The sequence below is a fragment of the Marinobacter sp. H13 genome (assembly GCF_059072335.1).
This window is the reverse complement of sequence record NZ_JCACRU010000001.1, coordinates 1,875,666-1,933,219: the sequence shown is the minus strand read 5'-3', so window position 1 is coordinate 1,933,219 and position 57,554 is coordinate 1,875,666. Positions and strand designations below refer to the sequence as shown.

Genomic DNA, 57,554 nt, shown 5'->3' with positions numbered 1-57,554 from the left:
GTTGGTCAGGGTAAAGGGAGGCGCGTTGTCGCCTGTTTCGGGAAATTTACCGCTTAATTCAATGGGGTTGCCGTCCAGGTTAACGCTGCTCATGGTATTTGCTCCTCGGTGTCTGGTTTAGAGTCTTACGTACTCTGTGTAGACCACTTTGGATGATTTTGCCTGTTGGCTTTGGCGGTTGGGCTGATGCGGGAGGGCTTTCCAAAACACGCTCCTTACGGCACGTCCCTGTGACGCTTGACTGTCGCCATCCATGGCGACAGACAGTTTTGGAAAGCCCTCCCGCATCAGCCTCCTAGCATCAGAGTCTTTTCCCCTGAGGCCATTAGACTTCAATTACTGGTTATTGATTGTGGTTCGAAACCTTTCGCAGGATAACGCTGAACCAGCAGCAGATAACAGGCCATCGCGAGTGCTGCGCAGGCGGCAATGATCAAGGCCATGACCAGAGAGGTGCCATCGTGCAGGTGGCCGACGAGCATGCCGGCAACAGCGGCGACGGCCATCTGGGTGAAGCCGAACAGGGCCGAGGCGGAGCCGGCCATGGTGGGGAAGTTCGCCAGGGCGCCGGCCATGGTCTGGGGCAGGACCATCCCGGTGCCGATCATGAACAGGGCCTGAGGCAAAATGACGGCCCAGACGTTGAACACTTCACTCAGTGCCAGCACGGCCATCAGGCTGCCGCCAGCCACGGCAATGATCAGGCCGCGCACCAGGATCTGGTCCGGCACCAGGCGACGGCCGAGACGGACGGCGGTCAGGTTGCCAACAATGTAGCCGGCCACCATGCAGGCAAAGTACAGACCGAACTGTTCTGTCGGCACTTCCAGGAAATCAATCAGCACGAACGAAGAGCCCGACAGGAAGGCGAACAGGCCGGAGAAAATCAGGGCATTGGTCAGGGTGTAGCCCAGGAAGCTGATGTCTTTCGCAATTGTGCGGTAGTTCCGCAGCAGGCTGCCGATTTTCAGGGACTGGCGATGTTCCGGGCGCATCGGCTCGGGAATACCGAAGGCCACAACCACCGCCATCACCAGGGCGTAGCCACCCAATGCAAGGAACACCGATGACCAGCCGAGGCTGGCGGTCAGCAGACCGCCAATGGTCGGTGCAACGGCAGGCGCCAGTGCCATGATGCTGGCAAGGATCGCCAAGATCTTGGCAGCTTCGCGGGGCGTGTAAATATCCCGAATCGCCGCCCGACCCAGGACCGGGCCGGCAGAACCACCAAGCGCTTGCAGGAAACGGCACAGAATCAGCGTTTCGATGTTCGACGCCAGGGCACAGCCAATGCTGGCAATGGCGAAAAGCACGAAACCACCAATCATGATCGGCTTGCGACCAAAACGGTCCGCCAACGGACCGCAAACCAGCTGAGCAATGGCAAAGCCCACCAGATACAGGCTCAATGTCAGCTGAACCTGATCGGTGCCGGTGCCAAAGTCTGAACCTATTTGTGGCAGTGCCGGCAGATACATATCAGTCGCCAGCGGCCCAAGGGCCACAGCGGCGGCGAGAAGTACCGTTGTCCAGACACTGGTCAAAGTCAGCATGGATTTCCTAATGCGCTATCTCGATGGCCCAACAGGCCGGGTCCGGTAAGGCTTTCCAAAACTGTAGAGGGCCATGGATGGCCCGAAACAAGCGCACATGGATGTGCTCGTAGCGTGTTTTGGAAAGCCTTACCGGACCCGGCCGATAGGGGAGTGAAAGCAGTCTAGGCCACAGGTCGCCCGAAGATAACGCCAGCAAAGCTCATACAACCTATGAGCAAAACTAATTGATTAACTTTTAAGACCGTTGAGGGTAGCGGCAACGGCATTCACCTGGTTGCGCAGCCACTTGTGGGCGGGATCGTTCTGATTGCGGCGGTGCCACAGCATTAGCAGGGTAAAGGGTTTGAAATCAAAAGGTAGCGGAACCCAGGCGAAGTCCCGGAGTAAGTGTTTGCTCATGCCCTCCGGGGCCGTAGCAAGCATATCTGTTCCGCGGAGGAACTCCGGTAGGCCGGAGAAGTTGGAGACCGTCACCACATTGCGACGAACCAGACCACGGGTGTCCATGGCGGTTTCCACAGTCGGTTTTTCGCCGGTGGCGAACAACAGGGCAATGTGGTCTGCCTTAAGGTATTCCGGCAGATCCGCTGGCGGTTTCCGGTGTTCAGGATCATAGAACACCACCATGCGATCGGCCATCAGGCCCCGCTGCATAATGTCCGTCGCCTCCGGCGCGTGGGGAGAAATCACCAGATCACAGACATCCTTCCGCAAAAGGTCTGCCCGAGGAATGCCAGATGGAATCACCTGAAGGCTGATGCCCGGAGCTTCCTGCCGCAACGTTCGCACCAGGCCCGGCAAAAGCAGGTCCCGCTGGTAGTCATTGGCAGCAATCGTGAAGGTGAACTCTGCCGTGGCGGGACTGAACGGCGGGCCCGAGGACAGCGACTGCAGGTCATCCAAAATCTGGCGGATATGGGGCCCGGCCTGAAGTGCGTAGCGGGTTGGCACAATGCCGCGCCCGGACTTCACGAACAGGGGGTCGCCCAGGGCCTGGCGCAGACGTTCCAGCGTGTGACTCACCGCAGACTGGGTAACGCCCAGCCTGACTGCCGCGCGGGACACGCTGCCTTCATCAAGCACCGCCAGAAAGGTGCTGAGGGCCCGGAAATCCAGGTTGAATGTATCAATCGGGTTCATGAATGGCAGTGTAACCCGATGCCTGCGGTGGCGCTACGGCGCCTCGCCTGATTCGTTTGCCTGAATGAATGTTCCAACAGCCTCTGCCAGATCGTCGAACCAGGGGTTGTAAGTCAGCCGGCTGGTATACACCGGACGCTCCGTGTCGTGCCAGGCACTGAACCAGAGATCTTCCTCCGGCAACTGCCGGCAACCCTCCAGAGAGATGTTATTCGGTTCCAGGCATCGCTGCAGTGGCGCGCCCAGGCCGTAGAGTTCGTTGTCTGGCGCAATCAGCAGGGACTGATGAGAGAATTCCAGGATATTGGCATCAGGCAGATAACTGCTCAGGAAACGGATGCGCTCATCGGCCTGAGCGACCGGCCAGGGTTTACGGGTATCCCGAAAGATCATCATGGCATTCCCGGGATTGCTAAACCGCTCCCGGAATTGCGTGACCAGATACTCGAGATTGATCACCGAGTCGGCCTCCGTGGCGGCCAGGAACAAAGGCATATCGAGGCTTTCCTTCTGGATTATCCGGCTTTGCGCCGCCGATATAACGTCGCCGATCTGACTGCCGGCGTTGAAGGAAAACGACTCGTACTTCACCGGATTAAGTTCGGGCTCCTTCTCTACAAAATCAGCAAACACGTCGGCGATGGGCGCCAGCCAGAGGTAGTCCCGCAAACCGTTAAGCTGCCAGGCCGGTGCAACCGCAATCAGACCCGCCGGTCGAGGACCGGTCTCTGAAAGCGCGTAATCTGTGGCCAGTGCCCCGCCCAGAGAAAAACCGCCAATAAACGCCCGATCCACCTCCTGCGACAGGGCAATAAAGTGATTGCGTACCTGTTCGCGCCAGACCTCGGCGCTGGCCGTCACCATATCCCCGGGACGGGTGCCGTGTCCCTGCAGCAACAGCGTCCGGACTTCAACGCACTGATCCGCCAGGTAACGGGCCAGATCCCGGAACACAAAGGGTGAATCGCTCAGGCCGTGAACCAATAGGATCCCGGCACGATCCCCGGAGCTGCAACCTGCCGCCGGTGCCAGCCGGTACGGCAGGTTCCACTGCACCTGCTGTTCCCGTTCAAACCCTTCCACCGGCACCAGATTGGTATCGACGTAGGTTTTGACCGATGCCACATAGCGGTCGAAATCAGTAACCGGTTCGGCACCTAATGTTGATGGCCCTGGCGTGTAGAGTTGCGTGCTGGTGGCGCAGGCGGCGGTCGTGCCCAGCACCAGTAAAACGAGCAAATTCCTGAGGATAATCATAGCCGGCGAGTGAGATTCGCTCCTTTCGCTTGAACCGTCGTCATAGGTGACTGTATTGAGTGATCGTTCAAATCCCGATACTGTGACTGCAGTATACGACCCCGAACCCCCTTCCGGATGAGGAGCCCCACCGATGACCATGACCCTCGCTTTCGACGTTTACGGAACCCTGGTTGACCCCATGGGCATGTCCCGCCTGCTGGCGGAAGACGCGGGCGACAGGGCAGAAGCCGTGGCCGCGCTGTGGCGGGAGAAGCAATTGGAGTTCTCGTTTCGCAAGGGCCTGATGAAAGTCTACGAAGACTTCGGTATCTGCACCCGACAAGCCCTGCGCTACGCCATGGCCACCCATAAACTGACCCTGTCCGAAGAGCGCGAAAACGCCCTGATGGCAGCCTACCTGTCTTTGCCCGCGTTCGAGGACGCGTTGCCGGCGTTAAAGAGTCTCAGAGGCGAGTACCCGCTGTTCGCATTCTCCAATGGTGGTTATCCAGCACTGGAGAAAGTGCTCGGGCACAACGACTTGCTCGACCAATTTGAAGGCCTGGTATCGGTAGACGATATCAAGAGTTTCAAACCTGATCCTGCCGTTTACACCTATGCCCGGCGCGCAACCGGTTCCTGGGAAAAACCCCTGTGTCTTGTGTCCAGTAACGCCTGGGATGTGATTGGTGCACGAGCTGCAGGATTACTCGCAATCTGGGTACAGAGGGATCCGAACAAGGTATTTGAAGACTGGGGGATTCAACCCTCAGCAGTGATCAACAGCCTTTCAGAACTGCAGGAAACACTGAAAAACCTCTGAAGTAAGAGGAGGCAGGTGTCGGGGAGGGCTTTCCAAAACTGTCTGTCGCCATGGATGGCGACAGTCAAGCGTCACATGGACGTGCCGCAAGGAGCGTGTTTTGGAAAGCCCTCCCCGACACCTGCCGGCAAACTCCAAACTCAAAAACTCAGTCCGACCGAAAAGCGAGCCAATCCGCCAACTCCAGCCAACTCTGACGAGGCGCCTTACTCCCCGCAAGAATGCCCATATGACCACCCGGCACAACCCGGAACGTCTTGTCCGTAGAGCTCACATGATCCATCACCCGCTTGGCCGCACCCGGCGTCACCAGCGTATCGTCGCCCCCGGCGATGGCCAGTAAGTTGGCACTCACATTATCCAGCCTGGCAACATCTTCACCGATCTGGATCTCACCTTTTGACAGCTGATTGTCGATCCAGACCCTCACCACCGTGTCCTGAATGATCCCGCCGGGGTAGGCCACCATACGGTCCAGAAACGCCGACGTGGTGGCGTGGTTGGTGACAAACTCCCGGTCACCCAGACGGATGATCAGTTCCCAGTAACTCATCACGCTGGCAATCGGATTGGTCAGCTTGAACCCGATGGTATTGGCCCAGCCGGGGGTATGAAACCAGTGAGGTTTCACATCGTGAAGCCGGAACCCGGTGCGTTTCCGCACAAACCCGGCCACATCCGCCATGCGCTGATTCACAAGCCCCAGGATCCCGGATGCATGGCTGTCGATCGGCGAGCCCAGCACAATGGCATTGCGCACATGTTGATCGTTGCTGAGCGCGGAATAGAACAGCGTGAACATGCCACCCATACTCCAGCCATGCAGCGACAACTCCTGTTCACCGCTATGCTCCCGAACCCGGTTCAGGTAGGCCGGCAGCAACTCGGCCACATAGGTATGCAGGTTGTAGTGACTGTGTTCCCGCGTGGGCATGCCCCAGTCGATCAGATACACCTCAAATCCCTTGGCACGCAGAAACCGAACCAGACTGCGCTGGGGAAACAGATCGTAGATCAGCATATTCACCGCCAGGGGCGGCACGATCACAATCGGTGTCTTATGGGCCGTGCGCTCAACCGCAATGGTCTCGCCTTCCAGCTCGATGAAATCCTCGGCCAGTGGTGGGTAGTAACGCAGGCTGACCAGACCATCGGTATACAGGGTTTCAAACGGCGTCTGCCCGGCCTGCACCAGACTGGCGGCCCGGAACACCCGGTCGAAAGCGTTGCCGGCATAAAGGGCCGTTTGCCGGGTAACGCCTGCCGCCCGGTCAGCGGCGGATTTGAAGAGATTGGGCATGGGAATGTCCATGGAGAATTTGACGCTCACTATACGGATTACCGAACTTCTACTGTCCCGTCTCGCAGGCCAGACATCGAGATTATCCATGGTGAGGCGCAAATCACCATGGCAGAAGTGTCCAAACCGGTGGGCAAACCGGTCACTTCAGGCCACTGCCCAATGCGGTCTGTGGTTGCTATCATTAGCCCCTATTTGGAAACAATAACCAGAAACAGGACCGCCATGCTCAGCTTTCTCCCTGCCCCCGTCATCGGTGTACTCAATTCTATCCTGTTGGGAATCAACACCCTGTTCTGGTGCATCCTGCTCTACATCCCGGCCATTCTCAAACTCATCATCCCCATCCAGGGCTTCCGGGTCCTGTGTACTCGGGTCATCATCTGGATCGCGGAAGCCTGGGTTGCCTGCAACACCGGCTGGATGAAGCTGACCCATGGCACGAAATGGGATGTGAAAGGTGCCGAAAACCTCCAGCGGGAAAGCTGGTACCTGGTGCTGGCCAATCACCAGAGCTGGGTGGATATCTTCGCCATGCAGCGGGTGTTCAACCATCGGGCGCCGTTCCTCAAGTTCTTCCTAAAGCAGCAGCTGATCTGGGTGCCGGTGATCGGCCTCGCGTGGTGGGGCCTGGATTTCCCGTTTATGAAGCGCTACACCCGGGAATACCTGATCAAACATCCGGAGAAGCGGGGCGAGGATCTTCGGTCAACCCGCAGGGCCTGTGAGAAGTTCCGGTACACCCCGGTGAGTGTGATGAACTTTGTGGAAGGCACCCGGTTTACCCAGGCCAAACACGACAAACAGAAGTCGGCCTACAAGCACCTGCTGACGCCCAAGGCTGGCGGTGCCGCCTTCGTGCTCGACGCCATGGGCGATTCGATCCAGACCCTGGTGGACGTGACCATCGCCTATCCGGACGGAGCACCCACCTTCTGGGAGTTTATCTGTGGCCGGGTCAAGGAAGTCAAAATGGAAATCCACACCGTTGATATCCCGGAGCATCTGAAAGGCCGGGACTACTCAACGGATGCAGAGCACCGCCGGAACGTGAAAAACTGGCTGGGGGATCAGTGGCAGGCGAAGGATGAACGGCTGGAGCGGATGCTGGCCCGGTAATTACCGGGCATCAGCTGTCGGAGTCGTCTTCCACTTCATCCGGGTGTTCCTGCTTGTAGCGCTCCCACTCTTCCCAGTCGTGGGGCGTCCCCGCATGGGGCCGGCGCAGGTGCTTGGCGTGCTCCATGGCGTTGTGGCGCAGGCTGTGGTCCCGCTCTTCCTCTTCCTTGTCAAAACCGTACTTTTTCAGAAATTCGTCAGGGCTGATGGGCATGGCGCACCTCCATCAAAGGAATATGTCCTTGTAAGTACGATGCGCCTGCCCGTGTGGTTTTTCAACCGTCGTCGGAGCCGGTCCCGGTCGGGATCTCCTGTGCTTCCACCAGCTTGAAATTGATCTGCCTGCGCTCTTCGTCCACGCCTGCAAAGCTTACCGTTACCGGCTGCTCCAGCTGGAAGATTCGGCCGTTCTTGTTGTGGATCAGGCGAAGAGTAACGGGGTCAAAGCTGTATTTGCCATCCAGATCCTTGCAGCTGACGAACCCTTCCAATCCGTTGGCATCCAGCCGTACAAAGAAACCGGCGGGCACCGTGCGGCTGATCACACCGCTCATGGGTTCTTCGCCGAGTGTTTTGGCAAAGTCACTCTTGAGCCAGGCTTCCAGACTGTTTGCCGCCTGGCGGGCACGGATCTGGGCTGCTTGCAGAGCCTCCAGCTGATCCTCGCTCAAGGCCTTCATGGGGGTATCCCACAGTGCCGATTTGATCAGCCGGTGGACATAGAAGTCCGAGAACTTGCGCAGTGGCGAAGTAAACGTGGTGTAGGCGTCCAGGCCCATACCCTGGTGAGGCGCGGGCTTGAAGCTCAGCTCGGCCCGGGCCAGCTGGCGGGACAGTATGGCTTTTACCGGTACTTCGGCTTCCAGGGCGTCGGTTTCCTTCATCAGCTTGCGGAAACCTTCGGCCTGATGGGCATCAACCCCCGACAGATGCGGTGCGTGGCTGTCGATCAGTGCCCGGATGTTGTCGGCGCGATCATCCCGTAGCCCGGGGTGCTGGATAAACAACCCTGCAGTCTGGTTGGCGAGGAAGTCTGCGGCGCAGCGGTTGGCGGCGACCATGCACTCTTCCACCAGCCGATGGGCTTCATTCTGGACGGACGGTTCAATCAGCCGGATGCGTTTGTTTTCATCGAGCCGGAGGCGGAATTCCGGCCGGTCGCCGCTCAGCAGCGCATGTTCACTGCGCCATTTCCTGAGTGCTGTCGCTGCCTGGTGCAACTGGTCCAGGCTGTTGGCAACGTCGTCCGGAAGTGCCTTGATCTCATCGTCCTCCCGACCTTCGATCAGGTTTGAGACGAGCTCGTAGCTGAGCTTGCCCTTGGACTGGATAACCGCCCGGTGAAAGCTGTAGTCGCCCAGGCTGCCATCGTTGTTAACCTGAAGATCACATACCAGAGCCAGCCGCTTCACGTCTGGCATCAGAGAGCACAGGCGGGTGCTGATGCTGTCAGGCAGCATGGGCAGGGGTTCGCCCGGGAAGTAAATGGCGGTGGCGCGATTGAACGCCTCCTGCTCCGCGGGGCTGTCGGTTTCGATCACAGCGGTCGGGTCGGCAATGGCAATCGACAGGGTCCAGCCGGTGGCGTTGGGCTCGGCCAGCAGGGCATCGTCCATGTCCTGGGTGCCCGGGCTGTCGATGGTCACATACGGGCGGTCCGTGCGGTCTTCCCGCCCGGCTTCCCGGGATTCGATATCACTCTCACTGAGGCTGTCGGCCTGTGTACGCACCGCGTCCGGCCAGGTGTCCGCCAGATCAAAGGTAGCCAGGGTGAAGGAGCGTTCAATACCGGGTTCTCCCGCCTTGCCGATTACCCGCAGTACCTTGGCCTGGCCCTTGCCATCCTTGATCGGATGCTTGTGAATCTGACAGTAGAGGTAATCGTCCTGCTGGGCGTTCATTCGCTCTTTGGGGGGAATGAAGATCCAGCGGTTGATGCCCGGGGTTTCGGGCACCACGAAATGGCCTTTGCCTTTCACCAGGTAACGGCCCACAAAGGTGTTCAGGCGGGTTTCCAGCAGTTCGTCCACAACACCCTGGGTTTTGCCTTTCTCAACCTCCTGCTCGGTGACATTCACCCGGTCCCCGGGCAGCACCTTCTGCATTTCCTCGGGTGGCAGGAAGACATCCCGGCCTTCGTCGAGCGCAACAAATCCGAAGCGGCCATTGGTGGCTTTGACTGTTCCGGGAAAAACCACCTTGTTGTCCTTGATATCCGATTTCAGCTGGCGCAACTGGCTGAGGGCGTCGGCATTGAGCATGAAGTAACCTGGCTGGTAAAAAAATGAATGATGGGGCGGAGTATAACGGTTATGGCGGTATGAGTCAGACCCGTTACGCGGGGTTAATCTCCGGGTCTTCCGAGGTGGTAATACAGACCCGGTTGCGCCCCTCATCCTTGGCCTGATAAAGCGCCCGATCCGCTTGACGAAGAATGGTATCGGTGCTGTCACCCGGCAGAGCAAAGTAGCCACCAACACTGACGGTGACCTGGGTCCCGGTTTTACGGCTTTCCTGTTCCACGGATTCCCGGATGCGGAGGGCGATACGGTGTAGTGTCTCTGGATCGCAGGGCGACAACAGGACCACGAACTCGTCCCCACCCCAGCGTCCCGGATGGTCGTAGGGGCGCACGCCGGCTTTCAGCCACAGGGCAACCCGGCACAGGATCTGATCGCCGGCCTGATGGCCCAGGTTGTCATTGATGCTCTTGAAATGGTCAATGTCCAGCCAGATCACGCCAAAGCCGGTCTCCTGGCGGCGGGCCCGCTGGATTTCCTCATCCAGCACCTCGTCCAGGCCGCGACGGTTTTTCAGGCCGGTCAGGGGATCGACGCGGGCCAGTCGGTTCAACTCATCCGTTCTTTGAGCGACTTTTTCTTCGAGTTCCCGGGTAGAGTGGCCGAGGCTCTGGGTCATTTTCTCGAAATGATCCGCCAGCCAGCCGATCTCATTATCCGGTTTATCCAGCCGCGGCAGATCGAAGCTGCCCTCCCGGACTTTTTCCACGGCGTGTTCCAGGCTCATGATGGGCTTGAGAATCCGGGACTGGATAATCAGGTGGAACAGCACCAGTGTGACCAGCAGTGTGCCCAGGAATACCGCCACCAGCGGCCACAGATAGCTGGTTGGCAAGAGTGTATTGAGGTCAAGCAGGGTGATCTCAAACCAGCCAATCGCCGGCAGGAAGGCAACCCCGGCCAGATGCTTGCGGCCATCCACCGTCACGAAGCCGCTTTCCACCTGGCCGGCCTGGTCGCCCGGCTTCTTGAGAAGCTGCAACATACCGAGAATCTGCTGCTTGTCCTGGGGATCATCGAACAGCAGGTCGATGGTGTTCTTCTGGCCTTCGGGTTTGATGATGCTGGCGAAGTCGATGTAGTTGCGGTCGCGGTAGAGCTGGATGGCGCCGTTGTAATCCACGAACAGGGTGGTGATGCCCTCCTGACCGATGTCGACAATATCCTGCAGAAAAGCATCCAGACTCAGACCGGTTCCGACCATACCGACAATTTCGCCGGCCTCATCGCGCATCAGCACATCAATCCAGAGTTTGGTAACACCCAGCTCGGTATCCGGATTTACGTTGAGGTGGAAGTCGCGACCTTCTTCTATGAGCTGGAAAAACCAGGCGTCATCCGGCTTGTCTTTATCCAGCACATATCGGAACTGGTTACCGGCGTATTCGTTCTCCTCGTTGTTGTAGTAATAGTGGGCATTGTTGACGAGGGCAACGAAGTAGTTGTTGTCCCGGAAATTGGAACGAAAACTCTCCATCTGGCGGATGGCTTCAGCTTGGAGTGCGGTGTCATCCGGATTAGCGGCCCAGTTGATCAGGGCGGAGGAACTGGCCATCTGTTTGGCCAACCCGATTTCCCGCTCCAGGGACTGCAGCAGGCGGGCGCTGTCGTAGCGAACCTGTATTTCCGCGACCTGTTGGCCCCAGCGTTCGATGATGCTCTCGGACAGCTCCCGGTAGGCCAGCCACGAAGCCACGGAAGCCACGATGATGAGACTGGCGGCCAGGCCAAGGATGCGGGTTTTAAGGCTCAACGAGTATCCCTCTCGGATTTTTCTGGGTTTCTGGGCGCCAATGATAGAACACTGGTTAACCAGAGTGTAGAAAAAACAGACAGGGACTGGCAGGAAGCGGGAGGAAAAGGAGGCCGCAAGGGCCGATAAATACCGGCCCTTGCCTGGTTATTGGCGTTAATTGTGCTCGGAAAAGATCCGGGTCTGTCCCGCCTCGTTAAACAGGATGACCTTGTAATGATCTTTCCGGTCGCCCATTTCCATGCCGGGTGACCCCATGGGCATCCCGGGCACGCTGAGGCCGGTGGCCTGGGGTGCTTCGCTGATCAGGCGCTTGATGTCCTCGGCTGGCACATGGCCCTCGATGACGTAGTCACCCACGAATGCGGTATGGCAACTGCCAAGACCGGCAATCAGGCCTGCGTCGGCCTTGATCCTGCCCATATCGTTGGTGTTGGTCGCCTCCACCTCGAAGCCATTTTCTTTCAGGTGATCTATCCAGTCATCACAGCAGCCGCAGGTCGGGGATTTGTAAACGTGGATGCTCTGGGCTGCGCCGGCTGCCAGCGCCGTGGTGCTGAATCCCAGGGCTGCCATCAGGCCAAAAGCCAGGGTGTGTTTTTTCATGGCAAGTACCTCAGTGGTGATGTTGATGTTTACTTGAGCCTGTGTCGTCAGAACCGGAAAGCCAGAACCACCAGACGATGGCTGCCATCAGGGCAAGACCTCCGACGTTGACCAGCATTGTTTCCATCAGTTCCGCTCCTGTTGCTGTTTCGGATCACTGTTGCTGTCGTTCTGTTCCGGACGGTGACTGGTTCGGAACAACCTCAGACGGTTGGCGTTCGAAACCACCGTCACCGAAGACAGGGACATGGCAGCGCCGGCCAGTATCGGACTCATCAGTATTCCCCAGACAGGGTAGAGCAGGCCGGCGGCCACCGGAATACCCATTGTGTTGTATACGAACGCGCCAAACAGGTTCTGGTGAATATTTTTCACCGTGGCCCGGGAGATCTCGATGGCATCGGGCACGCCGTGGAGCGAGCCTCGCATCAGCGTGATGCCGGCGCTCTCAATGGCCACATCCGTGCCGGTGCCGATGGCAAAACCGACGTCCGCCGCCGCCAGGGCCGGAGCATCGTTGATGCCGTCGCCGACCATGGCGACTGTGTGGCCCTTGCCGCGCATTTCACTGACCACCTCGGCCTTGTCTTCAGGCAGCACTTCCGCGCGATAGTCATCGATGCCGGCTTTTTTCGCGATGGCCTTTGCGGTGGCGTCGACATCGCCTGTGACCATCATCACCTTGATGCCAGCCTTGTGAAGGCGCTGGATGGCAGCCTTGGAGTCCGGTTTGATGGCATCGGCAACGCCAATGACCCCCAGAGCTTCGGTGCCCAATGCCAGAAACAGGGGCGTGCCGGCTTCTTGGGTAATCGAGTGGGCGGCATCGTCCAGATCGCCCAGCGTAACGCCCTGGTCTTCCAGCCAGCGGCGGTTGCCCAGACGCACGGGCTTGCCGTCGAGTTCACCTTGCACGCCTTTACCATTCAGGGCCTCGAAACCGGTCAGCTTCTCCAGCTGAACGCTTTTTTCTTTGGCCTTCGCCAGAATCGCCTCGGCCAAAGGGTGTTCGGAGTGTTGTTCCAGCCCCGCCGCGAGCGCCAGCAGGCGTTGCTCTTCACCGTCGCTGGCATGAACCCGGGTAACTGCCGGATGACCTTCGGTGATGGTGCCGGTTTTATCGAGTATCACCAGGTCCAGCTTACCGGCGGTCTGCAGCGCATCGCCCTGGCGGATCAGGGCGCCGTATTCCGCCGCCTTGCCAACGCCAACCATTACCGACATGGGCGTGGCCAGGCCCAGGGCGCAGGGGCAGGCGATGATCAGCACCGTGGTGGCGGCCACCATCATATGAACCACTGCCGGTTCCGGCCCGACGTTGTACCAGACCAGCGCCGCCACGACGGCAATCAGCATCACGGTGGGCACGAACACCGACGAAATCTTGTCCGCAAGCCGTCCAATGGCAGGCTTCGAGCCCTGGGCTTTTTTCACCAGCTTGATGATTTGAGCCAGCGCGGTGTCACTGCCAACCCGGGTGGCCTCGTAGACAATCGAACCATGGGTGTTGAGGGTGCCGGCAGACACCTCATCGCCTTCCGATTTGCTCACCGGCATGGGCTCACCGGTGAGCATGCTCTCATCAATGCGAGTAGAGCCTTCGGCAATCACGCCATCGACCGGCAGTTTCTCACCGGGTCTTACCCGGATGTGGTCGCCCTTGAGAACCTCCTCTACCGGAATGTCCTGCTCTTCACCATCCCGAATCACCCGCGCGGTTTTCGCCCGCAGGTCCAGCAACCGGCGCACCGCCTCCGATGTCTTGCCTTTGGCCCGAAGCTCCAGGGCCTGACCCAGGTTGATCAGGCCGATGATCATCGCCGAGGCCTCAAAGTAGACATGGCGAGCCATCTCCGGCAACGCGCCGGGAATACTGGTGACGACAATGGAATAAAGCCAGGCGGTGCCGGTACCCAGGGCAATCAGGGTGTCCATGTTGGCGTTATGGTGCCGGAATGCCTTCCAAGCACCAGTGTAGAAGTGTCGTCCGGTAGCGATCATTACCCCAAGAGTGAGAATGCCCAGGTTCAGCCAGGTGAGCTGATTGGCATCCGTCACCATCATGGTGTCGAAACCCATGCCGTAGACCATCAGCCCAAGACCCAGGCTCAGACTCACGGCCATCTTTATCAGCAGTGTCTTGTACTGCTTCCGGTCTTCCTCCTGCTTGCGTGCGTCCGCTTCGTCCTCGTCCTCGATCACGCTGGCGCCATAACCGGCATTTTCTATTGCCTTCACCAGCGCCTCGGGATCGGCATCACCCGTGGCCGTGGCGGTATTGTCCGCCAGGTTCATATGGGAATGGCTGATACCGGAGACCGACATCAGGGCCTTCTCAATGGTGTTTACACAGGAAGAACAGGTAGCACCGGTCACGGACAGATGAATCTGCCCGTCCGCACCGGCTGCTGCCCCAGAACCAGTCGGAGCAGAATCTGCCTCGGTTGCCTGATCTTCCGAGTCGTCGGCGGTATCGGCCTCATCCTCATTCCCTGAAGAACAGCAACTGGCCGGCTCGGCGTCTTCCTGGAAAGGCTCGGCCGGGTAGCCGGTCTCGGTGACAATCCGAGCCGCCTCATCAGCATCCACGCCCTCCGGCAGGTCCACGGTCTGTTTTTCCAGATCGACCTCAACCAGCTCAGCATCGCCTGTCAACGGCTCCAGGGCGCTGCGAATCTTCTTCACACAGCCCTGGCAGGAAGCCCCGGAAATGCTGAGAGTGGTTTGTAAAACAGGTGTGTCAGTCATCCAGAATCACTCCTCGTTCTGTTCAGTTGCCCCGCAACAGGGCGCCGGATCATCCCAGTGTTCGATCAACCGGCAAATGGTATGGCCATCGGGCGTACCATCCGGCATGTCCTGCCAGGCGGCCAGCGCAACGGTCATCCGCTTGCGCAATTGCTGCAGCTCCCGAATCTCCCGCTCAACCTCCGCCAACCGGTGCTGAAACACATCCCGAACCATCGGACACGGCGAATGATGATTGTCCGCCTGATCCAGGATCTGTCTTATCTCAGGCAACGAAAATCCCAGCTGCCGCGCCTTACGGGCAAACCGAAGCCGTCGAAGATCCTCGGCATCGAACTGCTGGTAGTTGTTGTCCGGGTTACGGGTCGGTTTGAGCAGGTTCTCGCGGGTGTAAAACCGGACCGTACCCACCTCAGCACGGCAAACTCCAAACCAATTAAGAATAGAGTAAAACCTGTGAGCAACTCACAGGTCAAAGGTTTTCTTGAGGAGGGAAAATCGAAGGACGGCTATCAATCCCGCGAGCGAAGAAACGTACCGCAGGTCTTGCACTGATCCGGCGCCATCAGCTTCGCCTGCCAGCCAATCTTGTGGCCACAAGCCGGACACGCCAGCTTGAGCTGCAGAACAATAATAGGCGTGATCAGCGCAGCGATCAGAACACCCAGGGGGCCCCAGCTTTCACCGCTGGACAACCCCAGTTGACTGCTGAAAACCAGAATGACGGTCAGCGCCACAAACGCGAAAATGAAATAGTTCCGGTTCCAGCGTTCCCACTGGCGAATTTTATCGTCCTGCTCCGGAGTCAGGTATTGCGCGGCCATAGAATCTCACCTGAAGGATTTACCCGTATCTTGGGGACGGGCCGCGGCAATTACAATCCGGAATCGGCCGTAATGCCCGCCACCAGAACACCGGAAGCCAGGGCCTTCTCAAGGTCGGAAACCGGAATCGGCCGGCTGATCAGATAACCCTGGGCAAAGTTACATCGATGATTCTTCAGGAAACTCAGCTGCTCCTCGGTTTCCACACCCTCGGCCACCACCTCAATACCCAGGTTGTGAGCCAGGTTGATCACCGCCCGGGTAATCACCGCGTCGTCATGGCGTTCCGTGACTTCCGTGATAAACGAGCGGTCGATTTTCAGCAGGTCAACGGGGAAATCCCGAAGGTAACCGAGCGACGAATAACCCACCCCGAAGTCATCAATGGCAAGGTGAACACCCAACTGGTGCAGACGCGAAAGCTGATTCAGGTTGTGCTCGATGTTCTGGATGAAGATTTCCTCGGTGAGCTCGACCTCCAGGCGATTCGCCGGCACATTCTCCGCCGCCAGGGCTTCCCGAATGTGGTCCACCAGATCCTCGTCGTCCAGCTCCCGGCCCGAGAGATTGACCGCAATGCGCAGGCCCTCATGGGGAGTGCCTTTCCATGCGGCCAACTGCCGACAGGCCGCCATGACCACCCAGCGCCCGATATCAGTGATCCGACCGCTCTCTTCCGCCAGCGGGATAAACTCCACCGGCGGCAGAAGACCGCGGCGGGGATGGCGCCAGCGGATCAGCGCCTCGACGCTCTGGATTTCACCGGTGTTCAGGTTCAGCTGGGGTTGATAGAAGAGCACGAATTCGTTGTTGGCCAGGGCCTGGCTCAGATCCTTGTCCAGTTCAAGACGCATGACTTCCCGTTGCTGCATGCCCTCGGTATAGAACTGATAGGTATTCCGGCCCTGTTCCTTGGCCCGGTAGAGGGCAATGTCGGCATTGCGCAACAGCGTATCCGCATCCAGACCGCTCTGCGGGTACACCGCTACACCCATTGTGGCGGTAATGCTGTGGGACTGTCCCTGAACATCGAAGGGCTGGTCGAAGCACTGTTTGATCTGGCCCAGCAGGTGAATGATGTCGTCAATGTCGTCCACCTGTTGCTGGCAGAACATGAACTCATCGCCCCCGGAGTAGGCCACCAGCAGGCGTTCATTGCTGAGGCGGTTCAGCCGCTCGGACACCTTGATCAGCAGTTCATCCCCGAACTGGTGGCCGAGGGAGTCGTTGAGGGTCTGGAAACGGTCCAGGTCCAGCATCACCAGGGCAACCTGGCGCATCTGGCGATCGGCAATGTTCAGGGTGTGGGACAGGTCTTCCATGAAGAACCGACGGTTCGCCAGGCCGGTGAGGGTGTCGGTGGATTCCAGTCGCGCCAGATCTTTCTGAATGGCGGTGCGCTGCGCGATTTCCTGATCCAGTTCCCGGCGGGTCTTCAGCAGCGCGCGGTTGCGCTTGAGAATGAGCTGTACCAGCAGCGTGGTCAGACTGGTCAGCAGACCCATCAGCAAAAGGGTTGCAAAGGTCATCCCCGGCCAATAGCTGTACTGGCTTTCCACCCATTCAGTGGAAGGGCGCAGGGTCAATGTCCAGTCCAGGGTCGGCAAATTAAGGTCCTGGGTCTGGGCAAAGTCGCGACTAACCGGCTGGGACACGTTCAGTTCATAGCTCACCTCGCCGGCCTCGCGAATCTCGACCCGGAAGGATTCCAGAACCCGCTCGGTGAGAAGCTGGCGCGCCAGCACTTCCATTCTGAACACGCCCGCTATAAAGCCATTATTCTCGGGGCCGGCACCCACCGGTGCATAGATCACCATGCCCTTGCCGCCCTGGCGCAAATTAATGATACCGGAAAGATCCCAGCTGCCGGACTGTTTCGCCCGTTCCAGTGCCTGGCGCCGTTCCTCGTTGAAGGCGACGTTGTAGCCGATGACCTCTTCGTTGTCGGTAATCGGCTCCAGCCAGCGGATAATGAAATCGGAGTCAATCCACTCAATGGCCTGGTAAACGCCGAAGTCGTCGAGGTAGTTGCGGGCATCCCGCCGCCACTCCTGTTTGGTTTTGGCAGGGTCTGCCTCCAGGCGTTTGGCCATGCGCCGGATGGCTTCGGCGTGGATCAGAAATTCCCGCTCCAGGTGGTTGGCCATGGCCCGGGCTTCGTTGGTCAGGTTTGCTTCTATCTGACGTTTGTCCTGCTGTACCAGCCCGTAGCGCAGGCCGGCTGCCAGACCCAGGAAAACCAGAAAGATCACCACCGGAAACAGCGGGCTCAGCAGGCCCGAGACAACAGGTTTGGGAGGTGATACAGGTTGTTCCACAGGTTACTCCGTGACTTTAAACGGTGGTACCGGGCAGTCGGCAGCGCCAGCGCAATTATGAAGCATTTCTACCGGCCACCGCCATCAGTTGCTTGATTCGGTTCCGAAGCGAGACTCCAAAGGCGCCGTCGGACAGTGGCCGTGCAATTTCCGGAGAACCCTCGTCAGGTTCGGAACCCGTGCCTCCCAGGTCGATGATACGCGGGGTGACTGGCTGCTTGTCGCCATTGAGCAGCACCTCCACCTTTGGTTTCAGCTTGCGCCGGGGGTGGGTCGCCAGGACGATGGCCACTTCGCCCGTCGACAGCTCGACCAGGCTGCCGGGCGGATACACGCCAATCATCCGTATGAAGGCTTCCACCATGGAAGCGTCGAACTGTTGGCCGCGGTTACGGAACAGGATGCGAATGGCTTCGGAGGCCGGTAGCCCATCCCGGTAACACCGGTCGCTGGTAATGGCATCGAAGGCGTCGACGATGGAAACCAGACGGGCGAAACGGCTGATCTGCCACTCCGCCAGCTGTTCAGGATAGCCGCGACCATCCATGCGTTCATGGTGGTGACGGGAGACATCGCTGATAATCGGATCCAGATTGACATCAGCACAAAGCAATTCGTAACCCAGCGTTGTGTGCTGTCGCATGATGCTGTGCTCTTCTGGCGTCAACGGGCCGGGTTTATTGAGGATCTCGTCGGGAACCCTGAGTTTGCCAAGGTCGTGCAGCAGACCGCACATGCCCACGGTCTCCAGGTCTTCGTCCGGCATGCCCAGGAAGCGGGCAAAGGCGACACAGAATATAGCCACCCTGAGGCAATGCTCTGCGGTGTAGGCATCCCGGGACTTTATCCTGCTCATCCAGAACATGGCGCTTGCGTTGGCTTTCACGCTGTCGACGCACTCCCGGATGATGGGGCGGGCGCTCTGGAGGTTGAGGTCATTGCCGGCTTCAATCTGTCGGGTGACTTCTTCCACAAAGGCCTGGGTCCGGCTCCAGGTTGCGTGTGCCCTTGGGAGTTCCTGCTGGAGAGAGCAGGTTTCCGACAGCGGTTCGCTGGTGCGACGCTTGAGTAGCGAGATCTGATCGAGCACCGGGTTCAGGCGTGATTCTTCATCCTCCACCAGAACCCACTCACAGTACTGCCGCAGAATCTGCGCCTGGTTGTCATCAGTCAGGGTGAAGCCCTGAAACAGAACCGGCACCTGGGTCCAGGGCCGGTCCAGGCTCACGACGCGCATGCCGGGCTGGAGAAGGTCCACCGGTAAGCGCACCCGCTGGAGAGTCGAAACAGGGGAGTCCGAATGAGTTGCGAGCGCCGACGGCGCCGAGACGGAATGTCGGTGCTGTTTGCTGGATTTACGTCGGAACCACATGGCTCTACCAGTCTTCTGTTTTATGTCCGGTGATTATGTCAGACCTGACAGACCGGTTACAGAAGAGTGCTGGAAGTGTGACGCAGTTCCTGATGCAGATCGGGTATCAGGCGTTTCCGGAAACTCTGGCAATCCCCAGCCGGGGAATTTCCTGCTTGGGGCAACGGTCCATCACCGCGGTCAGCCCCGAGGCTTCCGCTCGCGCCGCCCCTTCATGGTTGATGACGCCAATCTGGAGCCAGACCACGGGGATTTTCAGATCGATGGCCTGGTCGATAATCGCATCGGTGCGCTCCGGCGCCAGGAACAGGTCAACCATGTCCACCGGTTCGGGAAGGCTTCGGAGGTCGGCGTATACCGTTTCACCGAGCACGGTCTGACCTGCCAGGCGGGGATTGACCGGTAGGATTCGGTAGCCCTGGGACTGCAGGTACTCCATGACCTCATGGGAAGGCCGGCTGGTCTTTTCACTCGCGCCGACAAGGGCGATGGTCCTGACAGTGGTCAGGATGTCACGCAACTGTTCCGGGCTGGTACTGGGCATGATGCTGGCGAAACCTCGCTGGATTAACGGTGTGCCTGCAGACAGACAGACACGGACTCCGCGTAGCGTAGCGCGTGGGGCTTGTCGATTTCCACCTCGGCCCACTGGACCGCCTCGTGTTCCATGACAATGGTCAGGACCTCGTGGGTCAGGCGTTCCAGCAGGGCGAAGCGATTGCCATCCACGTGGTGAATGATCTGCTTGGTGATGGTGCGATAGTTGAGGGCGGCAGAGATTTCATTCCGGTTTACCGCCTCAGAGGCATCGTAAGTCAGCGCGACGTTAATCAACACGTCCTGCTGATTATTGATTTCTTCTTCCTTGATGCCGATGTAGGCCCTGAGAAGAAGATCCTTGATGCGGACTTTTGCCAGGTGATTCCCGTTGACGTCTGTCATGCGCCCTCCCTCGGGTCAGATAGTTCAGCGATTGTTACTGATCAGCGTCAGAAACTCTGTGCGGGTCGCCTGGGATTTGCGGAACTGCCCCAGCATCATCGAGGTTTTCATGCGGGAATTCTGTTTCTCCACGCCCCGCATCATCATGCACATGTGCTGGGCTTCGATGACAACGGCCACGCCCTTGGCGCCCGTGACGCTCTCAACAGCTTCGGCAATCTGTCGGGTCAGGTTTTCCTGGATCTGCAGACGGCGGGCGTACATGTCGACGATGCGGGCAAACTTGGACAGGCCCAGTACCTTGCCAGCGGGCAGGTAGGCAATGTGGCACTTGCCGATGAACGGCAGCATATGGTGCTCACACATGCTGTAGAGTTCGATATCCTGAACCACGACCATTTCATCCATGGCCGATTCGAATACCGCATTGTTCACCAGGTCGCCAAGGTCCTGCTGGTACCCGCACGTGAGGAACTGCATGGCCTTGGCCGCGCGCATTGGAGTGTCTTGCAGACCCTCGCGATCCGGGTCTTCGCCCAGGCCATCGATGATGGCACGGAAGTGCCCTGAGAGGTCGTCAAGGAGTTTACTCATAGTCTTTTCCGGTTAGCAGTGTCTTACGAGGGCCAAAGCTTAAGGCAATTTGCCCGCCATCTCTACGCTTTACGCAGGCATCGTCGGAAAAGACCACTTTGGCCGCCACGCCCAATGGTATGGGCGGTGGGGCTATGGCAGTGGCGGCCGGTTTGTTCTACAGTTTCAGGCTATCAATGTTCGTCGGGGACAATGCATGGATGAGGTGATGCCGACCGTTGGTGGGGTTTCCGCCGCGGGGCGCGAGGAAGGCACCCTAGAAGGGTGGCAACATGGAGGTAAGTGGTTCAGTTTCGAGGGACATGCCATCTTCAGCCGGATGGCAGGCTCGGGAGAACCGCTGGTGCTGATCCATGGATTTCCCACTGCCAGCTGGGACTGGAATCGACTCTGGCCGATGCTGATTCAGCAGCACAACGTGCTGGCCCTGGACATGCTGGGCTTTGGCTTTTCCGATAAACCCGCCGATTACGATTACAGCATTGAAGACCAGGCGGATCTGTTTCAGGGCTGGATTGAGGGTCTGGGTCTGCCGTCCGTGCACCTTCTGGTTCATGACTACGGGTGCAGTGTTGCCCAGGAGCTTCTGGCGAGGGAGCAAGAGGACCTGCTGCCATTCCGGATTGCGAGTGTCTGTTTCCTCAACGGCGCCCTTTTCCCCGAGGTCCACAATCCCCTGCTTATTCAGAAGCTGCTGGGGAGCCCCTTTGGCGGGCTGATCAGCCGAGGCCTGACCCGACGCAGTTTCGAGCGAAACTTCCGCCGGTTATTCGGAAGCCAGAATCCGCCTGATCGACAGGATATGGAGGATTTCTGGCACCTGCTGACCTACAACAACGGCCGGGGCATCCTGCATCATCTGATCCAGTTCATGGAAGAACGACGCTGTCACCGCAACCGGTGGGTTGGCGCGCTGCAGAAGGCAACGCAGCCGATGCGATTGATTTCGGGTACCGCCGATCCGGTCTCGGGTGCCGGCATGGTCAGACGCTACAGGGAACTGATGCCCGATGGTGATGTGGTCACCCTCAGGAATATCGGGCACTACCCCCATCTGGAGTGCCCCTGGGAAGTTTTCAGTGCCTATCGGGAGTTTCGCAAGCGCTGCGAGGGATAACCCCCGGGGCGGGCTTTCCTTAGCCCGATGCGGAATCGGGCATATCCTCGGCACCCCGGCCTACAACCGGTAGCGGCCGGGCCGCGTTGACGACCTGGTTGCGACCCCGGGATTTTGCTTCGTAAAGCGCCTGGTCCGCCCGGTTCAGCCAGACTGACCAGGTCTCACCCTTGCTGACCTCGGCGACACTGGCACTGGCGGTTACCTTGATATCTTCCTGGAATGGCCGTGCGCTGATGCTGGTCAAAAGCTGATTCGCCAGCACATCGGCATCTTTCTGGCGGGTTTCCGGCAGAACGATCATGAACTCCTCACCACCAATCCGGAACAGCTGATCGCTCTCGCGCAGGCGGGATCTCAGGCGCAGTGCCATTTCCGTGAGCACCTTGTCGCCGGCCAGATGACCCCACTGATCGTTGATCGTCTTGAAGTAGTCAAGGTCCAGCAGAATCAGGCTGGAGACCCGCTCATACCGCTCCCGCATCTGAATCTGACCGTTGAGGATGTCAGCCAGTTGCGAACGGTTCAGACAGCCGGTCAGGGGATCGGTGGTTGCCAGTCGCGTGAGTTCCTGCTGAAGCTTGCCCACCAGCCAGGCGAAAATCATGGCAAACAGGCACGTGAGGCCCAGCGAAAAGGTTATCCGCCAGAAGTCGGCCTCGGGAAATCGTAAAAAGGACACGACGGCCATAACGACAACGAAAACAATGTTACTTCCAATCGCCTCCCTGAGCGGTAACAGGAAAAACAGGGCCGTGGCGGCAGGATAGGCCCAGTAGAGGCCGGCGTGGCCATTGATGTGTGTCGAATACGCGGCACAAACTACAGCGAACAGGGGAAACAGACGGCCTTTCAGAAAATAAGTGCCGCGGAACCTCAGAAAAGCGATGACCAGAAGGGCATTGGCGCCAAAGAGAACCAACAGTGCAGACAGCAGATAATGGGATTGCTGCCACTGCACCATTACAAGGGGCGCTACCGCGATGAACGCCCAGAAATGCAGGTGATAGACCAACTGGCGCTTGAACCCCAGCACCGCGAGTGTCGGGTTGGTGGCAAGGGTGGAGGGTGGTACCGAAAAATTCACAGCATACTCCTGCTGTCTGAGTCCTATCCGCCCGCGTCCGGTGCCGGGACAGTCTTGAAGTCTAGCATGGCCGTTCATTTAATGAAGCAGACAGCGCCGTTTATGACCACCATTAGTTTTGTTCAGTTGGCCGCGCCTTGTCCACTTCGTTAAACTCCGCGGGACTGATTCAGGGACACGCCCAGGGACCATCCTATGACTGCTATTCACATCCGAGAACCGGCTCTGACGATCCGGGCAGGCCGGCGCGCGATGCAGCGCCTCAGGGAAACGCCGCTGTCGCCCGAGGATGTGCATGTCATTCCGGGTGCTGCCGGTGGCCCCAAGGCTCTGGGAATAAGTGGCCTGGATAAAGCCATTTTCGGTGACTGGTTGCCAAGGGTTCCGCAGGAGCGATCATTGATCGGCTCGTCGATCGGCAGCTGGCGTTTTGCCGCGGTGGCTTCCTCCGATGACCCGAAAGCCCAGCTTGCCCGGCTGGCAGAACTTTATACCGCACAACGCTTTGCCAAGGGTGTCAGCGCTGCGGAAGTGAGCCGCAAGAGCGTGCTGTTTCTGGAAGAGCTGCTCGGTGGGCGGGAAGACGCCATTCTGAACCACCCATGGTACCGACTGAACGTTGTGGTCGTTCGCAGCCTTGGCATGCTGGCGGAAGACGCCCGGGGCCGGCTGGGGCTCGGCCTTATGGGCGCGATCAGCGCCAACATGGTCAGTCGTCGTCATCTGGGCAGGTTCATGGAGCGGGGGATCATCCATGACGCCCGCCTGAAAGCGCCTGTGTCCAAACTGGTGGATTTTCCCAGCCACGAGGTTGCGTTTAACCGCGATAACCTGTTGCCTGCTCTCCTGGCCTCCGCATCTATCCCCCTGGTGATGTCCGGTGTCCGCAATATCCCCGGCGCGCCCGAGGGTGTCTATCGAGACGGTGGTTTGCTGGACTACCACCTGGATCTGCCTTACCAGCAGCCTGGCGTGGTGCTCTACCCGCATTTCACCGATAAGGTGGTTCCCGGCTGGTTCGACAAGTCCCTGCCCTGGCGGCGGGGCGACGCCTCCCGGTTGCAGGACGTGCTGCTGGTTGCGCCATCAAGAAGCTATCTGGAGTCCCTGCCTGACCGCAAGCTCCCGGACCGGAAGGATTTCGAGCGCTATGCCGGTGACGATGCCGGCCGGGAACGGGCCTGGCGTTCGGCGATTGCCGAGAGTGATCGCCTTGGCGATGAGTTTATGGAACTCACGGAAACCCGGCGCCTGCCCGATGTCATCAGGCCGCTCTGAACACAGGGCTTCCGAAAGAGTGACTATACTGGTGCAGTAAAGTCACGAATCGGGGAATACGTTATGTCGGATGAAAAACCGGTGGTCGCCAGCAAGACACCGTTCTCTGTGATGGTTGAGGCGGGCAAGAACTACTTCTGGTGTGCCTGTGGCCGCAGTGGTAGCCAGCCATTCTGTGACGGTTCCCACAAGGGGACCGGGATAACCCCGATCAAATACGAGGCGGAGAAGAAAGAGTGGGTGTGGTTCTGCGGGTGCAAGCAAACCGGTAACGCCCCTCTCTGCGATGGCAGTCACAAAGCGCTCGAGTAGAGCGCCATTCGCTGCAGGGTGCTCACCCTGAAGCCCGAGAGGCCGTGAACCGGGTCTTTCAGTGCCCGAACCCTGAGTACTACTGGAATCTCCGTCTCCTGGTCACGATGGACCAGGGAAAGGTCAACGCGTTCAATGGAACTGTCACTGCGGGCGGCCGCGAGAGCTCGCCGGAAATTGTCCCGGGACGCCGGTGCAACAAGTTCCTCCAGGGGCTGGTTGACCAGGTCAGCGGGTGCCTGGTCCAGAAGTTCGGCGATTTGCGGTGAAACAAAACCGATCCTGCCTCTTTCGTCCAGTTCCCATATGACCGCACCGGACAGGGCCACCAGATCCCGGCTCCGTTGCTCACTATCGTTCAGTGCCCGCCGAAGTATCGATTTTTCGACCTGAAAGTTGGCGATCTGATGGTCAGCACCAATTTCTCTCTGTTCCAGACCACGAATGTGAAGTGTTTGCCGGTGTAGCCGTCGGTTCAGCACCAGGGTGAGGGCGGCCGCGAACACCGACAGGGCTGCACCGGCGATCCAGACGGTTCGTCGGGAGGCTTGGGCGACCGCTTCAAGTCCCTCTGGCGACGGTACGGTCGTGAGTATCCAGTTCTGATCCATTGGCGAAACTTCGGTACGCAGCGCCCGTGTCGGGTCCACCGAACCGTTGGTGCCCAGTTCCAACAGCGGCATCTTGGTATGTCGTTCAAGGGTGTCGATGCGCAGTCCGAGAGAATCCGGCAGGGTGTCACTGAACAAGGCCTGGAGCCAGGCAGACACGGGTTGGTTGTGGTCGCCCACCATAGACTGGTCCGGAACGTTGGCCAGCAGATGATTCACCAGGGCCTGATGCTGGGCGTGATATCGCGCTTCGGCAAGCGCCATGGCCCGACGCGCTTCAATGTTTGCAGTAATTCCGGTTACCAGCAGGCCGGCGGCGACCAGAAGCAGGGGAATCCAGATTCCTGGCCATAAGACCGGTCTGCGGAAACGGGCTGGAGTCGAGCTTTCCATGCCGGGCGTCCTTTGCGGCTGGGTCTGTACCCTCAGAACAGACCGACGTTACTCCTATACTCTAGTCCAGCTCGTGAAGAGAGGGAAATGCTCAGGTCCGGACTTTGCCAGCTGCGCCGTAGACCAGCAGGAATACGGCAAAAGCCGTAACAACAACGGAAGGGCCGGCCGGTGTGTCCAGGTGCCAGGACAGACTCAGACCGCCGCTCACCGCGACAAACCCGAATCCGACGGCCATGGCCGCCATGATCTCCGGATTGTGGGCCAGGCGCCTGGCGGTTGCCGCAGGAATGATCAGCAGTGCGGTAATCAGCAGCACGCCGACGATTTTCATGGCTACCGCGATGACCAGTGAGAACATCAGCATCAGAACCAGGCGAAGCCGCTCTACGGCAACACCCTCCACCCGGGCGAGTTCTTCGTGAATCGTGCTCATCAGCAACCCCTGCCAGAGCACGGCAAGGAGGATAATGATCAGTGCCGCGCCGCCGTAGATCCACAGCAGGTCTTCACGGCTCATGGCCAGCAGATCCCCGAACAGAAGGCCAGTCAGATCGACGCGGACATCCGGCATGAAGCTCAGGGTTACCAGCCCTATGGCCAGGGCGCTGTGGGCCAGTATGCCCAGCAGGGTATCGGTTGCCAGAGTCCGGGTCCGTGACAGGAGTACCAGTGCCATGGCCAGCACCACACAGGTGATGATCACACCAAGGTTCAGCGGTACGCTGATCAGGAAGCTCAGGGCGATGCCGAGCAAGGCCGAGTGTGCCAGGGTATCGCCAAAATAGGCCATTCGTCGCCAGACCACGAAACAGCCCAATGGCCCGGCTACCAGGGCCACGCCGAGTCCGCCGATCAGGGCGCGCCAGAAGAAATCGTCCAGAATTGCGTCAATGATGGGCATGGTCACATTCCGTGTGTCTGCCCTCGACAACATCCCCGTGCAGATCGTGGCTGTGGTTGTGGTGATGATGATAGACCGCGAGGGACTCTGCCACGGGGCGACCGAATGTTTCGATGAAAGCCGGGTCGTGGGAGATGTCCTCGGGATAACCGCTGCAGCAGACATGCTGGTTCAGGCAGATAACCTTGTCGGTTGCTGCCATGACGAGGTGCAGGTCGTGGGAGATCATGATAACACCGCAGTTCAGGTCATCCCTTAGCTGGCGTATCAGATCATACAATGACGCCTGGCCATTGATGTCGACGCCCTGGGCGGGCTCATCAAGGACCAGAAGGTCCGGTTTGCGGGCCAGGGCCCGGGCCAGCAACAGCCTCTGCTTCTCTCCCCCGGAGAGGTGGTGCACGGAGGCATGCAGCAGGTGTCCGACGCCGGTGCGGGCAAGGGCAGACTCACATTCCGCGAGGGACTGGCCGCTGAGCAGCATGAACCGCTTGACGCTCAGAGGCAGTGTGGCCTCCAGCGTCAGATGCTGCGGGACGTACCCGATCACCAGGTTCTTTTTCAGGGACACCTGACCCTCAGACACTTTCTGGATGCCGAGTACGGCCTTGATCAGTGTCGTCTTGCCTGCCCCGTTTGGACCAATGATGGTGATGATATCGCCACGGTGAATCTTCAGGTTGACCTGATCAACCACGGGGCGTTCGTCAAACCGGACAGTGAGGTTCTCCAGGTTGACCAGAGGATCAGTCATGGCCGGGCTCCGACTGGCATCGGGGGCAAAGGCCGGCAATTTCAAGCGTCGTGGTCTCGGGCCGGAAGCCTTCGCCGGATGCGGCTTTACGAACCTCTGTTGACACCTCTGGAGCGGTCAGTTCGAGCACATTGCCGCAGGCGCGACAGATCAGAAACATACCGGTGTGGCTTTCACCCGCGTGGGTACAGCCGATAAAGGCGTTGAGCGACGCGATGCGGTGCACCAGCCCATGCTGCTGAAGGAAATCCAGTGCGCGGTAAACGGTGGGCGGCGCAGCGTTATGACCATCGGACGACAGCTCCGCCAGCACGTCGTAGGCGCCCAGCGGCTTGTGGGATTGCCAGATCAGCTCCAGAACCCGTTCCCGGATGGGCGTCAGTCGGGCATTCTGCCGCTGGCAAATGGTCCGGGCGTCAGTCAGGGCCTGACTGACACAGGCATCGTGGTTGTGAGGCCGGTAGGGAATAGCACGGGCAGACATGGTCGCAATCCTGCAAAATTTGAAACATTATAACATTTGCAGGGCTGTCTGCCATGTCCGGCAGTGGCACGGGTCAGTGTCGGGACTTTACAACCAGGGATTCCAGAAATTCCAGATTCGGGATCCAGGCATGCTCACCTTCAACCTCGACCTGCATCAGATCCGCCGGCCCCGGTTCACCCTCCAGCTTCCTGACCTGGTCTTCCGCCAAACGGGCCTGGCTGGGAATGCCCTGGGTAACCAGTGCCATAAACGGGACTTCCTTGTGGTGATCGCCGATGGTATTAAGGACCACGATGCGGCCCCGATTATCGCCCGGAACGGTGAGGGCTCCGCCGTTAGCCGCGTCGTATGAAATCACCGGAAGTTGCAGGCCCCGCCAGTCAAGGTAGCCAACCAGCCATTCCGGCGTGTTCGCGCCGGCATCAGCGCTGGCATAGTCGACCACTTCCGCAATCGAGACGTTGGGCAGCAACAGTTGCCGTCCGCTCATGGGAATCATGACGCAGGAGAGGGATTGGCTGTTGTCATTCATTGCGTGTTACCTCAGGCGGAGTCCCGTTTCTGCCGGCTCTTGAGCAGGCAGGATTCTTCGATGGTTTTTACCAGTTCCCGTGCCAGCTGCTCCGGGGTGCCACAGAAACCGCTGCAACCGGTGGCGGCGACGGATTCGGGCATAGAGCTATTGCCGCAGCTTGTGCTCTCCTGGACCCAGATCCGGCTACCGTAGGCTTTCAGTAAAGGCGCTGCAATAGCGCCATCATTACCCATGCCGGAAAAAAGAATAGCATGGCAGCGCTGGCCGTAATGATCCGCGACGTTAAGCAGGACCTGATCAATGGAAGGGCCATAGGGCCCCGGCCAGGCATTGCTGGTTTCGGTGAGGGCTCCGTGCTCTTTCAGCTTCCATTCGTGCTCCACCGGCATCAGCACCACATCACCATTCTTGACCCGATAACCTTCCTCGGCTCGCTTGAGCTGGTAATGGGCGTGGCGACCCAGTACCCGCGTAAGAACCTCTGTGAAGTTCCCATCTATGTGCTGGGCGTAGATGAAACCCACGGGCAGGTTCGGCGGCAGGTGGTCCAGAAATGTCTTAACCGCCGCCGGCCCTCCCAGTGAAGCGCCCAGAATCCAGACTTCCTCGGCCACCGAACCGGGTACGGCAGGCGTTATCCAGTGAGGCAGTCCAGGCGATGGTGCTGGTGCCGGCGTTTCCTGCTCCAGTTCTGCCAGAGTGGCTTCTGAGTCCAGCTCTTCCAGGTGTCCCAGTTGCTGCTCAAGTTTGCCCAGTAAACGTCGTTCCCAGCGAAAATACTCGGTACTTCCCGGCTTGGGTGCTTCATCCAATCCGAACAGTACCGGTGCGTCGGTATTTTCAAGCAGGTGATCGAACAGTAACGGGTGATCTGCCTCGTCTTCGAGGGTAACCAGCCAGAGGCTGGCATCCGGGAACTCCGGGTAGCCCAGCAAACGCTCGGGATCCCCGGAAAAACGCACCTCCAGACCGAACTTTGATGTCGCGGCCTGCAGTCGGTGTCGCTGCAGAACCACATCCGAGACGATCCCGACCCTTGGCCGGCCAGTCTGGCCGGCCATCACTGACGTCCGGTCAGCCGCTCAATAGTCTCAAGCAACTCGGTTTCCTGGAACGGCTTGCCGAGATACTCGTTCACACCAATAGCCAGCGCGCGTTCTCGGTGTTTCTCGCCGGTCCGTGAGGTGATCATGCAGATCGGAATTTCCCGCAGGCTGTCGTCGTGGCGCACGAAGCTGGCAACCTCGAAACCATCCATCCTCGGCATTTCGATATCCAGCAGGATGATGTCCGGTTTGTGATCCTGCAGTTGTGCGACCGCGTCCAGGCCGTCTTTGGCAGTGATGACTTCCATGCCGTTGCGCTCCAGCAGTCGTGAGGTAACCTTCCGTACGGTAACCGAGTCGTCCACCACCATGACCACGGTAGCCTGCTCCTCGTACCGTGCAGACTCGCGGGCTTTCTCGAGATTGGCCAGGCGCTGGCGCTCGGACAGGATGTCGGAACGGATCATCGCAGGCAGGTCGAGAATCACCACCACGTTCCCGTCACCCAGGATGGTGGCACCAGACACACCGCGCACCGAACTGAATTGCGGGCCAAGGGATTTAACAACGATCTCCCGGCTGCCCATCAGGTTGTCCACCTGCAGGGCCATGGGCTGCTCAGCGCCGCGCACCAGAATCACCGGCAGCGGCAGGGCCTGCCCCTGCAGCTTCGGATGGTGATCGCTGTTCAGCAGGCTGCCCAGATACTGGAGCCGGTATTCCTGGCCAGCATATTCGTACATCGGCGCGTCCGGCTTGTAGTATTCCTCAAGCTCGTAGGTGCTGACCCGGACAATACCCTCGATGGTGTTCAGCGGGATCGCGTAGAAATCCTCGCCGGTGGACACCATCAGTGCCCGGTTGACGGAAACCGTGAACGGCAGGCGAACCGTGAAGGTGGTTCCGCGGCCAACGGCGGAATCGATGTCGAGGCTGCCGCCGAGCTGTTTGATCTCGCTGGCAACGACGTCCATGCCCACGCCGCGGCCGGAAATCTGGGTCACCTGCTGGGCGGTGGAGAAGCCGGGTTGCAGGATAAACTGGAGGATTTCCCGCTCGGACAGATCCTCGTCTTCCCGCAGCATGCCCTGACGGATCGCCTTGTCGCGAATGACCGAAGAGGGAATGCCGGCGCCATCGTCGATCATCCTCAGGACAACGTCGCCACCTTCGCGGGTCAGTGACAGTGTGACTTCGCCGGTCTCCGGCTTGCCGGCTTGCTTACGGTCCGCCGGGCTTTCAATGCCATGGTCCAGGGCGTTCCGGAGCATGTGCTCCAGGGGCGCGATCATGCGCTCCAGGATGTTCCGGTCCATTTCGCCTTCGGCGTTGCGGACATCGAAGTCGACTTTCTTGCCAAGTTCGCCGCTGATCTGGCGAACGATGCGCCGTAGACGGGGCACCATGGAGGCGAACGGAATCATCCGGGTCTTCATAAGACCCTCCTGGAGTTCCGTGTTGATCCGGGACTGCTGCACCAGCAGGGTTTCGGTGTCCCGTACCCGGTCAGACAGGGTTTCCCGTAGGTCTGCAAGGTCCGAGGAGGACTCGGTCAGAGCCCGGGACAGCTGCTGGATGGAGGAGTAGCGGTCCATCTCCAGCGGGTCGAAGTCGTCGCCGTAATCCGGTCCGTGTTCTTTCTCGGCACTGAACAGGATCTGGGCTTCGGTCTCGATTTCCATCCGGCGTAGCTGCTCACGCAGACGCTCGATGGTTGCGGCCATTTCGTCCAGGGTATGGCCAAAATCGCTGGTCTGCTGCTCAAGCCGGCCACGGGTAATACTGGTTTCACCCGCCAGATTGACCAGCTCATCCAAAAGCGGCGCGGACACCCGAATGGTCTCCTGGGCCGCCCGCTGTGCCTCGGCCGCCTGTTTGCGAACCTTGGCCGGCGATTTCCCGGGCTTGGGTGCCGGTGCTACCGGTTTTTCTGCCTGGGCGGGAGGCGTCGGCTCTTCAGGCTTTTTCGGTTTCGGCGCGGCCGGGGCTGGCGCAGGCTGTTCGGCCTTTGCCGAGGACACACCCATGCCGGACTCATAACCCTTACGAATCTCGGCAACCAGGGAGATGATGGCGTCGTGATCTTCGGTAATGGCCTGCCACTGGGACTCATCCGGGGCATTGCCGCCAAGGTCGATCAGACGTGTCTCAAAGGCGTGGGCCCTGTCCCCAAGCTGGGTCAGCTGGGAGAGGCGAGCGCCGCCTTTCAACGTATGCAATGCACGCTGGGCTTCCTGGTTGAAGGTGTGGTTTGCCGGCTCCTTGCGCCAGTCATCGAGCAGCTGCTCCAGCTGGTCCATGATTTCACCGGCTTCCTCCAGGAAGATTTCCAGTACTTCCGGGTCGATCGCTTCCTGTTGGGACTCTTCTCGGGGAGCAGCGGTCTCTTCGGCGGCCACTTCGTGGGCCACCCGGAAGTCCTCAATCAGGTCCGCATCCGGCTCGGGCTTGCTGCCCTGTTCCAGGCTGTTGAGCATGGTCTTCAGGCTGCCCAATGCCCGGTCGCTGAGCTTCAGCAACGTCTTCTGGTTATTGGACCCGGAGATGAGGGGATCCAGAGCGTCGGACCAGGCTTCTGCCAGGTTGGCAATCGGATCGACGTCAGAAAGCCGTGCGCCACCCTTGAGGGTATGCAGTTCCTGCTGCAGCTGGGTCAGTCCGGTCAGTTCCTCCGGCTCGTCGCGCCACTGGTCCAGACACTCGCTGATGGCGTCGTAGATTTCCAGGCCTTCGTCCAGGAAGATGCCGATCAGGTCATCATCGCTGGCCTGTGTCAGAGTCTCGCTGAGGTCGGGGGCCTCTGCTGACTCCTCGGACGGCGCCGACTCGCCCCGAAGGATGGACTGGACGCGAGCGACCAGCTCCTCCGCCGGTGGGCAAGGCTTCTGCGTCGCCACCTGCTCAACCATTTGCGCCAGCCGGTCATGGCAGGCGAACAAGAGGTCGTTCATGGCGTCGCTGGCTTCCAGCTGGCCCTCTGCAACCTTTTCGAACAGGTCTTCGAGAACGTGGGTCAGGTCGCCAATGGCCTCAACGCCAGCCATCCGGGCGCCACCCTTGAGCGTGTGAACATCCCGTTGCAGTTCCGCGGCAATGCTCCGGTCCGACGGGTCTTCGGTCCAGGTGTGCAGGGCGCTGCCGGTAGAGTTGATCAGGTCGTAGGCTTCTTCCAGGAAAATGCCGACCAGCTCCGGATCCAGGTGCGAGAGATCGGCAACACCGTCTTCCACCTCGCCGGTTTCCGCGGTTTCTGAATCGGAATCGACGGGTTCCTCGACTTCCGGGAGCGGGGCCTGCTCTTCGTCGTTGAAATCCGGTTCTGCTTCTTCTTCAGGGCTCGCAACATTGGTGACCGGGCGTGTTCCGGTGGCGCTGTCGATGTACGCCTGGATTTCGCCAATCAGATCCGGCGCAGGGCGCGGTGGCTCCTTGGCTTCAAGATTCTCGACCATGCCCGCAAGCCGATCGTGGCAGCGGAACAGCAGATCTGAGAGCTCATCATTGATCGATAGCCGCTGCTCGGTCAGTCCCTCAAACAGGTTTTCCAACTCGTGGGAAAGATCGCCTACGGCAGGAATGTCGGCCAGGCGTGCACCACCCTTAAGGGTATGCAGATCCCGCTGCAGCAACCGAAGGATATCCAGGTTTCCGGTATTTTCGCTCCAGCTCTGCAGCGCTTCGGCGGTGCTGTCGATGAGGTCGCGGGCCTCTTCCAGGAAGATCTCCGCAAGCTCCTCGTCCATGTCATCATCGGATTCGGACATTTCCGGCAGCGGCGGTTGTTCGGCCGCCGCTGGTTCTTCATTTGCCGGTACTTCGGTTTCATCCATCTCAAAGCTGAGATCGATTTCCTCGAGTTCACCGGTGAATTCCTGCTCGAAGGCGTCGGGCTCCTGGATTTCTGTGCTCGGAGCCCGTTTCAGGTTTTCGAGCGCGGTAACCATGTCGTCGCTGGATTCCGTGGCAAGCCCGGCAGCCACCTGATCCATCATGTTGATTAGCTGTTCGTGAGCTGCCCGAACGGTCTCGAAAAAGGTTTCGTCCGGCGCTTCATCGTGTCTGGCGGCTTCGTCGTAGGTGTCTTTCAACGCGCTTGAGAGCGCGGCAACGTCGCTGAGCCCGGCTTCTGAGGCGCCGGAGGTCAACTGCTCCAGCTCGGAACGCAACGGGTTCAACGACTCCATCTCGCCGGGATTGTCCGCCCAGTGGTCGAGAATCCGGTCAGCATCCAGAACGATGTCGAGGCCTTCGTTCAGGAACAACTGAACCAGCCGTGACGGTGCCTGCTGCGGATGCTGGCGCGGAGCTTCCTCGCTGTGGCCGCGGAGTGTCTCTTCGGTCAGTTGGTCCAGCTTCTCGAGGAAGGCTTCGGTGCCCGGCAGCGAGGCCTGTGGATTTTCACGGATCTGGGCCAGGCCCTGGGTCAGGAAATCGCAGGCGGATTCGATCAGCGAGAGCACGTCGCGGTTGGCCCGCTTGTTCTGTGCCCGGGATTCCTTGACGAAGCGTTCCAGTGGTGTGATTACAGCAGCAATGGGTGCGATGCCGGCGGTATGGGCGCTGCCTTTGAGTGTATGCAGGGCCCGGGAAAGATCATCGGTGTAGGTAACCGTGGTCTTGTCTCCGGCTGCTGACAGGAAATCCTTCAGCGTCTGCAGATGGGTCTCGGTTTCACTTTCAAAAATATCCAGCAATACCGGGTCGACCGCATCCTCTTCAGTCGTCTCGATCTCTGCGCCTGCAGCGGTGATCTCATCTTCCGCTACGGTTTCGGAGCCGTCCGATTCGGCCGCCGGCATCATGCTGGCATCGGGAATCTCACCGCTGGCCAGGGCGTTGGCGCGGGCTTCGAGGTTGGCGGTATCGAAGGAAGCCGCACGGCGCTTCTCGAAATCGTCGACCAGGGCCGGCAGGCTGGCAGTGACATCCTCCAGAAGACTGGCGATGTCATCGTTCATGAAGATGCTGCCGTCGATAACGCGGTTCAGCATGTTTTCCACGGACCAGGCCAATTCGCCAACAACCAGCGCGCCGACCATACGGCCACTGCCTTTCAGCGTGTGGAAGGCACGGCGAACTTCTGACAGAGCGCTGCGGTCATCGTGCTGGCGCAAAAGCATTGGCAGGTATTCGCGAATGGTGTCCAGCACCTCACCGGCTTCTTCGACGAATATTTCAAGTATTTCATCGTCAATCAGGTCATCGTCATCGGCGGACTCATCCGACACGGCCTCAACGGTGGCTTCTTCAACGATGGATTCCGGGGTTTCCTGCTCTTCTTCTCCCGAGTCGGCGACGGTGTCTTCGACCTCGGGAATGTCCTGCGCCGTCACGGCATCGTCGTCGGTGCGACGGGTGGTTGCCATGGCCTCGGCCCGGTTGATGAGCTCCTCCACGTCGCCTGCGGTCTGGCCGTCCTTGAATTCACGGATCAGTGACGGAATGCGGGCATTGACCTCGTCCACCAGGGTGAACATGTCTTCGGTGGGGCGAATGGTCTGATCGATCACCCGATTCAGCAGGTTTTCCACAGACCATGCCAGCTCGCCGATACTGGTCGCGCCCACAAGTCGTCCGCTGCCCTTGAGCGTATGGAAAGCACGACGAACTTCGGTCAGAGCCTCACGGTCGTCGTGATTCTGGCGCAGACGGGGATAGAATTCATGAATGGTCTCGAGAACCTCTTCGGCTTCCTCAACGAAAATGCCAAGAATTTCGTCGTCCAGGAGCTCCGAATCCGAGCTTTTGGCCTCTTCCGGGGCGGTCGAAACGCTGGCTTCGTCCTGCTCGTAAGACGGTTCAGCGACGGTCTCTTCATGGGCCGTGGTTTCAGTCCAGGTGGGCTCAGCCCCGACCGGGAAGCCGAGGGAAGCGAGACTGTCCTCGGCCACCCGCAGAATCGAATCGTTTTCACCAATCCCCTCAGCGAGGCGCTCCAGGTAATACTCGATGCTGGTAACCGCATCGGCCAGGATGTCGAGCTGCTTCCAGTCAGGAACCTGCTTGCCGTCCAGCAGCACATCGCTGAGGTAGCGCTCTGCCGAGGCCAGCATGCTTGCAACCCGGTCCAGCGGAATCAGGCTGAGGCCGCCGCGAATGCTGTGCAGCAGGCCGGGGACATGCTCGATTTCCCGGGTATCCCATTGCGAGGCAATGAAATTGACGATGGCGGATTTCACCTGCTCCAGAGTGTTCCGTGATTCCCGCAGCAACGCGCCGCTGGCCTCGCCCAGTTCCCGGGAGCCAAGGTTAATCGGTGTATCGGAGGTTTCGTCAGCGGACAACTCCTGCTGACCTTCGCTGTCCAGGCCGGCGAGACTGGCTTCGACGTAAAGCAGTGCGCCGGCGATATCCATCAGCGTGCCATCGTCAACCAGCTCGGCCTGGGCGCTGAGTTTCTCAACCAGTTCGACCTGCTCGGTGATCACTTTCCGCGGTATGCCCAGACCCAGTACAGCCAGGGTATTGGCCACTTGGCGCAGACCCGGCAACAGGTCGTCAAGCTCACTGTTCTGGCGGAGCTCTGAGCGGACAAACAGATCCAGCTGATCCTTCAGTTTCGCCAGCTCTTCATTGAGCGCGCCGACAACGGAATGGATGGCGTCCCTGCCGGGGCCGGAGACACGGGTTCGGGCGGCATCAACATCGTCTTCCGAAGGCAGTGCCTGGTTCAGCTGATAGGCATCCCGCAGGGCATTGACCTGGGGCGAATCCAGATCCCGGGCCCGGGCCACGTAGTAGAGCAGGTGTTTAAGCAGTGCTTCCGGAGCCGGTTGCTGGAGAATGTCCGCATGCTCGTCGGTCAGTCGGCGGATTTCACTGTCCAGTTCCCGAAGCAGGGATTTCACCGCCGCATTCACCGGATTGACGTGTGCCTGCAGTGTTTCCACGAACGCACTGGCTGCTTTCCAGAGCTCGCCCCGGGGCGTCTTCTGGCACAAGCGGATCAGTCGCTGGATCACCTTCTGCATGTACTCGAAATGGGCATCGAGATCCGCTTCCCGGATAACACCGGCCAATGCGAACTGGTACATCTGACGCAGCTTGCGGATGTGGCCCAGAACCGTCGGGTCCTGCAGGCGCTGGGATACCTTACCGGTCACAGTGATGCGTGAGGGGGCCAGATCCGGTTTGAACAGTGAGGTATCAGACAGCAGGGATTCGCCACGGGCGGCACGGAGGTCGTTAAGCAGTGGCAGCAGCACCATCGGAAAATCGTCCTGGCTGCTGGCCAGATGCTCGAGGTACTGGGGCAACTGCAGGATGGCCTGCATCAGGACTTCAACGGCTTCGTCGGTATTGGCAACGGTTTCGTTGAGTACGGCCTGGGTGAGCTTTTCCATCTCCTCGGTGAGCAGGGCTGCACCGTAGAGCTCGACCATTTGCAGGGTGCCATGTACCTGATGGAGATAATTCAGGCAGAAGCGCAGGCGCGCGGTGTCGTCACGATTCTCGACATACGCTTCCAGTGCATGCTGACCCTGGGTCAGCGTGTCCTGTATCTCTCCCCGAACCCAGTCGAGGGCGATGCTGTCATGGTGATTGCCCATAACCACTCCGGTTATTCTTCGTCAGTCTGGCGTTTGATCCACGCCAGCACATGTTCCGAGGGGACTCTCTGTAACCCTGGAGGCTGCCAGTCGGTCAGCTCTCCCTGGCCCAGTACCAGCAACCCCCCGGGCGCCAGCCGCTCTGCAAGTCGCTTGACAATTTCCCGCCGGCGCCAGCGACGGAAATAAATCAGCAGATTCTGGCAGAAGATAATGTTCATCCCGTGCATGGGTGCTTTATCCAGGTCCAGAACATTCAGTCTGGTAAAGCACACCCTGTCGCGGATGCTGTTCACGATTTCTACGGTGTTCCGCTCGGCCGGGCGGAAATACCGTGCTTTCATTTCCTCGTCCATTCCCAGCAGTTTGCGGGGATTGAACTGACCGTTCCGGGCCTTCTCGATCACCGGCTTGCTGATATCAGAGCCGGTGACACCGAACAGAGGCTGCAATGCCAGTTGCTCCATGCATTCATTCAGCACCATGGCCAGGGTGTAGGGCTCTTCCCCGGTGGAACATCCGACACTCCAGGCCTCCAGGGGGCGCTTTTTCAGCTGTTCCCGCGGCCGTGTCAGGACATAGTCGGATACCAGCCGGAAAGCGTCGGGATCCCGGAAGAACCGGGTTTCCTGGACAGTGAGCCGGTCCACCAGCGTTGACCATTCCCTGATTGCATCCGGCCCGGATACGATCTTTTCGTAATAGGCCTGATAGCTGCTGCAGCCGATTTCCCGCATCCGGATGCCAAGGTTCGTTTCCAGAAACGAACGGCGCTCGGAAGACAGGGTGATCCCGGTTCGGTGTTCCAGCAGGGTTTGCCACTGGCTGAACTGCGCCTCGTCCATATCCGGGAGTCGACGCAGTGACCAGATGCCCTCGGCAGGTGACAGGTTGTTATGCATTTGCGCCATAAACCGTCAACAGCCCTGGAACGGAAATCAGCCCACCACCGGAACGTCGCTGTCTTCCTCTTCCTCGTAATCCGCCGCTTCTTCTTCCGGCAGAGTAAAGCCGGCAACGGAGGACCGAAGCTCGGACGCCATTTCTGCCAGGTTACCGATAGACTTCGCAGTCGCGTTGGTACCGGAAGACGTCTGGGACGTGATTTCCTGGATAACGTTCATGGTGTTGGAAATGTGCGCCGCCGACGAAGACTGCTGACGTGCAGCGTTGGAGATGTTCTGGATCAGTTCCGCCAGAGACATGGATACGTTCTCGATTTCCTCGAGGGCGATACCCGCGTCCTGGGCCAGACGGGCACCACGGACCACCTCGGCGGTGGTGTGTTCCATGGAGATAACGGCTTCGTTGGTGTCCGACTGGATCGTCTTAACCAGCGCTTCAATCTGCTTGGTCGCTGCAGAGGAGCGTTCCGCCAGTCGCTGTACTTCGTCCGCAACAACCGCGAAGCCCCGGCCAGCGTCACCGGCCATGGAGGCCTGGATCGCCGCGTTCAGGGACAGGATGTTGGTCTGGTCGGCGATGTCGTTGATCAGGGATACGATGTCACCGATTTCCTGGGAAGATTCACCCAGACGCTTGATCCGTTTGGAGGTTTCCTGGATCTGCTCACGGATGTTGTCCATGCCGCGGATGGTGTTCTGTACCACTTCCGCGCCTTTCTTCGCGATCGCAACCGACCGCTCCGCAACCGCGGAGGACTCGGCAGCGTTCGAGGATACCTGGTCGATGGACACGGCCATCTCGTTCACCGCGGCGGAGGCGCCGGCGATTTCCTGGGCCTGGTGCTCGGAAGCATCGGCAAGATGCATCGCAGTGGCCTGGGTTTCCTGAGCCGCTGACGCTACTCGTACGGCAGTACCACGAATCGCCTGTACCAGTCCGCGCATCTGGTCGATCGCGTAGTTGATGGAGTCGGCGATGGCACCGGTGAAGTCCTCGGTTACCGTGGCCTCGGTGGTCAAGTCACCATCAGCCAGGTCGGCCAGTTCGTCCAGCAGTCGCAGGATCGCGTTCTGGTTCTGCTCGTTCTGCTCTTGCGTAGTAGCCAGTCGGGCCTGGGCTTCGCGGTAAAGGGCCAGACCGATAAACACAACAATGGCAACCATGGCGGCCAGGATCGCGAAGGCCAGGGTAGGGCTGACCAGACGTGAGCCGGACTGGGTCCGGAAGTTCTCGGCCAGTACAGACAGTTCGGAAAGCAGGATCTCGGAATTCTGGAAGATGTCGCTGGCAGCAGTACGAACCTTGAAGAGGTCGGGAGAAGCTTCAAGGATTGCGTCTACGTTCTGGGAAACGAACTGGAACAGTTCATCGACAGCTTCAAGGCCGTAGATGGCGTCTTCGTCATTTACCTGAGAGATCCCCATGGCCGGGTTGCCGTTCAGCTGGCCTTCAAGCACTCGCCCGAACAGGCTCGCGTCACGACCGAAACGGTCCGCGGCGATAACCGCGTCTTCGTCACCGGAGAGTACGTTGTTGACCGAGCGAACAATCCGCTCCGCCAGGAGTGACTGACGCTGGGCCAGTGCGATCTGTTCGGCGGGTGCGTCGTTGTCGAGCAGGATTTGTACGATATCGTCGTACTCAACCTGCAGCTGCGGAATGGTTTCGTTCAGAGTCCGGGCAACCTCGTGGAGACCGAGCACCGCATCCTGGGTGGAGAGGATGCTGTCGGCGTTTTCCCGCACGGTGTTCCAGTTTTCCTGAACGCCACTCTGCTGGGCCAGTTCACTCGGCGGCAGACCGGTTTCCGGATTACCCTCGGTTACGTTGGTCCAGAGCTGCTGGAATTCGTCACGGGAGCGGCGCAGCTGGTTGAAGGCCTCGGCGGTACCGCCGGCAGCCTCGGTCGCGTTCTTCGCAATCTCCTGAGAGAGCACTCTCAGTTCGGCGGTGTTGGCGATGTATTCCTGATCGTTCTGGCTGTCTGCATTGATAACGAACAGCACCACAACGAGCAGGATAGTGAGTGCGATCAGCGCGGCGATCAGGCCGGCAACCAGCTTGTTGCCTCCCTGTCCCATACTGAGTCTTCCGGCTCTGTTCTTCATTTTCTGGCTCCCGGCCTCTTCAAGAAATTGGCAAGTTTGTTTTTTCGGGTTTCAGGCGGTCAGGGTGATGTTCCTGCCATTGTCACCACCCTTACCACTGTGCGACGTCAAGAAATCGTTCGTCCTCGAGCAGATCGACGGCCGAAAACACTTTCCAGACTTCTTCGTTGCGTTCATAACCGCCTGAGACAAACGGTCGAACGTTTTCAGGCACGCCCTCGGGCGAATCCTTGAAACTGTCAGTTGCGAAATACTGCATGCCCAGCACACTATCGACTACCAGCCCGCTGAAAATGTCACCCTGCTCTACCACCAGCACGCGCCGTTCCCGCTGGCTACGGGAAGAGCGGGGAATATCGAAAAAGCCGGCAAGATCAACCAGGGGCAGGAGGCGGCCGCGAACATTGGCCGCGCCAAGCAAAAACGGGCGAACCCCCGGTATATGGGTAAACCGGGGGACGTGGAGGATTTCAGTGACTTCGCCCATGGGGGCAACGTACCGTTCGCCTGCGAGAACGAAGCCGATGCCGTTCCACAGTTCAACGGCTTGCTGTTGTTCCGGCAGGCCGGCAGCCAGCGACCGGCTGCGCGCGGCGATATCCGTCAGAACGGCAAAAGGGGCGGCCTGGGGGGCGGACATGCTTACTCCACGGTTGGGGATCAGGCAATCAGACTGTTGATTGTTTTGATCAGGTCGTCTTCGTTAACCGGCTTGACCAGGTAACCCTTGGCGCCCTGTCGGGTGCCCCAAACTCGGTCAGTTTCCTGGTCCTTGGTGGTTACGATGACGACCGGGATGGATGCGGTTTCCGGGGCGCGGGTCAGTTGGCGGGTTGCCTGAAAGCCGTTCAGGCCCGGCATAACCACATCCATCAGAACCAGGTCCGGGGTCTCTGCACGAGCTTTGGCAACGCCGTCTGCGCCGTTGTCAGCTGTAAGCACCTCGTGCTTATGCTTTTCCAGGATCGTGGAGATTTTCTTAACCTCGGTAGGGGAATCGTCAACAATAAGAATGCGGGCCATGGTTTCCTCGATAGTTCTTGGGGGCAGCAGGTTTACTGTTCCGCCTGTGGAACATACTGGCGGATGGTATTGAGCAGCTCATCCTTACTGAACGGTTTGGTCAGATACTGGTCCGAGCCGACGATGCGGCCCTTGGCCTTGTCGAACAGACCGTCCTTGCTGGAGAGCATGATAACCGGCGTCTTTTTGAAGGAGGAATTGTTCTTGATAAGTGCGCAGGTCTGGTAGCCGTCCAAGCGGGGCATCATGATATCGACAAAAATGATGTCCGGCTGGGAATCGGCAATCTTGGCAAGAGCGTCAAAGCCGTCAGTCGCGGTGATGACCTCACAGCCGACCTTTTTCAGAAGGGTTTCTGCGGTGCGACGTATGGTTTTACTGTCGTCGATCACCATGATCTTCAAGTTCTCGAAGTTGTCATCCATTGTCCAACTGCCTTGCGCTCAGCGACTGTCGTTATTTTAAAACGGGGGTTTTAACACAAACCTTAAGGTTCTTCTATAAACCCCGCTCATTTATAGATTATCAATGGCCGGATAAAAAGTATTAGTTTGTGACCAAATGTACTACTGCCCGCAACGTCACGTAACTGACTGAGGATTTCTCCGGATGCATTTGCAGTTCGGGTACAATACCATCTGATTTCAAAGCATAGCACTTAATGTCTGGTCCGCTCTGCAGACCGGTTCGTGTTTTTAACCCTCAGGAGTGCAGGAACGCCCATGACCGTCAGACTCGGGATCGTGATGGATCCGATTGAAGATATCCACTTCAAGAAAGACAGCTCACTGGCCATGTTGCTGGCTGCCCAGAAACGCGGTTGGGAAATCGAGTACATGGAGCTCCCCGACCTGTACCTGGACGGTGGCCGTGCCATGGCGCACACCCGTGACCTGACTGTGCACATGGATCCGGAAAACTGGTACGGCTTCGGGCCGTCCCAGGACCGGGCGCTGGGAGATCTTGATGTCATCCTCATGCGCAAGGACCCGCCGGTAGACCGGGAGTTCCTGATGGCCACCTATATACTGGAGGCGGCCGAGCAGCAGGGCGCTCTGGTGGTCAATCCGGCGTCCACGCTGCGTGACTGCAATGAGAAGCTGTTCGCCACGCAGTTTACTGACCTGACGCCGCCACTACTTGTCAGCCGTTCGGCGAGTCGCTTCCGCGAGTTCTACGCCGAACACGGCGATGTCATCATGAAGCCGGTGGACGGCATGGGCGGTCATTCGATCTTCCGTATCCGGGAAAACGATTTCAATCTCGGTGTCATCATCGAAACCCTCACCAACTATGGCACGCACCAGGCCATGGCCCAGAAATACATCCCCGAAATCAGCGATGGCGACAAGCGCATCCTGCTGATCGACGGTGAACCGGTACCCTATTCACTTGCGAGAATACCCTCCCATGGCGAGAATCGGGGCAATCTGGCCGCCGGCGGCCGGGGTGAAGGTCGTGAACTGACCGCGCGGGATCGCGAGATCTGCGAGCGCGTTGCCCCGGTGATCAAAGAGAAGGGCCTCATTTTTGTGGGTCTGGATGTCATCGGTGACTACCTTACCGAAATCAATGTCACCAGCCCGACCTGTATCCGGGAACTCGATGCGGCCTTCGGGATCGATATTGGTGGCTTATTGATGGACGCGATTGCGAAGCGTCTGGGCCAGGCATAATCCGGTGATGGCGGCCGGGCAGGTATAACGACAGGATCCATATCAGGAATGGCAGTTCAGGTAAGCGACTTCGACCGGTTTTCCTTCACCCTGTTTATGGCGCTGGCGGTGCACGCCATCGTGGTGCTGGGAATCACCTTTGCGCCTGAACCGCCCCGTTCCTCTGCCCAGACCATGGAAATCACCCTGTCCCAGTTTGACGATGAGGAAGCTCCGGAGAAGGCGGATTTCCTGGCCCAGACCAGTCAGAAGGGCAGTGGTACCGAGGAAGAGGTTCGGGAAATGACCACCCCGCAACCGGCGGAGGTGAGCCAGCCGCAGGTGGCCCAGGTTCAGCCCGAGCCTCCTGCGCAAACCGAGCCGCAGCCGCGTCAGGAAAAACAGGTGGTGCAGACCGAGAGTGCGTCCGCTCAGAAGGTTCAACAGCCTGAGGAGCGTACCAGGCCGGAAGAGGAGCCTCTGCCGGTGCGGGAGAAACAGAGCCTGATGGAGCGCAGCCTCGAGATTGCCAGCCTGGAAGCCCGCTTCGATGCCCAGCAGCAGGCCTATGCCCGCAAACCCAGGGTAATGCGCGTTACCGCCGCGTCCACGCTCAAGTCCACCAACGCCTGGTATGTCCAGAACTGGGTGAGCAAGGTAACCCGGGTGGGCAATATCAATTACCCGACCGAGGCGCGCAATGCCGGAATCTATGGCACACTGAGAATGCTGGTGTCGCTGAAGAAAGACGGCACCATTAAAGAGGTGGCGATCCTGCAGTCTTCCGGCAGCACCGTCCTGGATGATGCTGCCATCCGTATAGTCAGGATGGCCTCGCCTTTTGCACCATTTCCGGACGAAATGCGGAAAGAGGTGGATGAACTTGAAATCATACGTACCTGGTCCTTCCAGCGTCGGGGGCTGACATCCGGATGACAGCATCAAAACACTCTCCCCATAGCTTGCGCCACCAGTTCCTGGTGGCATCGCCCTATCTCGCTGATCCCCGTTTCCATGGCGGCGTGATCTACATTTGCGAGCATTCCGACGACGGTGCCCTGGGGTTAATGATCAATCAGCCGCTGGACATCCACCTTGGTGAAATCCTGGAGCAACTGGACCTGCCAGGCGGCGAGCTGGATCTGCCGGTATTCAGCGGTGGTCCGGTGCAGCCGGAACGCGGCTTTGTGCTGCATCCCCCAGGCACTAGCTGGCAGAACACGGCGAAGGTCACCGACGATGTTCTGCTGACCACATCCCGCGACGTATTGGCAGGCATTGGTCGTGGCGAAGGTCCCGACGAGTACCTGGTGGCATTGGGCTATTCCGGCTGGAGCGAAGGGCAACTGGAAGAGGAGCTGGGCAGCAACGCCTGGCTCACCTGTCCGGCCAACACCGACATCCTGTTCCGTACTCCCTGGGAAGAACGCTACAAGGCGGTGCTGCAGCTGATCGGCATTGATCTCAATCAGCTCAGCGAATCGGTCGGTCATGCCTGAACCGGCCAGCCGTCGCGTCATGGCGTTCGATTTTGGCACCCGCCGTATTGGCGTAGCGGTCGGTCAGGAGTTGCTTGGGTCCGGCCAACCGGTGGCTCTGATTCCTGCCCGAGACGGTATCCCCGATTGGCAACAGATTGAATCCCTGCTCGAGGAGTGGCGTCCGGACCTGGTCGTGGTCGGTTTGCCCCTCAACATGGACGACACCGAAAACGATATGTGTGCCCGGGCGCGCAAATTCGGCAAGCGCCTGCATGGGCGCTACCACGTGCCGGTCGAGATGGTGGACGAGCGGCTCACCAGCTTCGAGGCCAAGGGTGAAGTGATGGCCGCCGGAGGCAGTCGTGATTTTGGTCGCCACGGAGTGGATGACCGGGCCGCGGTGCTGATCCTGGAAACCTTTTTTCAACAGTGAGGACCGAATGACGGCATTGCTTGATATTGATCAGTTGCTGGACCAGATGGAAAGCGGGCTGCGTCAGGCGCTCGAGCAACGGGGCGTGCAATCCCCGGTTCTGATCGGTATACGGACCGGAGGCGTCTGGCTGGCCGACGTGCTGAGCAAACGCCTTGGCATCGAAGAGCCGTTCGGCGAACTGGATATCTCCTTCTACCGCGATGATTTCAGCCGCATCGGTCTGAATCCCCGGGTGAAACCCTCGAGTCTGCCCTTCGATACCGAAGGCCGTGACATCATCCTGATTGACGATGTCATCATGAGCGGCCGGACGATCCGGGCCGCCATGAATGAGATCTTCGATTATGGCCGTCCAGCCAGTATCATACTGGCCAGCCTGATTGACCTCGGTGCCCGGGAATTGCCCATCCAGCCGGATGTGGCTGGCAAGACAATGGCGTTGGAATCCCATCAACGCGTCAAACTGCGTGGCCCCGACCCGCTCCGTATCGAGCTTCAGGAAGCCGGACAATAAACCTCCGAATCGGATAACAGGCGACCCATGACCGCGAACGACTCTTCCCCGCACCACTTGCAGCTGACCCGGGATGGTCAGTTGCGGCACTTCCTCACCCTCGACGGCCTTGACCGCGCCTTGCTGACCGACATCCTGGACACTGCGGACTCCTTTATCGAGGTCGGTGAGCGAACTATCAAGAAAGTGCCACTGCTTCGCGGACGAACCGTGGTAAACCTGTTTTTCGAGTCCAGCACCCGAACCCGCAGTACCTTTGAGCTGGCGGCCAAGCGACTGTCTGCGGATGTGCTCAACCTGGATATCAGCACCTCGGCTACCTCCAAGGGTGAATCCCTGTCTGACACCCTGCTGAACCTAGAAGCCATGGCCAGCGACATGTTCGTGGTCAGGCACTCTCAGAGTGGTGCACCGCATTTTATTGCCGAGAGCGTTACTCCGGGGGTGGCCATCATCAACGCCGGTGACGGTCGTCATGCGCACCCGACCCAGGCCATGCTGGATATGCTGACGATTCGCCAGCACAAGGGGCGTTTCGAGGGCCTCAAAGTCGCTATCGTTGGCGACGTGCTGCACTCCCGGGTGGCCCGCTCCCAGATTCGGGCTCTCAACGAGCTGGGTGCCGAGGAAGTTCGCGTCATTGCCCCGGGAACCCTGCTTCCCAAAGACGTGGAAAGCCTCGGCTGCACGGTGGAATACGACATGACCCGCGGGATGAAGGATCTGGATGTGGTCATCATGCTGCGACTGCAGAAAGAGCGGATGGAAGGGGCGTTGCTGCCCAGCGAGCGCGAGTTCTACCGGCTCTACGGCCTAAACCAGCAAAAACTGGCGTTGGCCCATCCGGAATGCATCGTTATGCACCCGGGGCCGATCAACCGGGGCGTTGAAATCGAATCGGCGGTTGCCGACGGACCACAGTCGGTCATTCTGAACCAGGTGACCAACGGCATCGCCATCCGGATGGCGGTCATGTCCATGGCCATGGGTGGCCAGGTTTCAGAACGGCAGCAGAAATTGAGTGAGAGGGGCCAGGCATGAGCAGTGTCAACACATCCGGAAACAGCCTGAAGATTACCGGAGGCCGACTGTTCGATGGTCAGGGCACGGAGCAGCAGAATACCGCGCTGCTGATCCGGGATGGCCGTATTGCCGCGATGGGCGAAGCTGCCGCCCGGGCACAGGCCGACGAGACAATCAGCGCAGAGAACGCTGTCATAACGCCGGGCTTTGTCGATCTTTGCTGTAACCTCCGTGAGCCGGGCAATGGCCAGAAAGGCAATATTGCCTCGGAAACTCTCGCAGCGGCTCATGGCGGTTTCACGACGGTCTGCGCTTCGCCGGAAACTTCGCCGGTGAACGATTCCAGTGCCGTCACCCACCTGATCCGGGACGGCGCCGCCAGCCGGTCGCCGATCCGGGTGTTGCCCATTGGTGCCATCACCCGGGGTCTGGAGGGTGATTTGCTCAGCGACATGGCGGGCCTGGCCTCGGCGGGTTGTGTCGCTGTGGGTAATGGCTCCCGGGGCGTGCGCAACGCCCGCATCTTGCGCCGCTGCATGGCCTACGCCCAGACCTTTGGTTTGACGGTGATGTTCAGTCCCGAGAACCAGGCCCTGGCCGCCGACGGCTACGCCCACGATGGCCTGGTAACATCTCGCCTGGGCCTGCTCGGTATTCCGGAAGTGGCGGAAACCGCCGCGGTGATGGAAATGCTGTTGCTGGCGGAGGAGACCGGGGTACGGTTGCATCTGAGCCAGCTCTCCTGTGGTCGCAGTGTTGAAATGCTGGCTGAAGCCCGCCGCCGCGGCATTGCGGTAACCGCCGATGTGGCCATGCACCAGCTTGTGTTCACCGAGGAGGCCCTGGCCGGTTTCGACAGCCGCTTCCATGTTCGGCCTCCTCTGCGCGGCGAGGGTGATCGGAAGGCGTTGATAGCCGGTGTTCGGGACGGCGTGATTGATGCCATTGTCAGTCAGCATCAACCTCACGATACCGCCGCCAAGCAGGCGCCCATGGCAGCCACCGAACCGGGACTGTCGAGCATTGAGAGTGTGCTGTCGTTGGGGCTGGAACTGGTGGAGATGAATGAACTGGCACTGCCCGATCTGATTCGCGCGCTGACCAACGGTCCGGCTTCCGCGCTGGGCAGAACAGCCCGCCTTGCCGAGGGCGAAATCGCTGATGTCTGTGTGTTTGATCCTGATGCCTTCTGGACACCGAACTCGAAAACACTGGTTTCAGCCGGTCGCCATGCGCCGGTGACCGATCGCGAACTGCCGGGTGTCGTCCGGCTCACTCTCAGTGAGGGTCGAAAGGCCTGGCCAAAGCCGGCAATCTGAATCCGGCTCAGGCGACAAAGTGCGGCAGGGGTTGCGGAACCTCTGTCGACACCATCACAGAATCCCCCCTTTATGCTGAAAAACCCTTGATGGCAGGCACCTGTGCCAACGTATTCTTGTAGCCGTCGCCCTATGGTCGACCAAGGAAAGCGTGGCCTGACCGGTTCATTTTCACAGACCGGCGCCCGACAATAATAATCAGGAGTCATCCCGTGAAATCAGCAAACCTCCCCCAGCGGGTAGCTTTGGCAACTGCCCTCTGTGCCAGTCTGGTATTCCCCTCGATGGGGCAGGCACAGGCGCAGAACGAGCCTCTGGAACGCAGCTTTTGCGTTTTTGACCCGGTTGGTGCCAATGGTCCCCTGTTTGCCATCACCAAAACCTTCCAGCCGGTTGCCCTGAAAAACGGCATCAAGCTGGACCTTCGCGCCTACACCGATGAGAAGGTGGCCGCCGAGGACTTCAAGGCGGGCCAGTGCGACGCAGTGCTGCTTACTGGCACCCGGGCCCGGGAATTCAACAAGTTCACGGGCAGCCTTGAAGCCATGGGCGCAGTGCCCGGCGAAGAGGAAATGCGGCTGCTGTACAACACCCTCAGCCAGCCCAAAGCCCGGCCGTTCCTGATTGATGGTCCCTACGAGGTTGCCGGTGTATTCCCCGGGGGCGCCATTTACCTCCACACCCGGGACCGCAACATTGATTCTGTTGAGAAACTGCAGGGCAAACGGATTGCAACCCTCGATTACGATCAGGCATCCGTGCGGATGGTTCGCCATGTGGGGGCATCTGTGGTGGGGTCCAATTCCGCCAACTTTGCCGGCAAGTTCAACAACGGTAGCGTGGACCTGGCCTATGCTCCGGCCGTCGCCTACACACCACTGGAACTTTACAAGGGCGTTCAGCCCAACGGTGCGGTGGTCAAATATGCCCTCGGGTATATGAATTTCCAGGTAATCATCCACCGTGACCGGTTCCCGGATTCCGCCGGCCAGATGGTGCGTGACCAGGCCATCAAACGCATAGACGAGGCCTACGAGATTATTGCCCAGGCAGAGGCTGAAATTCCGGAAGGCGTCTGGATGCAGCTGCCCCAGGAAGACACCGCTGAATACGACAAGATGCTGCGCAAGGTGCGTCTCTCGTTGCTGGAGGACGGTGTATACGATGAGCGGGCTATCAAGTTGATGAAAGCGATTCGGTGCCGGGTAGATGCCACTCGCTCTGAGTGTGCTTCCGTCGCCGGAACCTGAACCAGGGGTAAAGCAGGCCCGCAGCTGCGTGCCTGTGCCTGACTAGCGGATTTCGTCTTTGAGGGCCTTGCCGGCCTTGAAGCCTACGGTTTTGCTGGCAGGGATGCGAATGGTCTCGCCGGTTTGCGGGTTTCGTCCATCACGCGCTTCGCGGCTGCGGATGTTGAAAGTGCCAAAGCCGATCAGGGTGACATCCTCGCCACGGGAGGCGGCGGCCGATACCTGGTCGGTAAATGCGGTAATCACTTCGCTGGCCTTTTCCCGGGTCAGCCCGGTGCGGTCGGCAATGGCCGCGGCGAGTTCAGGTTTGCGCATCGGATACTCCTTTTATTGTATTTCTGCGGGTTCGGTCTGTACTGGCCGGAATCACAACGACTCTCGGTTGCTCCAATCTATAGCGGCTCGCGGCCCATTGTGCAAACCAAGGGGTGGCATAGGTGTGTGTAAATTGGCGTCATTTGCGGCATCGGTCGCATAAAAACGGGGCCTCCTGCGCCATAATGCGTGCCTGGTTACAGACTGTAACAAACCGGTTTCTCCGCCAGAGTCCGGGCCGTGCGATTGCAGCAGGGCTGCATCAGAACAAAAAACGCAAAAGGTGAAGAAGGTATGACCCATTTCCGGAATCCCTCCCGCAAGTCGCCGTTTTCCGCGCGTCGAGTGCGTAACCTTGTGGCGGCTTTCACGGCCAGTTTGGTCCTTGGCGGCTGCAGCGCGGTGAATCACGTGATGTACAAGACCACCGGGGATGTGATGCAGGGCTTCTCCAGGGATCACACGGTGCCTTTTCTGATGGAAAGCAACGATCTGGCCATGGGGTGCGCCATGAGCGAGGCGACTGCGCCACTGCTGATGTCCTTCGGCCGCGTTACCAATGAGCCGGACCAGTTGGCGGTGATGCTCTACCTCAGTGCCGGCGGCTGCGCCGAAGAAGAGGCCAGGGAGCACGAGCTGGCCGCACTTGCCGCCCTGAATGCCATGAACGGCAATGAGGCCGAGGATGCCATGATCCAGCAGAAGCGCGCACATAGCGTTGCTGCCCGGCGCTATTACAAGGCCTGGCAGCACCACAATGCCCATTACGGCAATCCTGCCGATGGCGAATGCCCGGATTTTGATGACGACATGGACGAGTTCATCTACATGGCGGGTCTTCTTTCCGGCCTCCAGGCGCTTAATGCCCAGATTCAGTCCACCTCGTCCATTGGCGTACCGGCGAACGTTGGCTCCATTGCCGCCCGGGCCACAAGCTGCCTCGATAATGAAAAATGGTGGGGTGCGCCCATGGCATTGCGGGCAACGGTGTGGGCGATGATTCCGGGTGCCCAGCCCGAGGGTGAGAACGCGTTTGAACGGCTGGCCATCGCCGACGATCAGGGCGAGGTTGCGGGTGTGCGTTTGCCCCACGTGTTCCACGCCATCGCGGCCCTGAACAAGGGAGACGAAGCCATGGTCCGTTCGGTGATCCGGGATCATGCCGAATCGATCGAGACTACGCCGGCCAATGAGCAGTGGCGGTTCGTGGACGCCATGGCCACCGATATGATCGTCGCGGTTTCTGACCGTCTCTGGGTTGAGAACACCGGGCACCGTACACCCATGGGACAGCTGGGCAGCTTCTGGGATGACCAGGCGGAAGCCGTTGAAACCATGGATCTGGACGATCTGCTGTAACCACTCCCTATCCAGAGTAATCAGTTATGTCGAAGGGCGGTTTTCATCGTAGCGGGCTGGAGTGGTTTTCATCGCTGCCCGCCTGTCTGTTATTGCTTGCAGTGGTCATTTTCTCCACGAGCAGCGACATCCACAACCAGATGCTTCGGGGCGGTGAACAGCTCTGGAGTGGCTATTACAAGTTGCGGATGGATCCGGTTCAGCCCACCTGCGACCCGACTCGGGATATCGACGCGGCGGTTGCTGAAGAAATGGCGGCGGATGCCGAGACGGATGACCCGATGGCCGCGTTGCTGGGGGCCGAGGAAAAAGACCCGGCTGACGTCCGGCTTGCCATCGAACGAGCGGTTGCTGACTGCCGCGAGGCCCACCAGAATTTCGAAAATCTCAGTGAACAGCTGACACCAGGGGTGAAAGCCTATCGGGCCATCGAACTTTTTATTGCTGACCTGATCGCCTTTGGCCTGGAGTCACAGCGTTTCATCCTCGTGATCCTTGTCATGCTGTGCGCGGTCACGGCGACCCTCACTCGTCATCATATCGCCATGCGTGCCATGGAAACCCGGCTGGATTACACGGTCTCCCATACTCTTCAAACCATCGCCAATGCCATGCTGCTGGGGTCGAGCGCAATCTTTCGCCAGTCCAGCCTTGGTTCAGACACGGCGGTCTCGTCCGAAGAGTTGTTGCTGCACAATTTCTGGATTATCGGTTTCGCCTGCCTCACGTTGGCCAGCCTCTACCGGCTGTTCCGGGTGCCTGATGATCTTGAGGAGGGCGGCAGCCTGAACAAGGCCTTCCTGGCCGTTCCGCTCTATACCGTGATGTGTCTGATCTCCGGCACCTATTTTGCGCTGATCGGACACGCGTCGGGGATTGGTATCTATCTCGGAAAGATGATGGAGCTGTCCGACATGTTCCTGAATGTCGGTCTGTATGTGTGGGTGGGCATGATGCTCAAGCAGACCCGCCTGGCCACCCTGGTGTTCAATGTCTTCCGGCCCTGGCGCATGCCACCGGAAATGCTGGCGGTTGTAGCGGTTCTGGTGGCGGCCGTGCCAACGGCCTACACCGGCGCTTCCGGCATTTTCGTGATCGCGGCCGGCGCAGTGATATACAGTGAGCTGCGTGCCGCCGGTGCCCGGCGGCATCTGGCCCTGGCGGCGACCGCTATGTCCGGTTCCCTGGGCGTGGTTTTGCGCCCCTGCCTGCTGGTGGTTGTCATTGCTTACCTGAACCGGGAAGTCACCACTGATGAGCTGTTTGGCTGGGGCATCTGGGTGTTCGTGCTGACCGCCACCATGTTCGCGATCGTGGCCCTCAGTGTGAACCGACAGAGTGAATTCAACCTGGCGCCCTCTGCTGAAGCCTTCCCGGCCATGACGCAGGCGCTCAAACCCCTGATTCCCTACGTTCTGGTCATCGCTGCCGTGGTGCTGTTTTACCGGCTGGCGCTGGACGTGAGCATGGATGAATTCTCGGCGCCAAGGCTGCTGCCGGTGATCATGCTGGCAATCCTTGTGTACGAGCATGTCAGCCTGAAAAACCGGTCAGGAAAAGCCTCGGGAGAGATCAATCATCAGGGCCTGGAGCGAAGTCTCCGCGGCGCCACAAACGATACGACGGCGGAAATTGGCGCGCTGCTGCTGTTGCTGGGGCTGTCGGTCAGCATCGGTGGTGTGATCGAGCGGGCCCACCTGATGGAGGCTTTCCCGCAGTCGTTCGACAGTGCCTGGTCGGCCATGCTGCTGATGGTGGTAATCCTGGTGATCCTGGGCATGATCATGGACGCATTCGGTGCCGTGATCCTGGTGACCGCCACGGTTGCCACGATTGCCTATTCCAGCGGAATTCATCCGATCCATTTCTGGATGGTGACCCTGGTGGCATTTGAACTCGGCTACCTGAGCCCGCCGGTAGCCCTGAACCATCTGCTGACCCGGCAGGTGGTTGGAGAGGCGGAAGTGCTGGCGGCGCAACAGGAAACGGGGACTTTTTATCAGCGCCATGAGCGTATCATTATGCCGCTGATTGCCATGGGGATTTCGCTGGTTCTGGTGGCCTTTGTGCCGCTTATTTTCTACGCCTGATTACAGGATATGGGGCGTCCGCTAGCGGTTGCCCCACATCTTCGACACCGCGTCATCCGAGCCCAACGTCCCGACCACCAAGGACACGCCACCAATACCGAAGAAAACAAGCACGGGAATCAAGGCGCCTGCCTTACCGGTGTAAACGAGCATAGCCGTCGACACCGTCGCCAGAACGAGGAACAGGACGCCCACCACATTCAGCACGGTGCGGTGCGAATCTTTGTAGCTGGGCCCAACTTTTCCGGATTCCAGTGGTTTGAGAATAAACGAAAAGAGCTGGCGTAGATGCTGTTTCATGAAGCCATTTCCTGGAGTGTGTTGGGCTATCATACAAAAAAAGCGCCGTGCTTTCGCAGGGCGCTTTCCTTACTTGCCGTAATCGACTCAGCTCAGCTTCGGACCGGCCTCGACGATCGAATCTGCCACGTCGAACTTCTTGAAGTTCTCGACGAACTGGGCGATCAGTTCCTGGGCCTTGCCATCGTAGTAGTCCGGGCTTACCCATGTGTTGCGCGGGTTCAGCAGCTCGGTGTCCACGCCCGGAACATGCTTGGGCACGTCCAGGTTCAGGGTTGGCAGGTGTTCGGTTTCCACGTCGTCCAGGTCGCCATTCTGGATTGAGGCGATGATGGCGCGGGTGGTCGGAATGCTGAATCGCTGGCCTTCACCGTAAGGACCGCCGGTCCAGCCGGTGTTGACCAGGAAGACCTTGCTGCCAAACTCGTCCATCCGCTTCATCAGAAGCTCGGCGTAAACGCCGGCCGGACGGGGGAAGAAGGGCGCACCGAAGCAGGTTGAGAAGGTGGACTTCAGCTTTGAGGAGGAGCCCATCTCGGTGGAGCCAACCAGAGCGGTATAGCCACTCAGGAAGTGGTAAGCGGCGCCTTCGCGGCTCAGGATGGACACGGGCGGCAGGACGCCGGTCATGTCGCAGGTCAGGAACACGATGTGAGATGGCTCACCGGCGCGGTTCTCGATCACGCGCTTTTCAACGTGCTCAAGCGGGTAGGCGCAGCGGGAGTTTTCGGTGAGGGATACGTCGGTGTAATCCGGCTCACGGGTCTCAGGGTCGATGGTCACGTTCTCGACAATGGCACCGAAACGGATGGCGTCCCAGATGATCGGTTCATTTTTCCGGGTCAGGTCGATGCACTTCGCGTAGCAGCCACCTTCGATGTTGAATACGGTGCCCGGGCCCCAACCGTGCTCGTCGTCACCGATGAGGAAGCGGTGCGGATCGGCGGAGAGGGTAGTCTTGCCAGTGCCGGACAGGCCGAAGAACAGGCAGGTTTCGCCGTCTTCACCGACGTTGGCCGAGCAGTGCATGGGCAGCACGTCTTTTTCCGGCAGCAGGAAGTTCTGCACGGAGAACATGGCTTTTTTCATCTCGCCGGCGTAGTGCATGCCAGCCAGCAGAACCTTGCGCTTGGCAAAGTTGATCATCACGCAGCCGTTGCTGTTGGTGCCATCGCGCTCGGGATCGCACTCGAAGTTGGCGGCGTTCAGGATCTGCCATTCCTGCTTGTCGGCCGGGTTATAGCTGTCCGGACGGATAAACAGGTTTCGGCCGAACAGATTCTGCCAGGCGGTCTCGGTCGTCATTTTGACCGGCAGGTAGTGCTCCGGGTCGGAACCAACATGAACGTGAGACACGAACTGGTCTTTCTCGGCGATGTAGGCTTCAACACGATCCCAGAGGGCGTCGAATTTTTCAGCGTCGAAAGGACGGTTGATCGGACCCCAGTGGATATCGTCCGAGGTGCTGGGCTCCTCGACAATATAACGGTCCTTGGGAGACCGGCCCGTGCGCTCACCGGTTTTTACGACCAGGGAACCGTTGGATGCCAGCTGGCCTTCTTCACGCGCCAGTGCCACCTCAACCAGTCGTGCTGTACTCAGATCACTATAAGTGTTGCTCACTTCGACCTCGCCCTCGGGATGTCTTAGTGATTGCTCAGGCCGCTTCCTAAAATTGACGGAAATCTGAGCAATCGGGTCAATTCAGGCGCGCTATTATGCCAGAGACGCCGGTAAAAAACGACTGCCCGGGAAGCCTTGCTATCAGCGGGTTCCCGGCTAATCGAACGTGTTTCTAGTGTAGCGTATGACCGGTGAAAAGATGATCAATATCATTTCTATCGAAGCGATAGTGAGCATGACAGAACTGGCAGTCCATTTCGATAGAGCCCTCTTCCTCGAGGATGCTGTAACACTCCTCGCGGCCGATGGCTTCCAGGGCACCGAGGGTACGCTCCCGTGAGCAGCTGCACTGGAAGGCGACCGGTTCGGAGTCAAACAGGCGTACGGTCTCCTCATGGAACAGGCGGTGAAGCAGGGTTTCGCTGTCCAGCTCCAGTAATTCGGAGGCTTCCACGGTTCGGGCCAGATGGTTTACCCGGTCCCAGAGGTCTTCATCCTCCTCTGTGGCGCCCGGCAGGCGCTGTAGCATCAAGCCGGCGGCGCCGTTTTCGTCGGCAAACAGGAACAGGCTGGTGGGAATCTGCTCCGAGCGATCAAAGTATTCCTCAAGGCAGCCGGCGAGTGTCTCCTGATCCCGGGGTACAACGCCCTGATAACGGTTGCCGCGGTTGGGCGTGATGGTAATAGCCATCCGACCCTCGCCGAGCAGATCGTGGAAGCTGTCTTCGCTGACCGCATGCTCATCAAAGCGGGCCAGGCCGCGGATGTGTCTGTCGTGGCTGCACTCGGCCATTAATGTGCGCAGAGGCCCTTCCCCCTGGGCCTGTACCGACAATGTACCCTCAAACTTCAGGGTGCTGCTCATCAGGATGCTCGCCACCAGTGCTTCTCCGAGGAGTTCCCGGACCGTGTCCGGGTAGGGCGCCTGGCTGCCGATTTCCTGATAGCTGTCCGCTAGCTGAACCCAGGCTCCCCGCACCTGGCTGTGTTCAAAGATAAAGCGCTGGAACTGGTCGCGGGCTGCCATGTTGTGTCTCCTGAATGCTAAATGCCGGTCGTTGCACGTTTGACTGAGGGCGGGGATGTAATAAAGGGTTCAGAGGCCGTTCTGTTCGCGAAAGCGCTGAATGTCCCTTCGGTCTTTCTTTGAGGGGCGTCTGGCCGGAGGAAGCTGCGCTGCCTGCATAGTTTTACGCTGCCAGGCCATTTCCTCGCGTTTCTTAACGCTGTCTTCGGTTTCGTGGTAGAGCTTCTGAGCTTCGGGTGCACCACGGCGCCGGTCGCTGATGTCATCAACAATAATGATTTTTTCCTGCCAGCCCAGGCGCAACGTCAGCTTTGCGCCGGCTTCCACCAGCCTGCCGGGTTTGCATCTCTGGCTGTTGTAGTGGACCTTGCCACCCTCGATCGCTTCCTTGGCCAGGGAGCGGGTCTTGTAGAATCGGGCGGCCCAGAGCCATTTATCGAGTCTTACACGTTGGTCGTCAGCGGTTGATGCCGTCATGTCTCCTCACCTGATGGGCTTGTAGCCCAATTATAACCCTGTCATCGGCCGGATGGCAGGGGCGACCGCTGGCGAAGCGCGGGGAGAATTTCATCGAAGTGATGAATACAGGGTATTTCCGGGTGCTGCTCCCGGGCTTCCTGCTGGCTGTCCGGCGCCAATACGGCCAGACATTGGGCAATGCCGGCCTCCAGCGCACTTTCCAGCACCGGAAAACTGTCGTCGACCATCAGGGTGCTTTCGGCCTGGTAAGGCGTTACTCGCTGGAGGTCCTGCCAGAACGAGGGATCTTCCTTGGGCTTGCCCAACTGGTGGCTGGAAACAATGGCATCCACCCGTGTATCAAGGCCGGTTCGTTTCAGCTTCAGGGCCAGGGGGTCGGGGTGACAGTTGGTGACAATCACCGAGTGAAGCCCGACTTGTCGGAGGGCATCGAGAAAATCCGTGACGTGGGGGCGGTAACCGATCCGGTCACCTACCTCTGCTTTCAGCCCCGTGATGTCGAGGGACAGCCGCTCGCTCCAGTAATCGGTGCAATACCAGTTCAGTGAGCCGCGCTCGGCCATGATCATCGGAATCAGGCGGTCTTTCGCTTCCTGGGGGTGGAGGTCGTAGTGCTCGGCGTACCTTGCCGGCAGATGCTCGAGCCAGAAGTGGTTATCGAAATGCAGATCCAGCAGTGTCCCGTCCATATCCAGGAACACCGTGTTAAGCGAGGACCAGTCAACCATAGAGAAAAACAGCCTGAAGAATTTTCTTCAGGCTGCCGGAGTTCGCTCGTCGGGGCAAGCCGTGATAGTACGGAGGCGCGCCCGATGGAGCCGGATCAGTTGCTGGTCTGGACCGTCTCGGGTTTCTTGCCGGTACGGGTGCAGCCCAGGCAGCGCACGAAGGTCGCCTTGGCCGGGCCCATTACCAGAACTTCCCCTGCTTCATCAGCGTTGCCGCCCAGCAGGGAGAAGGGCAGGGAGACCAGGTAGACAGCGCTGCCCACGATGGTGGTAGCCAGCAAGGCCGGGCGAACAAAAATCGCATCACCGGTCATTGCCAGTGCCGACGGGGTTTCGTCCACGGCCTGGGCGTGCCCGAGGGATGAGAATGCCAACAGGCAGGCCGCCACAGTGGCTACCAGGGTGCGGGAAATCTTGCGGGTCATCTTACTGTCTCCTGAGCTTTAGTGGCCCTGAAAGGGTACTGCTTTAAAGAAAAGCAAACCCGGATCGTATCAACCGGATACCATCCTATTGTAAACCGTGGGCGTTAATCCTCTGTTAACTATGAATCATATTTGCGCATTTTCAAACGATTTTTCGTTGCAGAATGTGCGATCTGGTAAGCGTTCAGCGCTGGCAACGGGGACAGTAAACCGTTGAGCGATTGTTCATCCGGATTTCCTTCAGTGGCGCCCCGCATTCCTTGCAGGGCTGGCCGCCCCGGCCGTACACCAGCAGGGACTGGGCAAAATAGCCGGGCTTGCCATCGCTGTTCACGAAGTCCCGGAGGGTGGTTCCTCCCGTCAGAATGGCGGCGCTGAGCGTTTCCCGGATGGCTTCGGCCAGCCTGTGATAGCGGTCGAGGCTGATTCTCCCGGCTTTGCGCCGGGGATGAATGCCCGATTTGAACAGCGCTTCATTGGCATAGATGTTACCGGCACCCACGACCACCTGATTGTCCATGATGAACGATTTCACCGGTGTGTTTTTGCCGCGGGAGAGCCGGAACAGGTGCGCGCCATTGAATTCCGGGGCCAGGGGTTCTGGACCCAGGTGGGTGATCAGCGGGTGCTCTTCGGCGGAATCAGCCCACAGCCAGCAGCCGAACCGGCGTGGGTCGTTGAATCGAAGGATGACGCCAGACTGTAATGCCACGTCGATATGATCATGGGTCAGGGGAGGGGTATTGTCAGTGATGATGCGCAGGCTGCCGGACATGCCAAGGTG

Annotated in this window: 53 protein-coding genes (2 of these 53 cut by a window edge); 15 read left to right on the top strand and 38 right to left on the bottom strand. The window is 59.2% G+C overall.

From position 1 onward, the window contains the following. The 4 genes from tpx to AC5JQH_RS09000 form a co-directional block, all read right to left on the bottom strand. Positions 1-93 carry the beginning of a thiol peroxidase gene (tpx, locus tag AC5JQH_RS09015; protein ID WP_014578719.1) on the bottom strand. It extends 405 nt beyond the left edge of the window, so the window shows 93 of its 498 coding nt (coding positions 1-93); the start codon lies at positions 91-93; the stop codon falls past the left edge of the window. Positions 94-332: 239 nt separating this feature from the next. After that, entirely contained in the window at positions 333-1,553 is a 1,221-nt protein-coding gene (locus tag AC5JQH_RS09010; RefSeq protein ID WP_491713965.1) for a Bcr/CflA family multidrug efflux MFS transporter, read from the bottom strand. A gap of 231 nt (positions 1,554-1,784) precedes the next feature. After that, positions 1,785-2,696, bottom strand: coding sequence for a LysR family transcriptional regulator (locus tag AC5JQH_RS09005; RefSeq protein ID WP_008172727.1), 912 nt, complete (start codon positions 2,694-2,696; stop codon positions 1,785-1,787). A gap of 33 nt (positions 2,697-2,729) precedes the next feature. Next, positions 2,730-3,935 (bottom strand): alpha/beta hydrolase, encoded by a 1,206-nt coding sequence (locus AC5JQH_RS09000; RefSeq protein WP_493805501.1) that lies wholly within the window; start codon positions 3,933-3,935, stop codon positions 2,730-2,732. Positions 3,936-4,086: 151 nt separating this feature from the next. Here AC5JQH_RS09000 and AC5JQH_RS08995 point away from each other — a divergent pair, with 151 nt between their 5' ends. Then, positions 4,087-4,758: a haloacid dehalogenase type II gene (locus tag AC5JQH_RS08995; protein ID WP_104270924.1), complete on the top strand. Its 672-nt coding sequence runs from the start codon at positions 4,087-4,089 to the stop codon at positions 4,756-4,758. A 148-nt stretch (positions 4,759-4,906) separates the two neighbouring features. On the opposite strand, the gene AC5JQH_RS08990 is transcribed toward AC5JQH_RS08995, so the two are convergent. Then, the gene (locus tag AC5JQH_RS08990; RefSeq protein ID WP_039881962.1) at positions 4,907-6,058 is read right to left on the bottom strand and encodes an alpha/beta fold hydrolase; all 1,152 of its coding nucleotides are present in this window, start codon (positions 6,056-6,058) and stop codon (positions 4,907-4,909) included. A gap of 225 nt (positions 6,059-6,283) precedes the next feature. Between AC5JQH_RS08990 and yihG the strand changes: the two genes are divergently transcribed. After that, positions 6,284-7,177, top strand: a complete 894-nt coding sequence (gene yihG / locus AC5JQH_RS08985) for a 1-acylglycerol-3-phosphate O-acyltransferase, YihG family (RefSeq protein ID WP_039881963.1) — start codon at positions 6,284-6,286, stop codon at positions 7,175-7,177. A 10-nt stretch (positions 7,178-7,187) separates the two neighbouring features. Here yihG and AC5JQH_RS08980 read toward each other — a convergent pair whose 3' ends face one another. From AC5JQH_RS08980 to folE, 12 genes are all read right to left on the bottom strand, one after another. Beyond that, positions 7,188-7,391 (bottom strand): hypothetical protein, encoded by a 204-nt coding sequence (locus AC5JQH_RS08980; protein WP_008172739.1) that lies wholly within the window; start codon positions 7,389-7,391, stop codon positions 7,188-7,190. Between the two features lie 61 nt (positions 7,392-7,452). Continuing rightward, a complete protein-coding gene (locus AC5JQH_RS08975) occupies positions 7,453-9,438 on the bottom strand; it encodes a ribonuclease R family protein (RefSeq protein ID WP_493805500.1) in 1,986 nt (661 codons plus the stop codon). Positions 9,439-9,511: 73 nt separating this feature from the next. Beyond that, the gene (locus AC5JQH_RS08970; RefSeq protein WP_008172742.1) at positions 9,512-11,230 is read right to left on the bottom strand and encodes a diguanylate cyclase; all 1,719 of its coding nucleotides are present in this window, start codon (positions 11,228-11,230) and stop codon (positions 9,512-9,514) included. Positions 11,231-11,386: 156 nt separating this feature from the next. Beyond that, positions 11,387-11,836, bottom strand: a complete 450-nt coding sequence (locus AC5JQH_RS08965) for a DUF411 domain-containing protein (RefSeq protein WP_008172744.1) — start codon at positions 11,834-11,836, stop codon at positions 11,387-11,389. 126 nt (positions 11,837-11,962) lie between these two features. Beyond that, a complete protein-coding gene (locus AC5JQH_RS08960) occupies positions 11,963-14,584 on the bottom strand; it encodes a heavy metal translocating P-type ATPase (RefSeq protein WP_482902118.1) in 2,622 nt (873 codons plus the stop codon). A 6-nt stretch (positions 14,585-14,590) separates the two neighbouring features. Beyond that, positions 14,591-14,995 (bottom strand): MerR family transcriptional regulator, encoded by a 405-nt coding sequence (locus tag AC5JQH_RS08955; protein WP_288367092.1) that lies wholly within the window; start codon positions 14,993-14,995, stop codon positions 14,591-14,593. A 101-nt stretch (positions 14,996-15,096) separates the two neighbouring features. Then, positions 15,097-15,408 carry a hypothetical protein gene (locus tag AC5JQH_RS08950; RefSeq protein ID WP_008172753.1) on the bottom strand — a complete coding sequence of 104 codons (312 nt, stop codon included), beginning with the start codon at positions 15,406-15,408 and terminating at the stop codon, positions 15,097-15,099. A 50-nt stretch (positions 15,409-15,458) separates the two neighbouring features. Continuing rightward, positions 15,459-17,726: a bifunctional diguanylate cyclase/phosphodiesterase gene (locus AC5JQH_RS08945; protein ID WP_491713484.1), complete on the bottom strand. Its 2,268-nt coding sequence runs from the start codon at positions 17,724-17,726 to the stop codon at positions 15,459-15,461. A 55-nt stretch (positions 17,727-17,781) separates the two neighbouring features. Further along, positions 17,782-19,098 carry an HD-GYP domain-containing protein gene (locus AC5JQH_RS08940; RefSeq protein ID WP_493805499.1) on the bottom strand — a complete coding sequence of 439 codons (1,317 nt, stop codon included), beginning with the start codon at positions 19,096-19,098 and terminating at the stop codon, positions 17,782-17,784. Positions 19,099-19,204: 106 nt separating this feature from the next. Then, complete coding sequence (locus tag AC5JQH_RS08935; RefSeq protein WP_008172756.1) at positions 19,205-19,642, bottom strand: CoA-binding protein; 438 nt, start codon at positions 19,640-19,642, stop codon at positions 19,205-19,207. Between the two features lie 23 nt (positions 19,643-19,665). Then, positions 19,666-20,040, bottom strand: coding sequence for a dihydroneopterin triphosphate 2'-epimerase (gene folX / locus AC5JQH_RS08930; RefSeq protein WP_053113274.1), 375 nt, complete (start codon positions 20,038-20,040; stop codon positions 19,666-19,668). A 24-nt stretch (positions 20,041-20,064) separates the two neighbouring features. Next, complete coding sequence (gene folE / locus AC5JQH_RS08925; RefSeq protein ID WP_008172758.1) at positions 20,065-20,634, bottom strand: GTP cyclohydrolase I FolE; 570 nt, start codon at positions 20,632-20,634, stop codon at positions 20,065-20,067. 196 nt (positions 20,635-20,830) lie between these two features. Between folE and AC5JQH_RS08920 the strand changes: the two genes are divergently transcribed. Beyond that, the gene (locus AC5JQH_RS08920) at positions 20,831-21,751 is read left to right on the top strand and encodes an alpha/beta fold hydrolase (protein WP_008172759.1); all 921 of its coding nucleotides are present in this window, start codon (positions 20,831-20,833) and stop codon (positions 21,749-21,751) included. A 19-nt stretch (positions 21,752-21,770) separates the two neighbouring features. Here the strand turns inward: AC5JQH_RS08920 and AC5JQH_RS08915 are convergent, their stop codons facing one another. Then, positions 21,771-22,838: a GGDEF domain-containing protein gene (locus AC5JQH_RS08915; RefSeq protein WP_008172761.1), complete on the bottom strand. Its 1,068-nt coding sequence runs from the start codon at positions 22,836-22,838 to the stop codon at positions 21,771-21,773. Between the two features lie 195 nt (positions 22,839-23,033). Between AC5JQH_RS08915 and AC5JQH_RS08910 the strand changes: the two genes are divergently transcribed. Beyond that, a complete protein-coding gene (locus AC5JQH_RS08910; protein WP_053113273.1) occupies positions 23,034-24,116 on the top strand; it encodes a patatin-like phospholipase family protein in 1,083 nt (360 codons plus the stop codon). 63 nt (positions 24,117-24,179) lie between these two features. Beyond that, a complete protein-coding gene (locus tag AC5JQH_RS08905; RefSeq protein ID WP_008172764.1) occupies positions 24,180-24,428 on the top strand; it encodes a CDGSH iron-sulfur domain-containing protein in 249 nt (82 codons plus the stop codon). Here the strand turns inward: AC5JQH_RS08905 and AC5JQH_RS08900 are convergent. The 12 genes from AC5JQH_RS08900 to pilG all read right to left on the bottom strand — a co-directional run bounded on the left by AC5JQH_RS08900 (position 24,410) and on the right by pilG (position 41,170). After that, the gene (locus AC5JQH_RS08900) at positions 24,410-25,432 is read right to left on the bottom strand and encodes a PAS domain-containing protein (RefSeq protein WP_008172765.1); all 1,023 of its coding nucleotides are present in this window, start codon (positions 25,430-25,432) and stop codon (positions 24,410-24,412) included. The two genes, AC5JQH_RS08905 and AC5JQH_RS08900, sit on opposite strands and share 19 nt — an antisense overlap. Before the next feature lie 91 nt (positions 25,433-25,523). Further along, entirely contained in the window at positions 25,524-26,336 is an 813-nt protein-coding gene (znuB, locus tag AC5JQH_RS08895; protein ID WP_008172766.1) for a zinc ABC transporter permease subunit ZnuB, read from the bottom strand. Next, positions 26,323-27,090, bottom strand: a complete 768-nt coding sequence (gene znuC / locus AC5JQH_RS08890; protein WP_008172767.1) for a zinc ABC transporter ATP-binding protein ZnuC — start codon at positions 27,088-27,090, stop codon at positions 26,323-26,325. Before znuC ends, znuB begins: the two co-directional genes overlap by 14 nt. Then, the gene (locus AC5JQH_RS08885) at positions 27,083-27,574 is read right to left on the bottom strand and encodes a Fur family transcriptional regulator (RefSeq protein ID WP_008172768.1); all 492 of its coding nucleotides are present in this window, start codon (positions 27,572-27,574) and stop codon (positions 27,083-27,085) included. The genes znuC and AC5JQH_RS08885 overlap by 8 nt, the downstream gene beginning before the upstream one ends. 73 nt (positions 27,575-27,647) lie before the next feature. After that, positions 27,648-28,109, bottom strand: coding sequence for a chemotaxis protein CheW (locus AC5JQH_RS08880; protein WP_008172769.1), 462 nt, complete (start codon positions 28,107-28,109; stop codon positions 27,648-27,650). 11 nt (positions 28,110-28,120) lie between these two features. Further along, positions 28,121-29,173, bottom strand: coding sequence for a chemotaxis protein CheB (locus AC5JQH_RS08875; protein WP_493805498.1), 1,053 nt, complete (start codon positions 29,171-29,173; stop codon positions 28,121-28,123). Further along, positions 29,173-36,708: a hybrid sensor histidine kinase/response regulator gene (locus tag AC5JQH_RS08870; RefSeq protein WP_493805497.1), complete on the bottom strand. Its 7,536-nt coding sequence runs from the start codon at positions 36,706-36,708 to the stop codon at positions 29,173-29,175. Before AC5JQH_RS08870 ends, AC5JQH_RS08875 begins: the two co-directional genes overlap by 1 nt. A gap of 11 nt (positions 36,709-36,719) precedes the next feature. Next, positions 36,720-37,619: a CheR family methyltransferase gene (locus AC5JQH_RS08865; protein ID WP_039881965.1), complete on the bottom strand. Its 900-nt coding sequence runs from the start codon at positions 37,617-37,619 to the stop codon at positions 36,720-36,722. A 27-nt stretch (positions 37,620-37,646) separates the two neighbouring features. Continuing rightward, the gene (locus AC5JQH_RS08860; protein ID WP_273070353.1) at positions 37,647-39,722 is read right to left on the bottom strand and encodes a methyl-accepting chemotaxis protein; all 2,076 of its coding nucleotides are present in this window, start codon (positions 39,720-39,722) and stop codon (positions 37,647-37,649) included. 91 nt (positions 39,723-39,813) lie between these two features. Beyond that, positions 39,814-40,362: a chemotaxis protein CheW gene (locus AC5JQH_RS08855; RefSeq protein WP_288367106.1), complete on the bottom strand. Its 549-nt coding sequence runs from the start codon at positions 40,360-40,362 to the stop codon at positions 39,814-39,816. A gap of 20 nt (positions 40,363-40,382) precedes the next feature. After that, positions 40,383-40,745, bottom strand: coding sequence for a twitching motility response regulator PilH (gene pilH / locus AC5JQH_RS08850; RefSeq protein ID WP_011787171.1), 363 nt, complete (start codon positions 40,743-40,745; stop codon positions 40,383-40,385). Between the two features lie 32 nt (positions 40,746-40,777). Beyond that, positions 40,778-41,170, bottom strand: a complete 393-nt coding sequence (gene pilG / locus AC5JQH_RS08845) for a twitching motility response regulator PilG (RefSeq protein ID WP_008175635.1) — start codon at positions 41,168-41,170, stop codon at positions 40,778-40,780. A 297-nt stretch (positions 41,171-41,467) separates the two neighbouring features. Between pilG and gshB the strand changes: the two genes are divergently transcribed. The 8 genes from gshB to AC5JQH_RS08805 all read left to right on the top strand — a co-directional run bounded on the left by gshB (position 41,468) and on the right by AC5JQH_RS08805 (position 48,423). Beyond that, on the top strand, positions 41,468-42,421 hold the full coding sequence (gene gshB / locus AC5JQH_RS08840) for a glutathione synthase (protein WP_014578672.1): 954 nt from the start codon (positions 41,468-41,470) through the stop codon (positions 42,419-42,421). A gap of 48 nt (positions 42,422-42,469) precedes the next feature. Continuing rightward, positions 42,470-43,336, top strand: a complete 867-nt coding sequence (locus tag AC5JQH_RS08835) for an energy transducer TonB (RefSeq protein WP_493791791.1) — start codon at positions 42,470-42,472, stop codon at positions 43,334-43,336. After that, on the top strand, positions 43,333-43,899 hold the full coding sequence (locus AC5JQH_RS08830) for a YqgE/AlgH family protein (protein WP_039882120.1): 567 nt from the start codon (positions 43,333-43,335) through the stop codon (positions 43,897-43,899). Before AC5JQH_RS08835 ends, AC5JQH_RS08830 begins: the two co-directional genes overlap by 4 nt. After that, complete coding sequence (gene ruvX / locus AC5JQH_RS08825) at positions 43,892-44,314, top strand: Holliday junction resolvase RuvX (RefSeq protein ID WP_008175643.1); 423 nt, start codon at positions 43,892-43,894, stop codon at positions 44,312-44,314. Before AC5JQH_RS08830 ends, ruvX begins: the two co-directional genes overlap by 8 nt. Positions 44,315-44,321: 7 nt before the next feature. Continuing rightward, positions 44,322-44,831, top strand: coding sequence for a bifunctional pyr operon transcriptional regulator/uracil phosphoribosyltransferase PyrR (pyrR, locus tag AC5JQH_RS08820; RefSeq protein ID WP_491713013.1), 510 nt, complete (start codon positions 44,322-44,324; stop codon positions 44,829-44,831). Positions 44,832-44,858: 27 nt separating this feature from the next. Further along, the gene (locus tag AC5JQH_RS08815; protein WP_008175649.1) at positions 44,859-45,872 is read left to right on the top strand and encodes an aspartate carbamoyltransferase catalytic subunit; all 1,014 of its coding nucleotides are present in this window, start codon (positions 44,859-44,861) and stop codon (positions 45,870-45,872) included. After that, the gene (locus tag AC5JQH_RS08810) at positions 45,869-47,173 is read left to right on the top strand and encodes a dihydroorotase (RefSeq protein ID WP_288367110.1); all 1,305 of its coding nucleotides are present in this window, start codon (positions 45,869-45,871) and stop codon (positions 47,171-47,173) included. Before AC5JQH_RS08815 ends, AC5JQH_RS08810 begins: the two co-directional genes overlap by 4 nt. Before the next feature lie 284 nt (positions 47,174-47,457). After that, on the top strand, positions 47,458-48,423 hold the full coding sequence (locus AC5JQH_RS08805; RefSeq protein WP_264752596.1) for a putative solute-binding protein: 966 nt from the start codon (positions 47,458-47,460) through the stop codon (positions 48,421-48,423). 42 nt (positions 48,424-48,465) lie between these two features. Here AC5JQH_RS08805 and AC5JQH_RS08800 read toward each other — a convergent pair whose 3' ends face one another. Continuing rightward, complete coding sequence (locus AC5JQH_RS08800) at positions 48,466-48,738, bottom strand: HU family DNA-binding protein (protein WP_008175654.1); 273 nt, start codon at positions 48,736-48,738, stop codon at positions 48,466-48,468. Between the two features lie 294 nt (positions 48,739-49,032). Here AC5JQH_RS08800 and AC5JQH_RS08795 point away from each other — a divergent pair, with 294 nt between their 5' ends. Beyond that, the gene (locus tag AC5JQH_RS08795) at positions 49,033-50,097 is read left to right on the top strand and encodes a hypothetical protein (RefSeq protein ID WP_008175657.1); all 1,065 of its coding nucleotides are present in this window, start codon (positions 49,033-49,035) and stop codon (positions 50,095-50,097) included. Between the two features lie 26 nt (positions 50,098-50,123). Next, positions 50,124-52,187: a TRAP transporter large permease subunit gene (locus AC5JQH_RS08790; RefSeq protein WP_008175659.1), complete on the top strand. Its 2,064-nt coding sequence runs from the start codon at positions 50,124-50,126 to the stop codon at positions 52,185-52,187. 21 nt (positions 52,188-52,208) lie between these two features. On the opposite strand, the gene AC5JQH_RS08785 is transcribed toward AC5JQH_RS08790, so the two are convergent. From AC5JQH_RS08785 to mutM, 7 genes are all read right to left on the bottom strand, one after another. Further along, positions 52,209-52,487 (bottom strand): hypothetical protein, encoded by a 279-nt coding sequence (locus AC5JQH_RS08785; protein WP_273068820.1) that lies wholly within the window; start codon positions 52,485-52,487, stop codon positions 52,209-52,211. An 87-nt stretch (positions 52,488-52,574) separates the two neighbouring features. Then, complete coding sequence (locus tag AC5JQH_RS08780; protein WP_008175663.1) at positions 52,575-54,110, bottom strand: phosphoenolpyruvate carboxykinase; 1,536 nt, start codon at positions 54,108-54,110, stop codon at positions 52,575-52,577. A 172-nt stretch (positions 54,111-54,282) separates the two neighbouring features. Then, positions 54,283-55,137 (bottom strand): Hsp33 family molecular chaperone HslO, encoded by an 855-nt coding sequence (gene hslO, locus AC5JQH_RS08775; protein WP_008175666.1) that lies wholly within the window; start codon positions 55,135-55,137, stop codon positions 54,283-54,285. Between the two features lie 69 nt (positions 55,138-55,206). After that, on the bottom strand, positions 55,207-55,614 hold the full coding sequence (gene hslR, locus AC5JQH_RS08770; protein WP_008175667.1) for a ribosome-associated heat shock protein Hsp15: 408 nt from the start codon (positions 55,612-55,614) through the stop codon (positions 55,207-55,209). 41 nt (positions 55,615-55,655) lie between these two features. Continuing rightward, positions 55,656-56,345, bottom strand: coding sequence for a GMP/IMP nucleotidase (yrfG, locus tag AC5JQH_RS08765; RefSeq protein WP_273017516.1), 690 nt, complete (start codon positions 56,343-56,345; stop codon positions 55,656-55,658). Positions 56,346-56,440: 95 nt separating this feature from the next. Next, on the bottom strand, positions 56,441-56,770 hold the full coding sequence (locus AC5JQH_RS08760) for a hypothetical protein (protein WP_008175672.1): 330 nt from the start codon (positions 56,768-56,770) through the stop codon (positions 56,441-56,443). A 184-nt stretch (positions 56,771-56,954) separates the two neighbouring features. Then, positions 56,955-57,554 carry the 3' portion of a bifunctional DNA-formamidopyrimidine glycosylase/DNA-(apurinic or apyrimidinic site) lyase gene (mutM, locus tag AC5JQH_RS08755; protein WP_482930931.1) on the bottom strand. It continues 213 nt past the right edge of the window, so only the last 600 of its 813 coding nucleotides appear in the window; the start codon falls outside the window, past its right edge; the stop codon is at positions 56,955-56,957.

Coding starts and splice junctions, on each gene's coding strand:
- AC5JQH_RS09010 (WP_491713965.1), bottom strand. CDS start 1,553: ATGCTGACTTTGACCAGTGTCTGGACAACGGTACTTCTCGCCGCCGCT.
- AC5JQH_RS09005 (WP_008172727.1), bottom strand. CDS start 2,696: ATGAACCCGATTGATACATTCAACCTGGATTTCCGGGCCCTCAGCACC.
- AC5JQH_RS08995 (WP_104270924.1), top strand. CDS start 4,087: ATGACCATGACCCTCGCTTTCGACGTTTACGGAACCCTGGTTGACCCC.
- AC5JQH_RS08990 (WP_039881962.1), bottom strand. CDS start 6,058: ATGCCCAATCTCTTCAAATCCGCCGCTGACCGGGCGGCAGGCGTTACC.
- yihG (WP_039881963.1), top strand. CDS start 6,284: ATGCTCAGCTTTCTCCCTGCCCCCGTCATCGGTGTACTCAATTCTATC.
- AC5JQH_RS08980 (WP_008172739.1), bottom strand. CDS start 7,391: ATGCCCATCAGCCCTGACGAATTTCTGAAAAAGTACGGTTTTGACAAG.
- AC5JQH_RS08975 (WP_493805500.1), bottom strand. CDS start 9,438: ATGCTCAATGCCGACGCCCTCAGCCAGTTGCGCCAGCTGAAATCGGAT.
- AC5JQH_RS08965 (WP_008172744.1), bottom strand. CDS start 11,836: ATGAAAAAACACACCCTGGCTTTTGGCCTGATGGCAGCCCTGGGATTC.
- AC5JQH_RS08960 (WP_482902118.1), bottom strand. CDS start 14,584: ATGACTGACACACCTGTTTTACAAACCACTCTCAGCATTTCCGGGGCT.
- AC5JQH_RS08950 (WP_008172753.1), bottom strand. CDS start 15,408: ATGGCCGCGCAATACCTGACTCCGGAGCAGGACGATAAAATTCGCCAG.
- AC5JQH_RS08940 (WP_493805499.1), bottom strand. CDS start 19,098: ATGTGGTTCCGACGTAAATCCAGCAAACAGCACCGACATTCCGTCTCG.
- AC5JQH_RS08935 (WP_008172756.1), bottom strand. CDS start 19,642: ATGCCCAGTACCAGCCCGGAACAGTTGCGTGACATCCTGACCACTGTC.
- folX (WP_053113274.1), bottom strand. CDS start 20,040: ATGACAGACGTCAACGGGAATCACCTGGCAAAAGTCCGCATCAAGGAT.
- folE (WP_008172758.1), bottom strand. CDS start 20,634: ATGAGTAAACTCCTTGACGACCTCTCAGGGCACTTCCGTGCCATCATC.
- AC5JQH_RS08920 (WP_008172759.1), top strand. CDS start 20,831: ATGGATGAGGTGATGCCGACCGTTGGTGGGGTTTCCGCCGCGGGGCGC.
- AC5JQH_RS08910 (WP_053113273.1), top strand. CDS start 23,034: ATGACTGCTATTCACATCCGAGAACCGGCTCTGACGATCCGGGCAGGC.
- AC5JQH_RS08905 (WP_008172764.1), top strand. CDS start 24,180: ATGTCGGATGAAAAACCGGTGGTCGCCAGCAAGACACCGTTCTCTGTG.
- AC5JQH_RS08900 (WP_008172765.1), bottom strand. CDS start 25,432: ATGGAAAGCTCGACTCCAGCCCGTTTCCGCAGACCGGTCTTATGGCCA.
- znuB (WP_008172766.1), bottom strand. CDS start 26,336: ATGCCCATCATTGACGCAATTCTGGACGATTTCTTCTGGCGCGCCCTG.
- znuC (WP_008172767.1), bottom strand. CDS start 27,090: ATGACTGATCCTCTGGTCAACCTGGAGAACCTCACTGTCCGGTTTGAC.
- AC5JQH_RS08885 (WP_008172768.1), bottom strand. CDS start 27,574: ATGTCTGCCCGTGCTATTCCCTACCGGCCTCACAACCACGATGCCTGT.
- AC5JQH_RS08880 (WP_008172769.1), bottom strand. CDS start 28,109: ATGAATGACAACAGCCAATCCCTCTCCTGCGTCATGATTCCCATGAGC.
- AC5JQH_RS08875 (WP_493805498.1), bottom strand. CDS start 29,173: ATGGCCGGCCAGACTGGCCGGCCAAGGGTCGGGATCGTCTCGGATGTG.
- AC5JQH_RS08870 (WP_493805497.1), bottom strand. CDS start 36,708: ATGGGCAATCACCATGACAGCATCGCCCTCGACTGGGTTCGGGGAGAG.
- AC5JQH_RS08865 (WP_039881965.1), bottom strand. CDS start 37,619: ATGGCGCAAATGCATAACAACCTGTCACCTGCCGAGGGCATCTGGTCA.
- AC5JQH_RS08860 (WP_273070353.1), bottom strand. CDS start 39,722: ATGAAGAACAGAGCCGGAAGACTCAGTATGGGACAGGGAGGCAACAAG.
- AC5JQH_RS08855 (WP_288367106.1), bottom strand. CDS start 40,362: ATGTCCGCCCCCCAGGCCGCCCCTTTTGCCGTTCTGACGGATATCGCC.
- pilH (WP_011787171.1), bottom strand. CDS start 40,745: ATGGCCCGCATTCTTATTGTTGACGATTCCCCTACCGAGGTTAAGAAA.
- pilG (WP_008175635.1), bottom strand. CDS start 41,170: ATGGATGACAACTTCGAGAACTTGAAGATCATGGTGATCGACGACAGT.
- gshB (WP_014578672.1), top strand. CDS start 41,468: ATGACCGTCAGACTCGGGATCGTGATGGATCCGATTGAAGATATCCAC.
- AC5JQH_RS08835 (WP_493791791.1), top strand. CDS start 42,470: ATGGCAGTTCAGGTAAGCGACTTCGACCGGTTTTCCTTCACCCTGTTT.
- AC5JQH_RS08830 (WP_039882120.1), top strand. CDS start 43,333: ATGACAGCATCAAAACACTCTCCCCATAGCTTGCGCCACCAGTTCCTG.
- ruvX (WP_008175643.1), top strand. CDS start 43,892: ATGCCTGAACCGGCCAGCCGTCGCGTCATGGCGTTCGATTTTGGCACC.
- pyrR (WP_491713013.1), top strand. CDS start 44,322: ATGACGGCATTGCTTGATATTGATCAGTTGCTGGACCAGATGGAAAGC.
- AC5JQH_RS08815 (WP_008175649.1), top strand. CDS start 44,859: ATGACCGCGAACGACTCTTCCCCGCACCACTTGCAGCTGACCCGGGAT.
- AC5JQH_RS08810 (WP_288367110.1), top strand. CDS start 45,869: ATGAGCAGTGTCAACACATCCGGAAACAGCCTGAAGATTACCGGAGGC.
- AC5JQH_RS08805 (WP_264752596.1), top strand. CDS start 47,458: ATGGGGCAGGCACAGGCGCAGAACGAGCCTCTGGAACGCAGCTTTTGC.
- AC5JQH_RS08800 (WP_008175654.1), bottom strand. CDS start 48,738: ATGCGCAAACCTGAACTCGCCGCGGCCATTGCCGACCGCACCGGGCTG.
- AC5JQH_RS08795 (WP_008175657.1), top strand. CDS start 49,033: ATGACCCATTTCCGGAATCCCTCCCGCAAGTCGCCGTTTTCCGCGCGT.
- AC5JQH_RS08790 (WP_008175659.1), top strand. CDS start 50,124: ATGTCGAAGGGCGGTTTTCATCGTAGCGGGCTGGAGTGGTTTTCATCG.
- AC5JQH_RS08785 (WP_273068820.1), bottom strand. CDS start 52,487: ATGAAACAGCATCTACGCCAGCTCTTTTCGTTTATTCTCAAACCACTG.
- hslO (WP_008175666.1), bottom strand. CDS start 55,137: ATGGCAGCCCGCGACCAGTTCCAGCGCTTTATCTTTGAACACAGCCAG.
- hslR (WP_008175667.1), bottom strand. CDS start 55,614: ATGACGGCATCAACCGCTGACGACCAACGTGTAAGACTCGATAAATGG.
- yrfG (WP_273017516.1), bottom strand. CDS start 56,345: ATGGTTGACTGGTCCTCGCTTAACACGGTGTTCCTGGATATGGACGGG.
- AC5JQH_RS08760 (WP_008175672.1), bottom strand. CDS start 56,770: ATGACCCGCAAGATTTCCCGCACCCTGGTAGCCACTGTGGCGGCCTGC.